This is a genomic window from Listeria sp. LM90SB2, assembly GCF_028867355.1.
GTDB classification, from domain to species: domain Bacteria; phylum Bacillota; class Bacilli; order Lactobacillales; family Listeriaceae; genus Listeria; species Listeria monocytogenes_B.
This window is the reverse complement of record NZ_CP046449.1, coordinates 922,744-980,414: the sequence shown is the minus strand read 5'-3', so window position 1 is coordinate 980,414 and position 57,671 is coordinate 922,744. Positions and strand designations below refer to the sequence as shown.

Sequence of the window (57,671 nt, the reverse complement as noted above, 5' to 3'; positions counted from 1 at the left end):
ATCTGGATACTCACTTTCAAACACTTCTTTGACAAAGCTTTGTGCCAAAAATGGTATCACACCACCGATAAGCGTTGGCATGGTAATCGCCATTAGTAAATCTTTTTTCGTTTTATAGTGTCTAAAAATGGTGCCTTCTGCGACCCCAGCTTTTTTAGCAATTTCATTCGTTGAAGTTCCGGCATAGCCTTTTTCTGCAAACAGTTCGATGGAAGCAGCGACAATTCGGCGCTGCTTTTCACTCATCTTTGTTTCTTTTTCCGTTAAATCAAGCATTTGACGGATAATGTCTCCTTCTGCATCCACGTCTTATCTCCTCCTGTTTCATTTAAACTTTGCGGTATTTTTTCAAAGCAAAAATATTTAATATAACAAATACGAGCACAAATCCTAGTAAAATGTAGAAATCAGTTGCAAACGAAGCGAATCCTTCTCCTTTTACCATAATGGATGTTAGTGCATTTGCGCCGTAGTAAAGCGGCATAATATGGGCAATCCACACGAGCCAATCTGCCATGCCATCGAGCGGGAAAATCCCACAAAATAAGACTTGTGGCACAATAACGATAGGAATAAATTGAACGATTTGAAATTCATTATTTGCGAAAGTAGAAAGTAAAATTCCTAGCGCTAGAGAAACCATGCCGAGTGTTAATGTAATAAGTAACACATAGAATAAGGAGCCGTTTTGCATCATGCCAAGTACTTGGATGGAGAAAACTGCGACTAAGATAGACTGTAGTAACGCGAAAATACCAAAACCTATTAAATACCCTAATTCAAGTTCGATACGTTTAATTGGGGTTGCCATAAGTCTTTCAAGCGTGCCTGTTGTTCGTTCTCTCAAGAAAGAAATACCGGCAATCAGAAATACGAAAAAGAATACGAAAAAGCCAATGAAAATCGGGCTGATTGTGTCGAAAAAGGTAGTACCTTTATCTCCGTATACGTAGTTTGTTGAGATGCTGAGCTTTTCTGGGCTTTGTGTGAGTGAAGGAATGGTGTTTGGATCAATACCAGCTTTAGCAAGTGACTCACCGGTTGCTTTCGCTTGCTTTTTCACTTGTGCCTGTTGCTCCGTCATCATTGCTTTTTGTAGTTTTAATCCGATTTCCTTACTCAAGCTTGGTTCACTATTTTCATAGGTGACTTCGAGTTTTTCACCGTTTTGTTTAAAAAAAGCGTCGAGGTTGGCATCTTTAATTTTAGCGGTTACATCGGTATTTTCCGAGTAAGTTTTGATGGTTAAATCATTTGCTTTCAGTTCTTTTACCATGGAGTCAGAAAGCCCGCTTACACCAACAACTGGCTTCACTGTGTCACCTTCGAATAAATAAGTGAGCAGTGTGATAAGTAAAAGTGGCGCAAGAAACATTAGGGCAAGCGTCCGTTTATCACGGCGAAATTGGTTAATGATGCGTTTGACAATGGCAAATATTCGCATTAGTGCTTCCCTCCAAACTCTAAAAAGGCATCTTCTAGCTTACCAGATGACGTTTTACTTGAGAGCTCTTGTGGGGTCCCTACAGCGATTATTTGCCCATTTCTGATCATGGCAAGTCTATCACATTTTTCGGCTTCATCCATCACGTGTGTCGTCACAAGGATACATTTACCGTTCGCTTTTAGATCGCCTAGCTCTGCCCAAATCGTTTTTCTTAGTTCTGGATCAATACCGACTGTTGGCTCATCTAAAATTAGGACATCTGGGTCAGCAAGGACAGAAATGGCCAGAGACAGCCTGCGTTTCATCCCTCCTGAATAATTGTTCACCTTTTTAGTTAAATCTTGTTGTAAATTAACTAAAGTAGCTGCATAATTCATTCGGTCTTTTTTGGCTGCACCTTTGATGGAATATAGTGAAGCGAAAAAATCCAAGTTTTCTTTGGCTGTTAAATCCGTATAAAGTGCGTCTGATTGGGCCATGTAACCAATTTTGCTAATGACTGGTAAATTTGGCATTGCTTTTCCTAAAACCTCAGTTGTGCCATTCGTTGCCTTTTCCATTCCGATGATGGTTTTCACGAGTGTTGTTTTTCCTGCACCGGATGGCCCTATTAAGCCAAATATCTCGCCCTTTTCTATTTCGAGAGTCATATTGGTTAAGATTTGTTTCTTTCCAATTTTCACATCTAAATTAGAAACTTTAATCGCTATTTCTGACATTGCTTTCCCTCCCTTTTTCAAATGAGTGATTACTCACTTTCTATTGTACTCGGATTTTCTCCAATGTAAAGAAAAAACCGAATGCATCAAGAAGTTTCCTTCTATCTGCATTCGGTTATTTGCGTAAATAAATGTCTGAAATGAGATGATCTGTGCCTTTTTGAAGCACTAAGTCGGCTCGATATTTTGTTTTCTCAATGTTTTCTTTTAAGTTGACGCCGTTGATTGTATCCCAAACCCCGAGTGCAAATGTTTCTGCTTCTTGTTTGCTAATTTTAGTATATGGGTGGAAATAAGAACTTTCATCTTGGAAAGCTGTTTCGCGAAGCATGAAGAAACGTTCTAAATACCATTTCTTAATATCCGCTTCATTGGCATCCATGTAAACGGAGAAATCAAAGAAGTCACTTGGAAACAGGCTCTCATGTTGATCTGCTTGAAGAACATTGATTCCTTCAATAATAACGATATCTGGATTATGAATCACGCGAGTTTCGTCTAAAACATCATAAGTGAAATGCGAATAAAGTGGTATTTCGACATCTTCTTTATTTGCTTTTAAGTCGGTTAAAAACTTGGCAAAACGGTCACGGTCGTAGCTTTCAGGAAAGCCTTTTTTATCCATGATGCCGCGCTCTTCTAGAACTTTGTTAGGGTAAAGAAAGCCGTCTGTCGTTACAAGCTCTACTTGTCTAGTTTTGGAGAACCAGCGATCAAGCATTAATTTGAAAACACGTGCTGTCGTACTTTTCCCAACAGCCACACTTCCTGCTAATGCAATAATAAATGGTGCTCGCGATTCTTTTTTCTTTAAGTATTCCATTTTTTCGCCATGAATAAAAATCGCTTCATGGTATTGAATCGCAATTAGTTTTATTAGTGGTAAATAGATTTCAGAGATGTCTTGTAAAGAAATTCGGTCATTTAAACCACGTATTTCTTCCAGTTCCTCTGCAGTTAAAATTTGGTCCTTACTCACTTCCAGCTTGCGCCATTCTTCTCGTGGGAAATGAAAGTAGTGGTTGTAATCATTCATTCAATGTTCCATCCTTTAATTCATTCGTGAAAACGTAAACAGCTTTATTTAAGGATAACGCAAGCTGCATAAATCCGCAAGTAGCGATTTAATATTTACGATAAACATAAACTGATTTTGGTTTTGCTACTTCTTTATAGCTTTCTACTTGTACAGACGGGATGTTCATTTTGAACGGAGAATAATATTCTTGGGTGATGGTTCCTTTTACTGTAAGCCATGTATCGTTTTTCAAATCAGTTTTTTCGGGCATTTGAACAAGCATTCCAAACACACCAGAATCGGCAACACAGTGAATTATTCCAAAACGGAACAAAAACAAGTTATTATCTTGGGTGACTTCATCATTATAAACAAAACCGGTAAATTCGATTTGTTTCCCAGTAAACTCCCCTGGATAATTATAAAGAATTTCCATCGTCATTAAGTAATTACTATCATTGACTTTGATTGGGTTTTGATCGATGATTTCTGCTTTTTCTTTCGCCATCATTTTTTCATAATCGGTTTCCCCAAAATAGCCACTCGTATCTGGTCTTAAAAATTGATTTTGAGCGTATGGGTCGTCGCCAGCTGCATTGTTTTTCGGGAAATGAAATCCTTTTGCCGAAACAATGGTCGAATCAAGCGTTGCGACGGGGAAAAGAAAACCTGCAATTAAGGCGTAAGAAAGTAAACCATACACCATAATTTTTTTCAAAATAGTATTTTCGCCATCATGGGTGTGTCCCATATGCTCTGTTTTTGCGCCAATATCTTCATCGCGAAACACCATAATGAGCTGAATAATCGCAAGTAGAAATGCGGCTATCATCGCAGAAAAAGATAAATAAGCGTACTTCATATTTATATATTTACTGATATCACCAGAAATATGTAACTGCATCAAATAAAAACCAAATCCAAATAAAATAAAAACGCGAAACATACTTTCACCTTCTTTCGGTTAAATAACTAAGGCGTATAAAAAGACAACAATCGTTACACTAGTAACAATTAATAAGACAAATTTTGCTTTAAATGCTCCTAACATCATCATTAGATTTTTAATATCAAGCATTGGGCCGAACACTAAAAATGCAACGATGGATTGTGTGGAGAAAACACTACGGAAAGAAGCGCCAATAAAGGCATCAGCTTCAGAGCAAAGGGACAATACAAAGGCAAGAACCATCATAAGTAAGATGGATAAAATCGGACCATGACCTATGGAAACAAGTGTGGATGTTTTAATGTATGTTTGCATCGCTGCGGCAATTAAAGCCCCAAACACAAGGTATTTACCTACAGAGAAGAATTCATCGACTGCGTGTTGTACGGTATGCCATATTTTTTGACTCAATGTCATTTTTGTATGCGCGTGCTCCTCACCGTGATGGTGGTGCGCGTGTCCTTTATGAGCGTCTTCTGTAAGTGCTCCGTCGCTTGTTAGGACTTGGAAATTAGTTGTCGTACTTTCAGAAGGACCACCAGCAAGCGCTAGATTTGTTGCTGGAACGGCCACTTTTTCACTAGCTGCTTCATATTTTAAAAAGCGCTCTTTGAGTCCAGTTCCTTTATAAAAATAAGCGATAATATTTCCGACAACGAGAGCTACTACAAGACTTCCCGCAACACGTAGCAACGGAACTTCCCACGTACTACCAAATGCAACATACGTTGAAAATAATACTACTGGGTTGATAATAGGAGCGGTAAGCATGAAGGCAATACCAGCATGAAGCGGTACCCCTTTTGCCAGTAAATTACGAACGATAGGAACAATGCCACATTCACAGGAAGGGAAAAATACACCAATAAGCGAGCCAACAATGACTGCTAGAAATTTATTTTTGGGGATAACACGGGCAATAAATTGTTCTGATATAAACATTTGAATAAAGCCAGCAATAAATACTCCAATTAATACAAACGGCAGTGCCTCAATCAAAATAGAAATAAAAATGGTATTCATTTGGAGGAATGAATCCGGAAGATGACTAAACATAGGATTCCTTCTTTCTTTACTCTTTTTAATAACTATTTGATTCTAAGCCTATCTTTTGCAGAAATCAAGTAAAAGATAAATGACTATATTTTTTATTTTGCTCGAATAAAAAGACAACAATTTAACTAAATTGTTGTCTTTTTGTGATAATTTCTTGATAATCTTGTTCGAGCATGGCTTTTTCTGTGGGCTTTAAATTCGGTTGCATAAGCTTGGCTGCAATTTCTGACATGCGCATTTCTAAAATCAACTTATCTTCTTCTGTGATGCGACTTGGCGCTTTACTTTCTTCATATTCCGCGAAAGTCATCCGGTGGAAAGTCATTTCATTATTTTCGATGACGAGTAATTGTTCTGCCACGTGGTTAACAAAAGTTCTATCATGCGAAACGAATAGTACTGTCCCCGCAAATTGTTTGATTAACGTTTCCAGCGCTTCCATTGCATAGATATCCAAATAGTTGGTTGGTTCATCAAGAATCAAGAAATTGGCGTCACTAACGAGGAGCATACTGAGCAGCAACTTCACTCGTTCCCCGCCAGAGAGCATGCGCACTTCCTTATGCAAATCGCTTTCTTTAAAATGCATGCTACCTAGTACTTCTCTGTTTACTTGCTTGGTTTGAACGCTAATTTCCGAGATGTTTTCTAACAGGGATTTCGTTTGGTTTAATCCATTCAATTCTTGGTCGAAATAAGCAATTTTCGCTTGGGTATTACATAGGAGATTAGGATTTTCTTGGATTATTTCTTTTAAAAATGTAGTTTTCCCGCTCGCATTTTCACCGATTAGCGCCACTTTATCCCCTGCTTTAATAGAAAAAGCTTTTGTTTCAAATAGTTTTCGTCCTGCGATCTCGTAGGTTGTTTCTTTGACACTTAGTATCGTATTACCTTTTTTTATGACGCGATTGTCTGGGGTGATCATTTTGATTGGTTTAGTTGTATGTGGTTTTTCGACATTGCCGAGCCGTTCAATTCGTTTTTCTAAAGCTTTGATGGTACTGTGTTGTTTCTTTTGTTGTGTGCCTTTTCCGGCTTTAAACGCGCTGGCTTCTTTGTTGTTTAGGCGTTTTCCAGGTTTGACAATGCGACCTGCTTCGATTTCATGGTGTGTTTGGGAGGCTTGTAGTTGTTGCTTTTTGTTTTTAAATTCTTTGTATACGAGTTCCGCTTGGTTTTCTTGTTGTTGTTTTTGTTCTAAATACGCGTGGTAGTTTCCTTTGTATACGTGAATTTTTTGGTTTTTGATTTCCCATATTTCTGTACAAAGTGCATCTAAAAAGGTACGGTCATGCGATATAATTATGAGCGCACCGTGGAAATCGCTCCACTGACGTTCTAAATGTTTGACGCTTTCGACATCGAGGTTGCTTGTCGGTTCATCTGCTAGGAGAACACTTGGGTTTTGGCGCATCGCATGTTGAATTGCTTTTCTTGTTTTTTCGCCGCCGCTTTTCGTACTTGTATCAGTGGAAAGTTGTTTGATGTAAGCAAGTTTTCCTTGGGTAGTCACCGTGCCAGATGTTGCTTCTTTAGCGCCAGCAATCACTTCCATTAGTGTTGTTTTTCCTAGACCATTTTGACCGATGATGCCGATTCTTGCTTTTTTACTAACTAGCAGATGAGGGATTTCTACTAAAACTCTGTCTGCTACTTCTATTTTTAATTGATTTATTTCGATTGTAGACATAAAAAATAACCTCCTGAATATTTCCAGAGAGGAATCCGCGAGGCTACGCCAAAAAAAGGCCTGTAGCAAGAGTTATCATGCGAAATGAACATACGAATCCCGTCCGAAAAAATAGTTTCTATCCGAGAATTGGATAGCTTTCTTCATTTTTTCATATAATACAGGATTAGAATTTCATTGGCTTAAGATAACACTCCTTTTCGTTTGATGGTTATATTATAGCGTAATTTTATCGTCACTTCAACCTTTATAAGCCGTGTAAATAGAATTACACGGCTTATGTGTGGCCATTTACTCACTTTCTTCCATCATCATTTTTAGTTTTTGGATGAACTCCTCGAAACTTTCGGCCATTGATAAACGTTTAGTATTAATCGGTTCGGAGACGATTTCTACAAACTTTTCAAAAAAATCATTGAACTCTGTTGCATCTTTTTTGCTGATGGCGACGAGAGCAATTATTTTTATTTTGACGTCATTCCAATAAATCGGCTCTTGTAGCGTCATTATAGATACACCACTTTGAAGGGCATCATTCTTGATAGAATGTGGTATAGCAATGCCGGATGGGAAGCTTGTTGGCGCCATTCGTTCCCTTTTTTCGACTTTTTCTTTAAATTCCGGCGTGACGAAGGTTTGTTTTTCCATTTTAGAAATCATTTGCTCTCTGATTTTTGCGGGTGTCAGTTCTGAGGGGTCAATTTGGTTGGCGTAGAGGGAACGAACGATGTAGCGATCAATTTGTTGACCTCGCAAGTGATTTTCCAAGATTTTTTTCTTTGTTTGGATTCGATTGCTGATTTTCTTGATATCCTTCGTCGTTAGTAAGGGATGAATAAAAATGGAACCCGCTTTTTCAAGAGCAATATCTCGGTTTGTTGTTAAAATGATATCAAAATTTTCTTCAGAGTCCTCGTTTTCTATCAGTTTGATGGTAGCTTCATTTTCAAATCGTGCGCGCAGTTTTTTCAGCATATTTGTTCTTAAATCGTGATAATCCTCAATAAGTAGGCCTATTTCTAAGCGAATATAATCTCGGTTTTCACTTTCTAGAAAAGAGCCGATATGCAGCGCGATAAAAGAAATTTCATCTTCGTTAAAGTCAATCGCTAGTTTTTCTTGTAGCAAAGAAGAAATGTAAACAGCAATATCAAAAGTTACTGGGTAAGACGTTTTAATATCAAGTAAGCTTAAATTTCTGGTGTACGCTTTGTAACGTGAGCGATAGTATAGGCTTTGGACGTGAATCGCTAGCTTGATAAAAAGTTGCTCATTTTGGAGATCGATGAGATAGGTTTCTTCCACATTGGCGAGCACGCTTTTAAGTGCTTCGATGATTTTTTTATCGACAAATTGGTCCAGTTCGCCATGATTGGCATTAGCAGATTGTTCATTTTGCAAGCCAACATATAAAAGTCCGAGTTGTTTTGTCTCTGCCTCTGAAAAATGGATTTGGTATTCTTCCGAGAGAATTTTAGCAATTTTTTTCGATATTTCGTATTCTTTGGAGTGTTTTCGGATGAGTGTTTTTTGGGTTTCAATGAGTGTATTTCCTTGTTGAATTCGGACGATGCTAATGGCGTAATGTAAGACAATGTTCATCATCGAATATTGATTGGTTGTAATGGATTCTTCCGTTAAAACTTCTTTTACGATGTTTTGCAGTTTATCGATAGAAACAAATTCAATCATTTCTTGAATGCGAATTTTGATACTTTCACGGTATCCGCCTTCTTCATATAGCAAGGAAATCATATATTTTCGTTTGGCACGTTCTTTTCCGATTAATTTGATTCGGTCTTTACTGGTGACGATTTGGACATCGGCTTCTTTTAGTTCGTTTTTTAATTGTTGGATGTCTTTTTTTAAGGTTACTTCTGAAATATATAAAATATCCGCAAGTTCAAACAGGTCAACGCCTTTAGTAGAGTTTTTAATTAATTCGAGTAAGAGTTTTGACTTTCGTTCTGTTACATCACTTTCTGTCTGAAGTTCAAATGGAATACGCTGGTTGATTTGATAGCCTTGTTTTGCAGAACGAATTAAATTCGGTGTCGCTTCATTTATTTTAGAAATGTTGTTGCGAATGGTTCGTGTTGTACACTCGCAAAAAGCTGCTAACTCATTTGAGGTAACCCACTTATTTTCCTGTTTATGCAAATAAGCTAGTATTTCTTTTTGAGTATCCATTTTTTGTTACCCCCTATATATCGAAAGCCAGTTGTATTAGCTATCAACTACCACAACTGGCGCTCTGTTACATTAAGCTTCTAAGTCTTCCCCATTAGACTCTATTACTTTTTTATACCATGAAAAGCTGTCTTTTTTAATTCTTTTGCCTGTACCGTTTCCTTCGTTATCTAAATCAACGTAAATGAAACCGTATCTTTTTTCCATTTGTGCGGAGGAGCAACTAACTATATCAATCGGTCCCCAAGCGCAATATGCGATAATTTCTACGCCATCATACATGGCGCGTTTCATTTCTTTTAGATGCGCGGATAAATAATCAATCCGGTAATCATCATGGATTTCGCCATTTTCTAATTTGTCATACATTCCAAAACCATTTTCGGCAATGATAATTGGTTTATGATATCTGTCCCAGTACTGCGACAATGCGTTATACAAGCCTTTCGGATCGACTGCCCAGCCCCACGGATTAGCTTTAAGATGCGGGTTTGGTGTAATTGAAGCTGGGTCCAAATCATTTTTCTTGGAGTCCACCATTTGGGAATAATAATAGGAAAGTGCTAAATAATCCATGGTGTTTTTTTGTAAAACGGCTTTGTCGTCTTCTGTGATTTCTATATGAATATTATTTTCGTCAAAGTAATTAAGCGCATACTGTGGATATTCGCCTTGGAACTGCACGTCTGCGAAGAAATATTCCATGCGGTTGCGTTTCATTGCGAGCACGATATCATCTGGATCGCAGGAGAATGGATAGGCCGTGCAATCAGCGAGCATTGTACCAATCATTAAATCAGGATTTAGCGCTTTTCCGTATTCGTAAATTTTCGCACTTGCAACAAATTGGTTATGAACAGCTTGATACGTAGCGGATAAATAATCATCGACGGCATCATATGGAATCGCAGTAGAGTTAAATGGTTCGAATTGAATTAAATTAATTTGGTTAATGACAATCCAATATTTTACTTTTTTATTGTAGCGATCAAGTACCGTTTTGCCGTACTTCTCAAATAAATCAATAACTTTACGATTATGCCAACCGCCATTGTTTAAGACAATTTCCACCGGCGTTTCGTAATGTAATATCGTAATAATTGGCTCCATGCCAAGTTCGATAATTTTGTCGATTAATTGGTCATAATATTTTAATCCCGCTTCATTTGGTTCTGTTTCTTCGCCAGTTGGAAAAATCCGTGTCCAGTCCAGCGAAGTTCGAAATGTTTTAAAGCCCATTTCAGCAAGCAAAGCCAAATCTTCTGGATACGTGTGATAAAAGTCGATACCGTGGCGTTTCGGATAATAGTTCACTTTGTCTTCCATACTTGCTTTGATATCAGCCAAACTTACTCCTTTATGTTGTTCCTCACTGATTTCATCATTTGTTTTCCCTTTATGATATTTGTGCAAATCTGCTAAACTAATTCCTTTTCCATCTACTTTAAATGCGCCTTCTGCTTGGTTGGCTGCGATAGCTCCTCCCCATAAAAAGTCTTTCGGAAATTGATAATTTTCAAACATGCTCGTACCTCCTATTTTTTCGTAAGTTCGGTCATTTTTTTGAATAAACGTAGCATATGCTCGCCGATTAATATTTCACTTTTGGCTGTCATGAGTGTATCTTGCGCATGACAGAACAGCGTGGAATAACGGATTTGATTGCCTGATGCTTCTAATTGAAGTGTATCTGTTTGCAGACTATGTGCGATGACAATTTCTTTTTTGGCAGAGGCGATAAATTCCTCGGCTTCGTTAAACGCTAGTTCCTCTAAATGGTTAAGACCTTTCACTAGGTCATTTCTTGCGTTTCCAGCATGGATTAATATATTCATGGATAGTTCATTTAAGCTATCTGTTTCTTCAACATAGTCTTGCTCTGACATTTTAGTTCCTCCAATCAATTTGTTACCATTTCTTTCTCTGTTTCGATTGCATCTAATTTTTCTTGTTTGAGTAAGGAGTTGTCGTATGCTTTAAAGAACGGCAAGTAGACAAGCCATGTGATGACGATAATTGCTAAACAAGCAATCACACCTCGGAAATCTTGTGTTGCAAGGTAAGACGTTACAGGATAAGGCATGTACCATAGCAAGAACGATTGCGCGGGAATACTTACTAAGTTCATCGACATAACGAAATAGGCGATGCTTGGAACCAAGAAAGCATTAATCCACGTTGGAATCATTAAGTATGGGTTGAAGGCAATTGGTGCCCCGAAAAATAATGGTTCGTTGATATTAAAAATCGATGGGACAATAACTGCTTTTCCGATTGCTTTTAGCTGTAAAGACTTACTTAAAATGAGCATCATAATGGATAGTGATAAGGTTGTGCCGACCCCGCCGATTGAAATTAATGCGTATACAGTTTCTTGTGTTGCGATGTTCGATGCACTTGCGCCATTTGCTACAGCTTGTGAGTTTTCTGCGAGTCCTGCCATATAAACCGGGTAAATCGCGGGCATCATAACCCACCCAGAAATCCCGAATGTATAAAGAAATGCTGGAATGAAAACCGAAAGCACAAAGCCTGGATAAGATTGTACGATTGACGCGAGTGGACTAAACACTGCCACAATCACTTCAAAGAAATCAATATTAAATTGAACAGTTATTAACCAACCAACAATCAGAATAAATGTAATTGGTAGCAAGCTATTGAACCAACCAACGACAAAATCCGGAATCGGTGTATCTTCACTGAAAAATGATCGTTTCGCAGCAAAGTTCATCACACAACCAACAAATAATCCGGTTGTAATGGATAAGAACATCCCTGTCGCTCCAAATCTAGATAAAATGAAAACGGCATCCCCGTCTGCTGAAATAGTTGGAAATAGTAGCATTAAAAATAGAACAAGTCCAGTTGCGCCAGAAATTAATTTTTGGCTGCTATTTCCTTTTTTCTCCATCAGATAATATGGGATTAAAAAGGCCACGACTAACCCAAACATGCCAAACGAAAAATTACTTATCATCGAAAAATCAGGCATGCCCGGAAATAAATTTTTAAGTAGTGAAACGATGGTGACTAAAGAACCGACAAAAACGAGCGGAAGCGCAGACATAATTGCATCTTGAATTGCTGATACCCAAGGATTTTTAACAACTTTATTTACTTTTGGAGCAAATTTATTTGTCATAAAATCCATCACTTTGTTGTTCATCGTGTTATCCCTCCATAGTTAAAATGAGATCGAGTGCTTTTTCACCGTTAAGTGTGCCATAAGTTGCTTGCGGAATAATTGATACTAAAACATTTTTATCGGCTACTTTTTGTTTTAAGTCATCCAGCATATAAGCTAAGTGCGGCCCGATTAATAAGTAATCAATTTCATTAATTCTTTCATCTATTTGTGACTCACTGGCTGCTTTCACCGTCACTTGTTCTCCACGTTTTTTTGCTGCTTTTCTGATTGCTGCTGCCATGAATCCACTTGAAGCTCCTGACCCACAAATGAGTAAAATGTTTTTCATTTTGTATCCTCCCTTTCCTTAACTTACTTTTATTATATAAACAGCTGAATCCGCTTACAAATATGTTTTTTTCCTACTGGTAGGAAACTGCATAAAAAAGAAACCCCTTTGCTTGAAGCAAAGGAGTTTCTTAATAGCTTGTGTTAGTCACGATATTTTAAGTTAATGAATTTCACTTGGATGTATTCTTCCATTCCGTAGTGGCCATTTTCGCGACCGAAACCAGAATGTTTAACGCCGCCAAATGGAGTTTCCGGATTAGAGATGGCAATTTCATTTGCTCCGACCATTCCGTATTCTAGTGCTGCTCCCACTTTTTCTACGCGTGCTAAATCTTTAGTGTAGAAGTAAGAAGCAAGACCGAATTCACTGTCATTCGCCATTTCGATTGCTTCGTCTTCCGTTTCAAATGTGATAAGCGGGATTACTGGACCAAATGTTTCCTCATAAAAAATGTCCATTTCACGGGTAACGTTATCTAAGACAGTTGGTTTGTAGAAGTTGCCTTTGTCATAGTCGGAACCTGTTAAACGACCGCCGCCAGTTAGGACTTTGGCACCTTTATCTGTGGCATTTTTAAGTTGTTTGTCGATTTTGTCAATCGCATCTTCACGGATAAGTGGACCAACATTCACATCATCTAAACCGTTACCTACTTTTAGTTGTTTTACTTTAGCAACTAGCGCCTTAGTGAATTTTTCTTTAATTTCTTTGGCAACAAAAATTCGGTTTGGCGATACACATACTTGACCGTTATTGCGGAATTTTGCGGCAACTAAATCATTTACAGCAGCATCCAGGTTTGCATCATCAAATACGATAAATGGCGCATGTCCACCAAGTTCGAGCGAGATTTTTTTCAGTGTTTCGGCTGATTGTTTGAATAGTGTTTGACCGACTTTCGTGGAGCCGGTGAAAGTTAGTTTACGAACATCATCACTGTCAGTTAATGTTTCGCCGATTTCTTTGGAGCTACCCATAACGATATTGGCAACACCTTTTGGCAAGCCGGCTTCTTCAAAAATTTCAAAGATAGCTAGGGCCGAAAGCGGCGTATCTCCGGAAGGTTTTAATACGATTGTATTTCCGGTTGCAAGCGCTGGAGCAAGTTTTCGTGTCACCATACCACCTGGGAAATTCCACGGAGTAATGGCCGCAACTACACCAATTGGTTGTTTTTTGACGATAAACGCGTGATTGTTTGGCGCTGGGATAGTTTCCCCATATAATCTTCTTGCTTCTTCTGCAGCGAATCGGAAGTTTTCTGCGCCAGTTAGGACTTCTCCTTTTGATTCTTTTAGCGGTTTACCTTGTTCAAGCGTCATAATTTTTGCTAGTGTATCTGCTTTTTCTTCCATTAAATCGGCAATTTTGTGTAATAATTTGACGCGATCAGCTAGTTCCATTTTTGCCCAATCAGGAAATGCTTCTTTTGCAGCTTTAATGGCTTTTTTGGTTTCGTTTGGTCCAGCTTGAGCGATTTTGGCAATAACTTCTCCATTTGCTGGGTTTACAATATCTTTTGTTTCTTTATTATCTCCATCCGTCCATTTTCCATTAATAAATAATTTTGTTTGAACTTTTGGTAAGGCTGTTTCTTTAATACTCAAAAATACCACTCCTCAAAAAATTTTTCTGCACGTGCTCTCGTTGCTTATAATAGTGTTTTCCACAAATCGAAAAATTTAATCAGGATTTTCTTTTTCAAGTGGCAAAATGGTTTTTGGAAAAAGTCATTCTATCGCAACATGGCGGGAACGAGAACAGTCTCTAAAAAACTTTAATTTTTTTCAAAAAAAGCTAGCTACATCGAATGTAACTAGCTTTTTCGGTCTTAACTTTCTTCAATTGGTTGGTGTATTTCTTCTTTTACTTTTTTAGGTGCGTTTTTCTTATAAGCAAGGAAGTAGAATAAGCTAACAAAAACTGCTCCACCGACTACATTTCCTAAGTAAACTGGGATGATGTTCCAAATGAAATCCGCCCATGAATAGTAACCAGCGAAAATCGCAGCTGGGATAATAAACATGTTGGCGACAACGTGCTGAAATCCGATAGCAACAAATGCCATAACCGGGAACCAAATACCAAGGATTTTTCCTGCGAAATCTTTGGCCGCGTAGCAAAGCCAAACCGCAATCCCAACAAACCAGTTACAACCAATTCCGGAAACAAAAGCAACCCAGAAAGGATCGTTAATTTTTGCACCAGCTGTAGCTAGCGTTTTTGGTAAGAAATCGCCTTCTGTTAAGCCAACGAAATGTCCGAAGAAGTAAGCGACAAAAAATGCGCCCACTAAGTTCATGACAGACACAATCGCCCAGTTTCTAAGTAATTGTTGGAAGGAAATCTTTTTGTCGTACCAAGCAATCGCGACAGCCATCATGTTGCCGGTAATTAATTCTCCTCCACCTAGCAAAATACAAACGAGGCCAACCGGAAAAAGACTGGCGCCGATAAGCGTTGCAAAGCTTCCCCATTCGTGAGGCATTGTTCCTACTGCACGTATGTATAATAAGTAACCAAGAGATATAAAGGCCCCACCTAAAAAGCCTAACAACACAAGCGTTAACGTACTTGAATTTGCTTTTTGGGTCCCTTTTTCAATCGTAATCTCTGTTACTTCCTGCGGGCTATAATATCCCACATGAATCCCTTCCTTCTTGTTAAAATAATCACAAAATAGCGTTTTTATTATAGCACACTCAAAAACAGCTTGCTAGTATAAAAAAGCCCAGAACAAAAGTCCCAGGCTTCTTCTTACGTATGCAATTCTTTTACAACAGGAATCCTTATTTCAATATTTGCTCCGTCGCTTCCTTGTTTCGTATACACTTCCAATTTGAATGGTAGTGGGTCAAAAACGGGGTTGTTCGCTGTAATATATGGTTTGTAATTTTTTTCTTGAATGGCTCTGGCAATCTCTTCAAAACTTTCACTTATGTCTGTATCCTGAATATGCTCAGCCACAAAATACGTATGAGCCGGAACTTCAATCCACTCAAGCGGTTCTTGTAAATGAGGATATTTTTGTTCCACTGGAATTACCGAATAATGAGTAATTCCGTCTTCTATATTATGGACAGAAATACCATAAAACGTTTTTTGTTTGGAAAAATCATCTAGTTCTCGCGCAAGTTGAAGCATTTCTTTGAAGGCTGTTTTTATTTCTGTATGAAGTGCTTCTGTTTTAAGACCTTCTCGAACGAGCGCAATACCAGTGAATCCTTCCCATTCCTCCAGTCGCTTTAATCTAATCGCCATGATTATCTACTCCTTCACAAAAGCATCTCACACAAGCTAATTTATCCGTATACCATATGGTAAATACCCGTCTGAGAGCAAGTTAAAACAAGATGCTAATGAGAATGATAACAGCGATAATAATGATAAAAGATAACCAAGCAACAGGGCGAGCTGTGTTAATCGTCCAACCAATCCCAAAGCGTTTTTCTACAAATAAAGCTGGATCATTTCGATTAAAATAAATAACCCCTGCTTTCCAAAAAGAATCATCATCCCGAATTGGCTTATTGACACCATCAGGTTGGTCAGCAAATTTAAGTCTGCTTCCGCCTTGCCCTACTTTAACAGCAAGAAGGACGGTTCCAAACAGAATCAAAACAACAGAAATTATCATTGTTATCATCATCCATTCAGCTGGAAGTGCAAGTAATGTGACTACTTGCATGATGAGAAAATCAATTACCATAATCGTACACATAATTAACATTGCTTTACTAGAAACCTGTCTAAATAGGAGTCCCCTTTTTAATGAATCAGTAGGGTTTTCGTTCTCTACGGACTGTTTGCTCCTAGCAATAACAAAGTTAATAAAGATAAATAACGCAATCATTCCTAGCTGCATCATCGGTAATAGCAATACGACTCTAGGTGATTTGGCAACCGTATCCGTCACTGCCCCACTCATATCAAAATGGATTGGAAAGTCAGCAGGAGCTACTGGATAAAAAACGACCGTAATCGCAAGTGTAATAATGAAGATAAGCAGTGGCACGACAAACCATGTATACGAGATAACCATTTTTCTGCGATGAAAACTAGTATCTACCATGATGATAGAATTAGTCGAAATTTCTCCCGCCTCTATTTTATCTCTTTTCCACTGTAAAGTTGTGTGATGAAAACGATAGTAAATAATAAAAGAAACGATTAATTGGCTAAACATCGAAGCAATAAAAATACCTGCTTGCGTATTTTCACTCGAATGAAAGCCTTGAATTAACGCGATTCCAATTATCGCTACAAAAGATGTCCACAAAACCACTTGCCCGACATATTGTTTTTTTAGCCGCGTTAATTCCGCATTTCGGTTAGCGCGTTCGCCTACATTTACTCCGAAACATTCTGATTTTCTTATTACAAAAGGGGTTATTGCTTGCAGTGAAATGATAGCAATACTAACAAAAATATAAATGATGATTTCCATTTCTACTCCACTCTCCGTCCATGCATTTCGTCAAAAATAGCCTTACTTACTTCGAGCCACTTCTCTTCGGTAACACCGCGCACAACCGATTCCGCGATAAGTGGTTTTAGCTTCGTTTGTAATTTAGCAAAAAATAGCTCATCTGCCTTAGCTACGCCATCCGGATGAATAACTACTCCCTTTTGACGATGTATTTGAATAAATCCTTCTTGTTTTAAAATTTGGTAGGCCTTGTTTACTGTATGAAAATTAATACCAATATCTGCGCCAAGACTCCGAACAGAAGGTAATTTGTCCCCTGGTAAAAGTTCCCGTTTCGCCATACCTTCAATTATTTGATTGCATATTTGTGTATAAATCGGCTCGTCTGATTGAAGATCAATCGCAAGTAGCATAGAAACACCTCTCCTTTAACTGTTATATACATTGTATAACACATATACTTATGCGTCAATAGCAGTAATTCAGTGGCTATTTAAAGCAGTTAATGGTACTATAAAATTTATCAATAAGGTTTTAGAAAGAAGGGGAGAATTTGAAATTTTCACGATTTCGAGATAGTAAATTATTTTTTTGGACAATTGAAATTTTAGCGGTTGTAGCTATTTTGTTCGTTCTATTGCAAATGAAGTACATATTTTCACCAATCGGCATCATAGTTTCTACATTGTTTATGCCGATTTTGGTCGCAGGGTTCCTATTCTATTTATTTAACCCGCTCGTATTATTTTTAGAAAAAAGAAAAGTACCTCGACTTTTGAGTGTTATTTTAATTTTTATTGCCTTTATCACGCTTGTTGTTCTTGCAGTAATGCAACTCGGTCCAACGCTTGCTGACCAAGTAGCTGAACTCGCAAAAGCAATACCAGGTTACTGGCAAGATTTTGAAAAATGGCTGCAAGATCTCTCGAATAATTCTGCACTAAAAGATTTAGACATAAAACAAGAACTTGAGAAGCTCAACATTTCCTTACCAAAAATCATGTCTGTGGTCGTTGACGGGGTAGCTTCTAGTTTTGGAGCCATTGTCTCCTTTGTCTCTAGTTTTGTTATGATTCTTGTAACTGTACCATTTATCGTCTTTTATATGTTTAAAGATGGTCATAAGTTCGTTGAGTCCTCTGGAAGATTTTTCCCGGCAGGTATTCGTTCTGAAGCAAAACAAATTATTAAAGAAATGAATAAAACCATTTCTACTTATATTAGTTCACAAGCGATTGATTGTATGTTTGTTGGTTTATTTACTTTCATTGGTTATTTAATTATTGGTCAACCGTATGCGCTTCTGTTTGGTTTTATTGCAGGTGCAACGAATATTATTCCTTATCTTGGACCATTCATTGGAGCAGCTCCCGCAGTTATCGTGGCGCTATTTACTTCTCCAGTCCAAGCACTGCTCGTTATTGTTGTCGTAACGATTGTGCAACAAATTGACTCTAACTTACTTTCTCCATATATTATGGGTAAATCACTATCGATTCACCCACTAACTATTATCATTATCTTGATTGTTGCTGGAAACTTAGCAGGAATCTTTGGAATGATATTAGGTGTTCCACTTTATGCGGTTGTGAAAACAATTATCGTGAATGTTAATCGTTTAATTAAATTGCGGCGAGGTCAGCTGGCGATTGATAATAATCTTCCTGATCCGGATACACCAAAAGAATAAAAAAACGAGCTTTGGGAAACTAGTTCCTAAAGCTCGTTTTTTCTATGCTTTTTTAAAATGGGAAGTGTCATTTAAACGTTCTAATTTGAATAAGCCGTTTTCGTAAGCTAGTACGGTGACACTCGCGTTATCTAAAATAACCGCTTCGTCCATGGATGGTTCGAGTTCGTGGACGATGTTACGAATAGTATTTCCGTGAGCGACGATAAGAACGTTACCACCAGTTTCGCGATGACGATTGATAACATGCAAGAAACCTTGTTCTACACGTGTCCAGAATGTCATGAAATCTTCCGCATCTCCTGTTGGGTCAGCTGCTTTTGTACCATTCATTGTTTCTCGTACATCGGCATTTTTAAATAGGTCTTCTTGATTCGCATAACCCATATGATGCGCAATTTCGTTCCAGGCAACATCGCCTTTTTCACCTTCGTAGGAGCCAAAGAAAGTTTCCCGAAATTCACTTAATGGTTCTAGTGTTAAACCAAATGCGTGTTTATTTTCTTTTAATAAATGCCCTGCTGTTGCAATCGTACGGTGTAAGTCGCTTGAATACGCTGCAACGAATTCTGTTTCCGCAAGTCCGCGACCACTTTCTTTGACTATTTCAATTCCTTCTGGTGTTAGTGGCGTATCAGCCCATCCTTGCATGCGCAAGTTTTTATTTAAGTAGGTTTGACCATGTCTTACAAAATAAAGTGATAATTTTTTTCCCATTACGTACTTCCTCCTCCATCGTTGTTTTCTATTTCATTGTAACAAATTCTTCGGATCCTGTTGGGTGAATCGCAACCGTATTGTCGAAATCGGCTTTTGTTGCGCCCATATTAATCGCAACAGCGAATCCTTGAATCATCTCGTCCACACCGTAACCAATCCCGTGCAAGCCAATGACGCGCTCTGTCTTCCCTTCGCAAATTAATTTCATTCGGCAAGGTTCGCGGTGGTCTGTGATGGCTGTATACATTGAGGTAAAGCTAGAAGTGTACACTTTGATATTTTCTTTGCCGTATTTTTCGATTGCTTCTGGTTCTGTTAAACCAACCGTTCCGATAGCTGGATGGCTAAATACAACGGTTGGGATATTTTCATAGTTTAAATGTGCATCTTTTTTGTTATTGAAAAGGCGTTCTGATAAACGGCGCCCTGCTGCAATTGCGACTGGAGTTAATTCATAATGACCCGTTACATCGCCAACTGCATAAATCCCCGCTACATTGGTGTTTTGGAATTTATCTACGGCGATATGTCCGCTTTCTAGAAGTTTTACGCCCGCTTTTTCGATTTGAAGACCTTGGATGACTGGTTTACGTCCGATCGCCCAAATAAGCGTATCAACGGTTTCTGTGCGGCCATCCTCTAAGCTCAACGTCAAACTGCCATCTGGATTTTTTTCAACTTTTTGAGGAACAGCGTGTTTATGCAACATCATATCCGATTGCTCAATAATTTCGGTTAGTGTATCTGTTAAAAGTGGATCAAAATTTCGGAGTGGTGCATGTTTCCGTACAAATAAATGCGTTTCTGAGCCAAGTTGTTGTAGTACACCAGCTAGTTCAACCGCAATGTATCCCGCGCCAACAACCGCCACTTTTTTAGGTAGTTCTTTTAATGCAAAAAAGCCATCTGAGGTGATGCCAAATTCTGCGCCCGGAATGGAAGGAAGCGCTGGTTCGCCGCCTGTTGCAATTAAAATATGATCTGCTGTCACTAGTTCGCCGTTTACGCGCAATGTTTTTTCATCGACAAATTCGGCATAACCTTTAATCCATTCTACTTTATTATTATCCAGCCCATTTTTGTAAGAACCTCGAATTCGTTCAATGTACGCTTCTCGATTTTCGACTAGTTTTTGGAAGTTGAAGCTCGCGTCCACTTGGTAACCATAAGCATCTGCGTATAAATCCATCGCTTCTTTAATTTGTGCGCCATACCACATGACTTTTTTCGGAACACAACCAACATTTACACAAGTTCCACCTAAAAATTTTGGTTCAATTAATGCACATTTTGCTCCGTGCATGGCTGCGCGATTAATCGAAGCAATTCCGCCACTTCCGCCGCCAATCGCAATATAATCATAATGCTTTTCCATACAAAATCTCTCCTAACATTTCTTCGTTTTCGTTTTTATAAATACGCTTCGCCCCGCATAATCGCAAGAACCCGCGGATTTGGTAAGTATCGTTTTATCACTTGAAGTTTTTCGTACGTGTCCGTGTCGCGTAAATGTTCCGCAATCGCCATAGCAACAGCGCTACTTCGGCTGACCCCAGCGTGACAATGGACAACAATCTGCGTAAAATCTGGGTGCTCATCCACAAAATTATAAATCAAATCGCGATGTACCTCGTTAAATAGTTTCATCTCCGCTTGCTCTTTGTCACTAAGCCCCCAGTAATCATCTTCTTCGTTAATATCATTAAAGTGAACGGGCAAAATAGCTTCAAAAAGTGATTCGTTTTTGAGTGGCTGATAGGTTGCGCCGACATCCGCAATACGAATAAGTAAAGTATGCTCTGAGCGCGGCTTAAACTGCACCGCTACTACTTCTGGTACGGCAATTATCCGTAAATCAAATGGATCAAAATCAATTTGGCGCCTTTCTTTGTTAATATAATTCGCCATCCTGCATGTCCCCTTTTCCAGTGCAACAAGATTTTCCTTCGTCTTATTCCTCTTCTATTCTATCACGCCTAGACATTTTTACATAAAGAAGCAGTTTCAAACGCAAAAATAACCAAATAAAATTATTTGGTTACTTTTTCCCTTGTCGGTAAAGATCTTTCGTTTTATAACCTTGGCTCAAAATATCAACCATCTCTAAACGTCTTTTTTCTTGTGTCGCTGGTTGTTTGGCAGAGTAAATATAGCGCGCCCAAACCCGCTGGTATCCTGTCGCTAGATTGTTGTAGAAGGCTTGTAAATCGCCTTTGTCTGCTAGAAATTCGGCGACTAGAGGTACATGGTCGGCGTATTCATCTGCGGAAGGGTTATTTTTCTTAACGCCCTTCGCTTTTAGTTTTGCCGCTTCTTTTAGACCAACTACCGTGTACGTTTCATCGAGCGCGACCATTCGTGTGAATTTGAGTGTGCTACCGTCGACGTAACCTTCTTCATCGGTTTTAAGCGCTGGCATGAGTTCATCGCGGTGTACATATGTAGCGAACTTTTTATTGCCTTTTTTAGGGTAGGCGAAAAATAAATAACCATTCGCAGCAAGTTTATTTTCAGCAATAACTTTTTGCACGAACGTAATTAATTCTTCTAGCGTTTCCACAAAATCGAAAATTAAATCGTATTGTTTGTCTGCTAGTTTTTCTTCGTAATTTGCTAGATTTTGGAAATAATCCGCTCCATTTGGTTGATTTAGGATAACTGCTTCTTTATATTTAGTCAGTTGTAATTTTTCTACTATTGTTTTCTCTGCCATATTCCAGCACCTCGTTTGTATTGTTTGGTTTCAGTATATAGCCTTCCCTTTAAGTTATCAAGCCAAACTAAACAGAAAAAAGACCAAGCACCACGGCTTGGTCTATAAATCATTTTATTTAAAAACAACCATCTCATTAATTTCAATCGACGGGTCTAAACTTTTCGCAACCGGGCAAGCATCTTTCACTAAATGCACGGCTTTTTCGGCTTTCGCTTCGTTACTTTTATCCACTAAATCCACCGTAAAAGTAACATTAATTTTCGTTAAAACATGCACAGCACTTTCTTGATCTTGCTCATAATCGGTATGAATGCTTAAATCATTTATCTCAATTCGTTTTTTCTCAAGTAATGTTTGATAGACATATCCGCTACAAGCAGCAACCGCAGCCACTGTTATTTGAACTGGAGAAAAACCTTCTTCTTTAATTAATGTCCAGTTGCCATTTGGATGTACAAGTTCTAACACTTTCCCATTTTTCACTAAATCCATGATTCATTCCTCCAATTTAATCCTTACAATTCTTATATGAATAATAAGATTATAGCTCAAATAAAAAGTTCTGTCCAATTTCCTGTACGAAAAAAAGAATCCAAGTTTTGCTTGGATTCTTTTTGAGCGGTCCCGACGGGATTTGAACCCGCGATCTCCTGCGTGACAGGCAGGCATGTTAACCCCTACACCACGGAACCATATGTATAAAAAATGAATAAAAAAGTGACCCGTACGGGATTCGAACCCGTGTTACCGCCGTGAAAGGGCGGTGTCTTAACCGCTTGACCAACGGGCCAGATAAAAAACGAAAAATGAATATATATTCAATTGAATTCATTTCTCTTACACCAGCTTTTTTATTATAACATAATCTGAGTGACTGTCAACGGCTTTTTCTAATTTTATTTACATTTTTTTCATCGGAAGTTTTTTATACATTTTTACCTCCATAAAACAAAGTCAGCTATGCTTTACGGGCATGCTGACTTTAATTTACTTTTCTCGGTGGTCAACCATAATAAAACTTCTCGTATCATAGCGATGTCTTGATCTAGAATATTCCACTGGTCTACCATCTTTCAAATACACTACTTGCTCCACTTCTAAAACTGGGTCGTGTTCCCCGCACGCTAAATATTCTTGATCATATTCAGATGGCTTATCGGCATTAATTTTCCGAAAGGCACCGCTTAGCACGAGTCCAAGTGAATCTTGTAAGTATGCATAAATCGAATGATGCAAAATTTCTTTCGTTAAACCAGGAACTAAATCTGCCGGCATCGTTGTATGCTCTAACACATATGGTGCGCCGTCCAAGAGCCGTAACCGAATCAACTTGTACACTGGCTGGTCTGCTTTTATTAAAAGTTGTTCTTGTGTTTTTTCATCTGGGAAAGCAATATCGAATGCAATAATTTTACTCGAGATTCGGTTGTCTCCCATCATTTTTGTCAAACCGTCATAATCCCGCAAACTCGCATCTTGCTTATTAGCTAAGGCATTTTTCATGACAAAAGTCCCCGCACCCCGTTGTCTGTAAACAAGTCCTTCAAGCGCTAAAACGTCAAAGGCTTTTTTTATTGTCATTCTGCTACAATCATAAGCTTTACACAAGCTCACTTGATCAGGAAGAATGGATTCTGGTGGATAAGTACCGTTGTTTATTTTTTCGCGGATATCTGCTGCAATCAATTCATACTTAACCAATTCGATCGCTCCTTCGCTTGAATTAAAAATGTCTAGCCATTTCTAGTCAAATTATAGCATATCGAAAAGGAAAATTTAACTTATTTGATAGCTGCCTCTGATTCTCTCGCAATATTTGTCCGATCGACTAGTTTTAAGAACGGATACCAGATAATGAGGACGATGAAGAAATCGACTACTTGGAGCGCCCCGCCTAGCCATGAGTTGGTTGCGAGAATACCATTGATGACAATTGGCACCGTCCATGGAACAGCAACCCCGGTTGGAGCAGGAACAATACCAGCTGCCATTACGAAATAATTCAAAGTAGTTACAATCAAAGGCGCAATAATCCATGGAATTAAAATCGTTGCATTTAATACAATTGGCATACCAAAAAGTACCGGTTCATTAACGTTAAAAATTCCTGGCCCAAGTGCTAATCGACCAATTTCTTTACTTTGCTTACTTTTCATTAAGAATGCTAGTGCAATAACGACTGCTAAAGTCATCCCAGATCCGCCCATACCAACAGTAAAGACTTCCATAAATGGTTTCGTAATAATATGTGGCAATGGGAGTCCAGCTTTATAGGCATCTAAATTTTCAAGCATTAACGTATTCCAAATCGGGTCCATTACCGAGTTGACGATGATTTGACCATGCAGTCCGAAAAACCATAATACTTGGACAAAAAATAAAGCGATTAGTGTTGGAACAATTCCTGAACCAAGCCCCACTAAAGGCTTTTGAATAACAGTATAAACAACATCATGTAAGTTTGTATGGAAGAAGAATTGTACCATAACATTAATTGCTAAAAAAATACTTAATGTTAAGATAGCGGGAATAAGTGCTGCAAATGATTTAGCAACAGCGGGTGGAACTCCTGCAGGCATTTTGATTGTCCAATCCCGTTGAACAAAAAATCGATATAATTCTGCAGCAATAAAACCAGTAATCATTCCGATAAACATACCTTTTGCCCCAAGTCGATCTAACGAAAGCGCTCCAGTAATAAGCTCTCCATCAGGACTATTAAAGAAAAATGGCGTTAAAATCAAGAAGCTAGCAAGGGCAACTGCCCCTCCATAAATTGCTTCAACTTTATAATATTTAGATAGTGAATATCCAATTCCAAAAACAACAAAAACAGTCATAATACTCATCGTGGCGCTTTGGGCATTCCCAAGATACAACTGTAAAACTGCCTTCGTTTCATCACTCCAAAACGGTAGATTCATTAAAACCACCGCAATCGAACCAAACATTGTTAGCGGAAATGCCAACATGAAAGCATCTCTTAAAGTGGTTAAGTACCTATTCTCTCCTAGTTTTGCAGCAAGAGGCATTAACTTTTCCCCAAGTAACTCCATAAACTTATTCACTTTACTTCCCCCAAACATGATATTTTTCTAAAAAGAAAACGTTTTCTATTTATTATTATACTCATTTAATTTTAAATGTCTAGTCTTTTTAAAATAAAAGACCGAACAAAAAAAGACTTTCATCATCACAATGAAAGTCTCCTTCTTATTTTTTCTTCTTCTTTGCTAGCTTTTCTGCTGCTTTTTGTTTATTTTCTGCTAGTCGGAAAAGTGTCATTTCTTTAATTAATTCATAAGGAACTTCTTCTTTGATTGGAAACTGTACAGCACCTTTTGAATGCTTGTAATTTCCGAGTTTAGATTCGAATGCCGCAATACCACTAGAGGCTGGATAAAACCCGTAGTGATTTTTCGCAACAGCAAAGTGCACCAAGTTTCCTTCCAAATAAAAAGTCGGCATTTGATAACTGATTTTTTCTGTTGCTTCCGGTGCAGCTGCTTTAATCGTTTCTCTGATTTTTTGCAACACTTCTTTTGTTTCCGGTGGCGCTTGGGTAATATATTCATCAATCGTTGTAAATTCTAGTTTATTATCCATAGTCGATTCCTTTCTGAAACGTTTTTCTTATTATAGCAAATTTCCTAATTAATTTTAACTTATCACTATTTCTCCAGCCACGATTTTCAGTAAAAAATCCGCGAACGAGTCTGCTACAATCGAACTTTCTTCAAACTCTGGTTCCGAACCATGAACAATATTTCCGTCATTTAAAGTGATAGCATAATATTCATAACAACCGCCAACACTCATCATAATTGGTAAATGTGCATTCCAAAATAGTTTTACTTCATTTTCTAAGTTTGTATCGCCTTCTGCTGCTTCTAAACTCATTTGTTCAAAAGAATTCCACGAAAAGGCGTCATCCTCATTCTCTAAAAAATCTTCTTCCAACAAAAACCAACAAGTGTCACCCACATTGCTACAGAGGTTAAGTTGTCTATAAAAGGCCTTATATGCATCTGGCAACTTTCCATATCTCTTTAAAATCTGCTCTGGCAAGTTTTTCTCTACAGCAGACAAATCTACTTGCCAATTATTATTTTTAGCCCATTCAAAAAAATGATTTATTGGTTCCATTTAAGCTACCTCCCACTATTTAGAGTTCCATTCGTCTCTGACTTTCATCAAAATCTTGCCTAGACGATTTTTTCCAGAGCCATCTCCGCCGTCGCCCCAATAATGATCATTTTCCGTATGTTCCACTAAAATAGCATTCTCTGTGGTTAAAAGCATTTCTTTCACTTCCGAATGTTGCGCTACTTTTGCTCTGATTGCTTTTAACATCACTTCGTCTTTCATACTTTCCCAGCCTTTTCGCAGTGGGAAGTCTCTATTTCTACCCAATTTTGCTGCATCTATTGGTTTTTTCGTATTAATTACTTTTTTAATAATTTTTTTATCTATAAATTTTTGTGCTTGGAAATAGTGTTCTGTGGTTGGGTAAGTCACGCCGTCTATGACAATTGGATGTAAAGAGAAATTAGAGAAACAGCCATAGTCCGCATTTTCACTATAAAAATGGATAACCTTCATTTTGCACCTCCGAGTATTTACGTTATGTTATTTGCAACTTGAGCTTATCTTTCAAAATAACTTTAGCATACATATAGACGCAAATCTATCGCTATTTTTCCGCAAAAAAAGACACTGCTTAGTTTCCTAAACAATGTCTTTATAAGTTATTACGGAGAAGGAGGGATTTGAACCCTCGCGCCGCGCGAGCGACCTATACCCTTAGCAGGGGCACCTCTTCAGCCACTTGAGTACTTCCCCAAACTCCACAGGCAGGACTCGAACCTGCGACCGATCGGTTAACAGCCGATTGCTCTACCAACTGAGCTACTGTGGAATTATCTGACTTCCACTAGTATACGCAGAACTTAGCAAAATTGCAAGACTTTTCATGCGTTTTCTGTATAAATTTTCTTGGAACCTGTTTGTATTAATTTTCCACCACAACTGCCACAGCGATAACGGTTCACATTGAATCTGCGTTGTCTTAAAAAGGACTTCCCGCAACTTTTGCATGTATATTCATGCATGGTAATTTCACGTGGTATCGTTGCACAAAATCTCGGTGCGTCTACTTTTTTTAATAACTCACGGAAATCTTGATCGCGATGCTGATAGCCTTTTTTCTCTAAATGAAGGTGATAATGACATAGTTCGTGCTTCATAATCCCGATAAAGTACGCTAATCCAAAGTTTTCTAGGTACTTGGGGTTCATTTCGATATGATGACTTTTTAGCAAATAACGTCCCCCAGTGGTTCGTAAGCGCGCATTAAACACGGCTTGGTGACGAAATTCTTTTTGGAAAAATTGCAGCGACACTTCTTCCATGTGTCGCTGCAATTCTGCTTGATTCATTATTTAACACTTCCATTAGGATTAAGCATAGTTAAAGCAATACGGTTTTTCTTTGTATCTACTTCATCTACCCAAACAGTTACAACGTCTCCTACTGAAACGACATCCATCGGGTTTTTAACAAAAGAATTGCTTAGTTTCGAAATATGCACAAGGCCGTCTTGTTTCACGCCAATATCAACAAATGCGCCAAAGTCAACTACGTTCCGAACGGTTCCTTGTAATTCCATGCCTTGTTTTAAATCTTCCATCGAAATAACATCTTGTTTTAAAAGTGGTGCTGGAAGTTCGTCACGAAGGTCGCGACCAGGAGCAATTAAATTATCAATGATATCGCGCATGGTTTCTTTACCGATGCTTAATTTCTCTGCTTCTTCTGGGATACTAAGCGCTTGAAGTGCGGCTTTTAAATCCTCGCTACCAATATCTTTCAATCCGAAACCAGCTGCTTTTACAATTTGTTCAGCTGCCTTATAACTTTCCGGGTGAATGGCGGTTTTATCAAGCGGATTTTCACCTTCCAAAATACGTAAGAAACCGATACTTTGTTCATACGATTTTGCCCCAAGACGAGGTACTTTTTTCAACTCTTTACGAGAAGCGAACGAGCCGTTTTCTTCGCGATATTTACGGATATTATTTGCGACTGTCTTGTTTAAGCCAGCAACATATTGTAACAAAGAAGCCGAGGCCGTATTAACGTTTACGCCCACTTGGTTAACGGCCGTTTCAACGACGAAAGTTAGTGTTTCATTTAAACGTTTTTGCGCTACGTCATGTTGATATTGCCCTACGCCTACAGATTTTGGATCGATTTTCACAAGTTCAGCTAGCGGATCTTGCAAACGACGACCAATCGAAACAGCGCTACGCTCTTCTACTTGATAGTCTGGGAATTCTTCGCGGGCCGTTTCACTCGCTGAATAAACACTCGCACCAGCTTCATTGACGATACAATAATAAGCGTTCGATTTCGATTCACGAATCACTTCCACAATAAATTGCTCTGTTTCACGTGAGGCTGTTCCGTTACCAATTGCGATAACTTCCACTTTGTATGTGGATAAAATCTCCGCAATTTTTTGTTTGGCTTCCGGACGGCGTGCTTTTGCTGTATGTGGATAAACAACGCCAATTTCTAGTACTTTCCCCGTTTGATCTAATACAGAGAATTTACAACCTGTTCTAAAAGCCGGATCGACCCCAAGAATGATTTTTCCTTTTAAAGGTGGTTGTAAAAGTAGTTTGCGCAAGTTCTCGGAGAAAATATGGATGGCTTGTTCTTCGCCTTTTTCTGTTAGTTCACCGCGAATTTCACGTTCAATTGCCGGTCCGATAAAGCGTTTATAAGCATCCATTATAGCTTCTTCTACGTATGGTCGTGTTGCAGAATTACGGTTTTGGATAACTTTTTCAAATAAATATTGGAAAATTTTTGTCGTATCTACTTGGACTTGTACACGTAAAATGTCTTCTTTCTCTCCGCGGTTAAATGCAAGGATGCGGTGACTTGCTACTTTGCCAATCATTTCGTTAAATTCATAATACATTTCGTAAACGCCTTTTTCGTCTGCTTCGGCGTTTTTCGCTCTGGATTCAATCATCCCAAATTTGCGCGTAAAGTTACGAATCCACTCACGGAAACTAGGCTCATCACTGATTTGTTCCGCGATGATTTCATGTGCGCCGAGTAAAGCAGCTTCTGCTGACTCCACTTCTTTTTCTTCTGAAATATAGTTTGCCGCTTCTTTCAGTGGGTCCGCGTTACTTGGGAAGCTCATTAGCCAATCAGCAAGCGGCTCTAATCCTTTTTCTTTCGCAATCGTTGCTTTTGTGCGTTTCTTTTGTTTGTAAGGACGGTATAAATCTTCGAGCGCTTGATGTTTTTCCGCTTTGGTAATTGCCGCTCTCAGTTCGTCTGTTAATTTTCCTTGTTCATCTATTAGGCGAATAATTTCTTCTTTACGATTTTCTAATTTTGTTACATATTCAAAGGTTTCTTCGATATCACGGATTTCTACTTCATCTAAGCTACCAGTCATTTCTTTACGGTACCGCGCGATAAATGGAACTGTGTTGCCTTCTTCCATTAATTTGATAACGGCATTGATTTGCGCTGGTTTATACGTTAGCGATTTTTGGACTAGTTTTATTATTTTATCTTGCATTTGTTCCATACTTGATAGCCTCCAATTATTTCATTATCTACTAAGTGTAACATAATTACGTTTCAACTGACAAAAGCTATCAGTCTCCCTTATTTAAAGCATTTTCCGCATAATGAATCGCATCTTCGGTATGGGAAAAGAAGTGTTCTTCGCCGATTCGGTCGTAAAGCCCGCTACCCTTCAAACTTTCTTTCGCTTTATCTGTTAGTCCAGTAATCAAAATTTGCCCGCCTTGCTTCGAAAATTCTTTTTCAATTTGGTGGAAATAGCCTTCTGCCGTAGCATCAATAATCGGCACTTTCCCCATTCGCAAGATAAGATATTTTGGTTTAACATGGATTGCTTTGATAATATTTTGTTGGAAAATCTGTGCTGCACCAAAGAAAAGCGGCCCACGAATAGTAAAAATACTAATTTTCTCGTGTAAATGAGGAGCAATTTCGGCGCCTTCTGGTTCGATTTCTTCAATTTGCATCGAACTTCCCATTTGTTTAGCGAAAAGCACCACTGCCAGCAGCAAACCAACTTCGACGGCCACAGTTAAGCTTGCAAATACTGTTAATAAAAAGGTAATAATTAGCACTAAAGTATCGCCCGATTTCAACTTAATAATGTGCTGGAAGGTTTTTCGTTCACTCATATTCCAAGCAACTAGCATTAAAATCGGTGCCATTGCAGCAATTGGAATATTGACAGCTACTGGTGCAAGTACAAGTAAAGTGAGTAAAACGAAAATCCCGTGGATAACGCCAGAGACACGGCTAGTTGCGCCATTATTAATGTTGGTTGCCGTTCTTGCGATAGCTCCCGTTGCGGGAATTCCGCCGAACATTGGCGTTACAATATTTGCGATACCTTGCCCAATGAGCTCGCGATTACTATTGTGTTTTGTATTCGTCATTCCATCTGCCACAACCGCTGAAAGAAGTGATTCAATCCCGCCGAGCATCGCAATAACAAAAGCTGGCCCAATCAATTTACTCATATTCGCAAAAGTCATATCGGGAAATTCAAACGGAGGAAAAGTACTCGGAATATCTCCATACGCTGACCCAATCGTCGGAAGCGCATCCGGGAAAAATAGCATCGCAATCGCCGTCGTAATCACAAGTCCAATAAGTGGTGCTGGAATTCTCGGTAAAATTTTAGGAAAAATAAATAAGACAAGCATACAAATACAGGAAATGAACACACTATAGAAATTCCATGAATCTAAATGTAACCAGATCTCATTCATATTCGCGACAAATGATTCATGTTTTTCCATACCTGTTAAACCGAGGAAGTTCCCCACTTGCCCCATAAAAATCGTGACAGCAATCCCGGCTGTAAATCCGATAGTTACAGGACGCGGGATAAATTTAATTAAAGTCCCAATTTTAAAAATCCCCATTAAGCAAAGTAAGACCCCTGCCATCATTCCAGCAACGAGTAAATCTTGGTACCCATAAGTTAATACGATTCCTAGTAAAACTGGAATAAAAGCACCAGTTGGACCAGCAATTTGAAACTTCGAGCCCCCGAAAATAGAAACGATTATTCCCGCTACAAAACTCGAATAAATCCCATATTCTGGACTTACACCTGATGCAATCGCGAAGGACATCGCTAGTGGTAAAGCTATAATGCCCACGATAATTCCCGCAAGCAAGTCTTTCCTAAATCTCGCCCACGTATAATCTTTTACACTATTCAACCAAACTTTCTTCAATTTGCTCCTTCTCTCTTATTTATATTTTAATCCGCGCGAAAAAACGCAAAGCAAGATTGCTTCACGCTTATTAAGTGATATTTATCACATGATGAAGTATAAAAAACTAGCGCTCTATTCTAATATACCATAAATAGACTAAGTTCTCATGTCCATTAAGAAAAAACACCTTTTAAACTAGGAATCATTTAAAAGGTGTTTTTGTTATTCCGGAAATTTCCCAACCATAAAAGTAACATCATCTGTTGGAATATCTAATATATTACGCTCGATTAAATGCCCGATTTTCACTACACAAAGTGGCGATTCTAGGCTTTTTCTAACGCGAGAAAGAACAAGTCCATCTGAATGCATTAAAAACTTACTGCCTGGTTTATATTTAAACGATTGCAACCGATATTTCTGTTTTCGACCGGACAAAAATCCAGAGCCAGAAAGCGGAAAAATAAGCTTATCTTCCATCCCAATCATATAAAAACGAATATTACCCATACCAGTATAATAAAGGGTCTTCGTTAAGTAGTCACCTTTAATAATAGCTATCGCAGCACCTCGAAGTCCTGAAACAGCCTGGTTCGCTTTTTCGAGCATATCGGTAATATCTGCATGGATATCCTCTTTTATGGCATCAACGGTCGCTTTGGCAGCTCTATTAGCTTCGAGCCCGCTTCCAAGTCCATCAGAAAGAACATACAGAAAACCATTTTCGTCTTCATGGGTATAATAAACATCCCCGCAGTATTGTTGTAATGCTTTAGAACGTTGAAATACAAATAAATTATTTGATTCAACTGCCTTGTTCATTTACTCCACTTCCTCATTCTGCAACGCCTCTCGAAGTTTTTTAATAGCTTGACGTTGGATTCTAGACACATGCATTTGTGATATATCGAGTAGTTCACCCGTTTCTTTTTGACTGCGATTTTCAATAAATGTAAATTGCAAAATCTTCTGTTCTCGCTCATCTAAAACAGGGAGAACTTTCTCTAAGAGCATACGTTGATTCACACGTTCAAATCCATCATCCGTACCACCAACAACATCTAATAAGGTAATTGTACTTCCATCCGAATCAGCTTCAATCGAATGATCTACAGAAAGCGCTTGGTAGCTTTTTCCCATCTCCATTGCTTCTAAAACTTCTTCTTCCGTGACACCGATGAAATCAGCAATGTCGCTAATTTGCGGCGAGCTTTGTAATTCTCTCGTCAGCTCTTCTACGGCATTTTTAATTTTCGGACCTAATTCTTTGATTCGGCGCGGCACATGCACACTCCATGTTTTATCACGTAAAAATCGTTTAATTTCGCCAACAATGGTTGGTACAGCAAATGCTTCAAAGCTTTTCCCAAACGTCGCATCATATCTTCTAATAGCTCCAAGTAAGCCAATATTTCCAACTTGAACTAAATCTTCATGAAAAGATTTACCTTGGGAATATTTGCGAGCAATAGACTCTACTAGGTTTTTGTAATGAACAACTAAATTATATTGGGCGTCTTGATCGCCATTTTCTTGGTAAGCGGCAATCCATATATAGACTTTTTCTTTCGCCTCTTTATCAGGTTGAGATACTTTTGGCATTCTCCTCCACCTGCTTTTCATTAATATATTTGGTCATTACGACAGAAACCCCTTCATCATAATAAAGTTTCACGTCATCCATTAATGTTTCAATTAAAAATAAACCTAGACCTCCGATACGCATCATCTCCGCATCTTCCCCTACCTCATATGGGCCGATTTCTTGTTTACGGGTTTCTAAGTCGAAGCTTGTTCCATTATCAGAAACACGAACTTCTAATTTGTCTTCATAAATAAGATATTCTACTGTAATCTCACCATCATCTTCTCCTTTTAATGCGTGCTTTACAGAATTAGTGATGGCTTCACTTACGGCTATTTTCAAATCTTCAATTGCTTCATAAGAAAATCCTGCGCGACTTGCAATTCCTGATAATGAAAGTCTACCTAAACTAACATATTCAGGCTTGGCAGGAAGTTGTAATGTAATTTTGTCATGCATTGTTGCCATTCATTTCACCCTCTACATTTTTGATTTCAATGATATCTGACAATCCTGTGATTTCAAACAATCGGAAAAGTCGGTCGCTTAAACCAAACAAGACAAGTTCACTTTGGCGTTGACGTAAGCTTTTAAACGCTCCTACAAATACGCCTAATCCGGTACTATCCATATAACTTACTTCTGTTAAATCGATTCGAAGTACTATACCCTCTTTTACTTGATATACTTCAAGTGCTTCTTTTACCTTTGGCGCTGTATAAGCATCGATCTCCCCAGCAACAAATATGTCTATGTGGTCAGTATCACGTTCTTTTATTTCTATACTAATATTCATCACTTCACCCCATCTAATTTTAAGTATACTGTCGATTTTACCCTAACTAATAAAATTAAAACATTCAAAAATAAAAACGCTCCACTCTTTAAATACGTTTACTCACCAGTAAATGCTCTCTAAAGAATGAGGTACGTCTTCACTTCTTCTTATTTAGTTCGCTTAATACAAATAAGCGTAAAGTCATCATGCAACTCAAAGTTTTGCATTTTAACTAATTGATCATAAATCGCATGAACCATTTTTTCAGCAGATAATGAAATATGCGCTGCTATAATTTCTGTTAACTCTTCACGTTCAAGAAAACCATTGGCTGTTCTTGTTTCTGTTACACCATCTGACATAATAAATATAGCGTCCCCCACTTCAATTTTCTTATCAAATTGACGGTAGACAGCATTTTTATCTACACCCAGTGGTAAACCTTTGGCGTATAAATCAGAAAAGCTGTTTTCTTTATGTTGGTAATATAAGCCCAGTTCATGTCCGGCTGACCATATTCAAACAAATGTGTATCTTCGTGATAAAGCCCGTAAAACATCGTGATAAACATATTGTCGTTAATATTTTCTTCTGCTACTTGGTTTAATGATTCGAGTACGATAGATGGTTTTCTGTCGTCCCCAGTCATTCCAGCTAGTGCGTATTTTATCATGGAAATACTAAATGCGGCTGGAATTCCTTTACCAATAACATCAGCAAGCGCGATACCAATTTGTTTGTCACCTTCTTCTGTAAAGCTATAGTAGTCACCGCTCATTTGTCTAGCTGCGACGCTAATAACTCCAAAATCAAGTTCATCGTGTTCCGGTACCTCTGTTTTCATTAACGTTTTTTGCATATCTTCTGCTTGAGCGATTTCACTACGTAATTCTTTTTGCTCGGTTCTTAGACTAAGATGCTCCATATAAGCTAAGCCGTAGCCTACCATTATTTCTAGTAGTACATCAAATGATAATCGTACAAAATCCGGCAACTCTTTTCCGTATAGTTCAAGAACCGAGCGATGTAAATGGACAATTTCTTCTGGTGATACTCGCTCTTCCATAGCTTCTCTGGATAATTTTTCGCAAGTATAAAGAATTTCTTCATCTTGATGTTCTAAATACTGAATAAGAATATCACGGTATTTTCCCTCAAAAGCTTTTTCCATTTTTTTCTAGCTCTCCTTACCGAACCCATTTCGTTGTTGTAATTACCGTTCCTTTAGAATCGCCTTCAATACTGGATTCAATATCAAAACTGTCCATTAAACGTTTGACTCCTGGAAGCCCTGCTCCAAGTCCGCCCGATGTTGTATAACCATCTTGCATTACTTTTCTTATGTCTACAATACCTGGACCTTTGTCTTTGGCAACAATAATCATCCCTTGTTTACCAGATTCATTTACTTTTTCGATACAGATTTCTCCTCGTCCAGCATAAAGGAAAATATTTCTAGCTAATTCACTGATGGCAGTTGTAATTCTTGCTTGGTCAACGGTTCCAAAGCCAATTTCTTTAGATATTTTTCTACCTAGTTGCCTAGCAGCTACAATGTCCCATTCATTAATTATCTTTACACAGGATTGGAATGTCATGTTCATTCCCCCAATTCCTGTTTAAGTTTTTCCAGACCACTTTCAAGGTCCATCGCCGAAAGTACTCCGCTAAACGTAATTCCGAGTTCAATTAGTGTAATCGCAACTGCTGGCTGTATCCCAGTTACAACCACTTTTGCACCCATTAGTTTAGACATACTTACTACATCTCCAAGAATTTTTGCAATAAATGAATCAATAAAATCGATGGAAGTTATATCAATGACTACTCCTCTGGCCGACGTTTCATGGATTTTTGCAAGCAAATCTTCCTGGAATTCTACCGCAGTATGATCATCTAATTCACTCTGGATAGAAATTAATAAACATTCACCTAACTTTAAGATTGGTATCCCCACAGTATTCACCCCTCTTTTTCTACTATCTCTCTGTTCGTCAAGGCTAGCGCACGCTCCATGCCTTTTTTCATTGTGTTGGTCGTGATAATTTGATCTAATTCAATTCCTAAGTTAACGATTGTTTGCGCGATTTCTGGTCTAATACCTACAAGCATCGCCTGACAGCCGACAAGTCTAACCGCTTCGGACGCTTGAATAATATGGTGCGCAACCATTGTATCAACAACAGGAACTCCCGTAATATCAATCAAAACCACTTCTGACCGATTTTTTACAACACCTATTAATAAATTTTCTATGATTAACTTGGCTCTTTCCGTGTCAATCGTCCCAATTAACGGCATTACAGAAATTTTTTCAAATATTGGCAAAAGTGGTGCCGATAATTCCTGTAGTGCACTTTTTTGGATAGAAACTGTCTTTTCCCACGTATCCGCGTAGGCTGTGACCACTTTGTTATACATGGAGGAAAGCCATGTTTCAAAGCGATAATAGGCATCATCTTCAGGTTTTTCTTCTCTCTTTAAAAATAAATCTTCATCTCTCATTGCTGTATATACTAAAAGCCCAAAAACACGTAGGCCAGTGGTAACAAAATGAATCGGCCAACCTAGGTGGACCACTTTCTCTGCAAAATCATCTAGTTTTTCGTTGAATTTAGAGCCGTTTTCAGTTACATTCGAAACAATTAAATCCACAAATTCTTTGCTAGTTTCTTCGTACATTGCTTCTTTTGCAATGTCGTTGATTAGCTGATCTGATTGTTTTTCCATTTCATTCATCCAGTTGTTTAGTAAGTCTGCTTTATTTGTACGGATGAAGTTTGCAAAATCTTTATACATCAGTTATTTTCCAACCTTTCTCCACTATTAACAAAATTTTCTCTCTTATTGTGCGGTTTGCTTAACTGCCTTTTAAAAAAGACATTAGAAACAAATTTAGCGAGTATGTTGATACGCGTTGTTTGTAGGTTTCTGATGTCCTTACTGTTTCTTCAGAGCAGTTAATTATTTCATTATGTATTAAACTTATTATTTTACGTCAGACCCTTTTGTCCTGCATTCATCATTGTATGTTATTTTTTAGGATGGATTAAAATTCTACTACTCCTAGACTGACTTCAAGTGCCTTGTTTACCTTGGCCATTAAATCTTCGTCCAAATGTGTAATTTTGTCTGTCAGGCGCTGTTTGTCAATCGTTCTAATTTGTTCTAAAAGAATGACAGAATCTCTCTCAAAGCCATCTTTACGAGTAGCTTCCACGTGTGTTGGCAATTTTGCTTTTTGAATTTTTGCAGTTATTGCTGCCACAATCACAGTTGGACTGAATCTATTACCAATATCATTTTGAATGATGAGAACAGGCCGTATTCCCCCTTGCTCGCTTCCGACCACGGGGGAAAGGTCCGCGTAGTATACGTCACCACGCTTCACCATCAGCCATTAACCTCCTAAAATACTAATATTCCTGTCTTCCGCTTCTGCTTCGACATGGGTACACTCGCATGCGATAGCGAAATTAATTGTCGCCATTTCTGCATAGCCGCGCTCCATCTCGTCTCTTAATTCGCGAGCCCTTTTCTCTTGTAAAAACTGTTGCGTTGCTTCCATTATAACTTCACTCCGCCCCATTTTTTCTTTTTCTACAACTACGTCGAGTTCTTGTATCATTTCCTGTGTCAGTTCTACGGATATTATCATCCGCTTTTCTTTCTCTAACACGTGTCACACCCCCAAAGCCTCGTACCTGTAAGTAACAACTATATCGTACCATTATCACGCCTTGAAGAAAAGAGTTATTTCGCATTTTATTGTTAAGAATATTACAGTTCTAGCTGATATACTCTCTTAAGTCCTATATATAGCTATAAAGTTTCATATGTTAGATTATAAACGCTTCTTCTAAAAAAAGCACGAATATTACCTTCTAATGGATGTATTTTCTAGGTATACGCTCATTTAACAGACAAGTAACCTCATAATTTATTGTATCTAAATAGTGAGCGGCATCATCTGCTGTTATCGTGTTTCCATGGTCCGTGCCAATTATCGTTACTTTTGAACCAGTTTGAAATTCGCGCGGTAGTTTTATGATGGTTTGATCCATACAAACGCGTCCTATAATTGGGGCTAGTTCCCCGTCTACTAAAACATGAAATCCGCTGTAATGACGAATCAACCCATCTGCATAGCCAATCGGTAACGTTGCAACCCATTCTCGTTCTGTTGCAGTGTAGGTTGCTCCGTAGCTAACACTATCACCTGGTGCGAGTTCTTTCACATGAACCATTTCGGTATAGAGTGCAAGGGCTGGTTTAAGCTCAAATGGTAAGCTAGTTTTGATTTCGGTGGAAGGGGTTAACCCGTACATCGATATACCAAAGCGAATCGCATCAAACCCGATTTGTGGCTGTAATAATGAAGCAGCTGAATTGGCTGTATGAACATACGTTGGGCGATTTTTTAAACTCGTTAAAATGGTTTGGAACTTAGCTAATTGTTGTTCGAAATAACTAGTTTCAAGTTGGTCGGCTGTCGCAAAATGCGTGTAGATACCTTCTAGTTGTAGTTGATTGTCTTTAGCAATTGTCGTTTCGATTCGCCTTGCTTCGTCGGTTGTACGAATCCCAAGACGCCCCATACCGCTATCTACTTTTAAATGAATGCGAAGTGGCGCTTCTAAGGTTAGTTCCTCTAGCCAGTCCTCTCTAAAAACAGTGAGGGAAATGTGGTTTTTGGCCGCTAAATTTGCATCTTCTTTTCTAGTTGCGCCAAGTACAAGAATAAAGTCATCTTGAAACCCAGCTTCTCTAAGAGCCAACGCCTCATCTAAAATGGCAACACAGAAACCTTTTGCTCCAGCTTCTTTCGCTGTTCTAGCAACTTCGATAATTCCGTGACCATATGCATTAGCTTTGACTACTGCCCATAAATCCACATTTTCTGGAAGTTTATTTTGTTCATTTTTTATATTTTCGCGAATTGCTGCGCGGTCTATCTCAATCCATGTAGGACGATGCCAGCCTGTCACCATGATTGTTCACTTTCCTTTCTAAATTTCAATTATCACTTGAGCTGCGGCTGATCTAGCTGTGTGGGTAATGCTCACAAAAACGTTTTCACCTGATTTGACTGGTAAAGTAACATGGGGTCGCCCATCTTCTACTTGCAAAATTTCTACATCCGTAAAACTTAAATGTTTGCCAAAACCAGTTCCATTCGCCTTAGCATATGCTTCTTTTGCTGCAAAACGCCCAGCTAAAAATTCGATTTTGCGATTACCTTCGTATTTTTCAAATTGCTTAATTTCTTTTTCTGTTAAAACACGTTCGATAAAGCGTGGATTCTTTTCCACGACTTGTTTTACACGTTCTAAATCAATCATATCTAGTCCGATTCCTTTAATCATGTTACACCTCTTCCAAGTAATCTACTAATTCCTTAGCGGCTGTTTGAGCTCCTGCGATGCAATCAGGAATACCCACACCTTCGTAGCTCATTCCTGCAAAATAAACCCCTGGGTAATCTGCTTTGATGTTCTTTTTCAATTGTTTTAGTCGGTCCTGGTGATTAACTAAGTATTGAGGCATTGCGGATTTCATTCGGCTTACTTCATAAAAAAGTGGCGCGGCGTGAAGGTCCATCATTTCCGCATAATCTCTCAAAACAGCTGAAACGATTGCTTCATCACTTGCTTGCTCTAACCAAGTTTCTCCCGCTTTCCCAACAAAGCCTCGTAGTAACATTTTATTTTCTGGTACCATATGCGGCCATTTTTTCTGCACCCATGTACAAGCAGTGGTTTTATATGGAGCGGTTCTGGCAACTAGATAGCCTGTTCCATCTGGTAAAATCGGTACATCTTGTTCATTGTATGCTAATGAGACAGTTGCGAGAGTCGTAAGCGGTTGTCCCGCGAATGGTTCTGTCGTTTTTTCTGCTAATAAATGAATTAGCGCATCATGTGTGGCAGCGATAATGACGCCATCTGCCTCCATTTTATCGCCATCTACAAAAGAAATTTCGTAAGAGCTATTCTTTTTCGTAATGTTCGTTGCTTGTTTTGCTGTATGCAAATTTCCTTTTGGAAGTGCGGCGGCAATGGCTTTTGGTAACGCATCTAGCCCGCCTTCTAATGTTCGAAAAGCACCAATAGTAGCTTTTGTCCCTGTCGTTTGCATGCTACTTTCTTTTAAGCCATCCATCAAATTCCCATATTTTTTAACTGCTTGTTCGAATTGTGGAAAAGTGGCGCGTAAACTCATTTTGTATATATCTCCGGCATAAATTCCTGATAAAAGTGGTTCGATAATTGTTTTGACTAATTCTTTACCGAATCGCGCTTCAAAGAATTCGCCAAGTGCTTGATCTTGTTCTTGATTATTTCGTTCCATTGTTGGTTCTTGAAGTGCGCGAGCTTTCCCAATTTCGGATACGAGTGTACTAGCTAGCAATGCTTCTTTATCTGTTGGAATTCCCATCACTGAGCCTTCTGGAATCGGATGAAGTGCTTTTTGGTGGTAAATGTAGGATCTTCCTGTCGCGTTCGCAATCAGTTTATCTTCGAGTCCTAAATCCTTCACTAAGCCTACACCAGCTGGTTTTCTTGCTAAAAAGGAGTCTGGTCCTTTTTCAATTAAAAATCCGTCCCGTTTAACCGTTTCAAATTTCCCGCCTAGTTTTTTGTCTTTTTCTACTAATTCCCACGTATAATTCGGATGTGTTTTTTGTAGTTCATACGCTGCTGCAAGCCCTGATAAGCCGCCTCCGATAATGACTATATGTTTCACTACTTAACCAATCCTCTCTATCTACTCTTTCGTTTATTCTATCTATTTTACCAGATTTCAGGGTAATTGAACAAAAAATAAAAGAACAGCCATTTCCAAAATTACAGTCGCTATTGATCAGCGATTTTTAGGAAATGACGTGTTCTTTTTTAATTTATTGTTTTGGACGGGCTGTACCAATTGTATACCTTGATAGCTAAGTCTTGATTGATATAGCGAACATAAGCTTCAGCGCTTGTACTTCCTGATTTAAGCCAAACATTTAAGTGCCTTGATCCGCCTTTTTCCATCCAAATGCTTTGTCTTAAGCTTAAACCTTGAATTCGCTCTTTGCGGATAATGTGCGTTAACTTGGAGAAAATTGGGCGTGACTGGACAAGGAGTGTGTGCTTATCTGTGAAAACTCCAGTCGCGCGGTAGCTGGCTACCCCTTTTATCCCTGCTAAAACTGGCAAAATAATACTAATTAAGCCGAGTGGGAAAAATAAAATACTTGCTACTGCGGCTGGGATAATTGTCCAGATCAAGTAAATCTGCAAAAATCTGCGCAAACTGGCTTTTGGAGCACGTTCCATTTTTTCTATTTCAAATAAATAATCTGGTAGCATTTCTTTTAATGTTTTTAAAGCCAACGCTTTTTTCATAATAGGCAAAAGTAAAATGTCACCGGATAGTTTTTCATCACCCGAGTTCCCTGCAGTAGTAACTTTGACCGCTACTAAGCCGAGCATTTGTCGTAGTGGTGATTCAATAATGGTGATTCCTTGAATACGCGAAAGTGAAATGGTTGTATGGTTTCGTTCTAATAGTCCTTTTTCTACAACAAGTGAATTGGGATATTTCATCAATTTGAACTGGAAATACTTGAACAATGTCGTCACAATCGATATTCCCCATAATACCAAAAGAATCAAGACAATTAATACAATTAGTACGATAATGCCCATTTTCCATAACTCTTCTGCTTGAGCTTCCATCCAGTCTGTCGGAATGACTTCTCGGAATTGTTGCATGAATGCTAGAACGATAAGGAGCGTCCCGAAAACGCCGCCGGATGTTACTGCCATTAAAATAAGCTGTTTTGTTTGTAGCATGACCGTTTTTTCTGGTGCTTCTGCCACTTCTACTGTGGTTTCCTCGGTTTCTGGCACGGCTTCTTGGATGTCTCTCTTTTTACCGTCGCGTAAATCTTTTAATTCGTCTACTACGCCAACTGGGACAGCGACTAAATCAGCTTCTGCTTTCCCGTTACCGCCAGCTGTTTCGATTAAAATTTGGCAGACATTAAATGGGATAAAGAAAAACCATTGTTTCTTTTGGACGGTTTGGATGCGCTCGTAAGGTATGTATGTATTTTTTCGAAAAATCAAACCGTATTTGATGCGAATCCCTTGGTCTTCGAGGGTGTATTTGTAGGTTATGTATTTTAAGACTGCGGGGGTTAAAATGAGTAATATAACGATGACAATAATTAAATATACAGCCCAGTCCGGCAAATAACCGTTACTATTAATGGCGCGGAAAACGGAAAATAAACCGACGACGATAGGAACAATATTGCGTCTTACGTTCGTAATAATTTCTTTAATGAGGGCAATCGGATGGAGGCGTCTTTCTTCAAACATCTTCTTTCGCCACCTTCACAAGTTCAAGAATATGATGTCTAAGTTCATCTGATTCAGACTCGTTTACCGCTTCAATCTTATGTGTTTTTGCAGCAGTTGTAATCGATAAAGAAACGAGTTTTTGTCTTCTAAGTAGCGGACCTTGCTCCGTTTCCACGTGTTGAATGCGAATCATCGGAATTAAGACACGACTTCTAAAAATAATGCCGTGCTGAATTTCCATTTCGTCTGGTTTAATCTGGTAGCTCCAACGTGCAAAACGAAACGGAATAATGAATAAGTAAATAAAGGCAGCATAAAGTACCGTTAATCCAAAACCGATCGCACTCCACCACACCGAAGCTCCTGCATAATACAAAATGATTGCCGCTACAACCGAACAAAGTAGAAAAGTAAGAACAGCAATTCCCTCCGTTTGCCGCCAAACTGTTTTAATTTTCTCCGGTAATTTCTTTTCTAAATTATCAAGTTCCATTGCTCTACTCCTTTTTTCTTTTATCTTACGTTAAAAACAGCTAAATTGGTAGCGATTTTTTAAATCTATCATGTTTTATTCATAGTTTGTTCATATTTCTTTTTTATAATATAACAAGAAGAGGTGAGAAGGATGAAGAAAAAAGGTTATATTCTATTAATAATAGCGCTTTTATCACTAACGTTAAACTGGCTTCCGGAGATTGCCCACGCGCAAAAAGAAGCAACAGGAACTACTTATACAACTGCAACCACAAACGAATTAATGGATATGTTTCTACCTTACTCCATCCAAAATCCTTATATTGAAACGACAAAAAATAGCGCGGAATTAATGTTTGTAACAGAGGAAGTCGCCACGATTACCACCGAAACAAATAATCAAACGCAATCAATTGCTGGTAGCACCGAAAACCATCAATTTGCATTAGCTAATTTGCAACCTGGAAATAATTTAGTGACAATCACAGCGACAATGACAGATGGGACTAGTGAGAGCAAAACAATCACCATAAACCTTCCAGAGAAACCAAAGAAAAACTCTAAATCGTTTCATGATCATTCTAAAAACCAACAAGTGACGCATCGAAAAAAAGGGCACTTATTATAATAAAAAAGGAAGCACTCATTCATAAGAAGAGTGCTTCCTTTTTCGTTAATTTCTACGTCCAAATGTAAAACCAAGTGCTACTAAACTTACCCCTGTTACAAATGGGATAAACGGGTTCGAATCCCCAGTATGAGGTAAAACCCCTGTTGCTTTTACGACACCGTCTACGCTTGTTGAGCTAGTCACTTTTTGCACAGGTGGAATGGTGATTTTGGATAAGAGTGTTTTTTCAATCGTTAGTTGTAATTTTTGACCGGCTTGTAAAGTATCCGATGTGAGATTGTTCCAGTCTTTAATTTCTGCAACAGAGACATCAAACTTATTAGCTACTCCAGGTAATGTATCGCCATCTTTCACTTTATAGATGACTTTAATTTTACCATTTTGTTCGGAATCTTTAACGATTTCAAGTGGACCAAAATCTGTTTCGACTGTTTTTTCAATCGGTTGCTTTTCAGCCGGAATAAATGGTGGTTCTTCTTTAACCGGTGGCGCTGGCGGGGTTCCTGTTCCTTGTCCACCGCTACCGTAATCATTCACTGTCGCATTTCTCGAAACAGCATCTAGGTTATCACCGGATAGTGTTGCTTTATTTGTATAGCTTTTTTGTTTCGTCGTAATTTTCGTATCATAAGTAATGACAACAGATTGATTATTTAACGTGCCAATAGATAATTCAAAATTGCGGTCCGCATCCAGCGTAATTGGCTGGATATTGGTAGTTATCACTTTTTTGTTGGCATCGCGGTATTTGATTGTTGCACTTCCAAGCAGATTTTGCCCTGAGCCAAGCGTATCCGTGTAAACGGCATTATCAATAGGTGTCAACGCATTATTTAAAGTAACAGTCCAATGTAAAATACTCAAGTCTTTATCATCCATTCGCCCTTGTTTAAAAACGATTGTTGGTGAGCCCGTACCGCCACCAGTATTAACTTTGCTAATAAAGGCGTTTATCGTTTGGGTCGAATTTTTCACCGGAAATGCGATTGGATTTACTTGATCTGTTTGAATATTTTTGCTGTTAAAAGTTGCGTTATAAAAGAGGCTGCCACTTAAATCTGTATGTGTATTTACATAGTCGGTAAAAGTTAATGTAATGGTTCCCGTTGCTTGATCAATGGTTGCATTTGCAATAGTGTTTCCTTGCGAATCCATAAGAGGGAATCCGCCATAATTAATTAATTTTAGTTGATTAGGAATAGTAAGCGTCATTGTTTCTCCGCTTGCAACTGGCTGTGTAATGACAAAATCATACGCCACTCGCACTTTACTATTTTCCTTAAAATTCGTTGTTTGCTCCCCGTTTTGATTTTGTAATGATACATTAGTAAAAAAACTGCTGCCGTAATCTGTTGCAGCTTCTGCTTTTGGGCTTAAAAATCCAGTGATAATTAAACATATAATTGCAAATACTAACCATCTTTTTTTCATTTTGTTTCATTCCCCCTTAAAACATCTATCTTTATAGTTCCCACAACTTGCTTGTTAAAAACCGTACAATGATTTTGCGCACAAAAAAACGCCAGAACAAGTCTGACGTTTTTCTTTTTATAGCTGCAATAAATATTGGTAACTGGCTTCTAGTGTTTCGAACATAGCTCGTTTGGATTTATCTTGCTCAATGCAATAGTACTCGACTCCGTTTGCTTCGCCCCATTCAATAATAGCGCGAAAATCCACTTCACCTTGCCCTATTTCGACTAAATTATTATCCATATCTTCTAGTTCAAAACCGCTCAAAAAATCTTTCATATGCACAATCGGCGCGCGGCCGCTGTAGCGTTTAATAAATTCTGTTTCATCATGTCCAGCTGCGCGAATCCAGTAAGTATCAGGTTCAGCATAAATACAAATACCGTCAACTGGGTCGGTAATATAATCCATCACTCTGCGACCATGAATGCATTCATTGAAATCGTATTCCGGATTATGAAGACCAATGCGAAAACCTAGTGGATGTAGTTTTTCCGCCGCATTAATTAACGCCGCTTTTGTTGCCGTGTAGCCCGCTGTCGTTTGGTCCTCTTCTTCAATATATTTGTCAAAAACAGTTTTACAATCAAAGAAATAAGCTTCTTCAATGATGCCATCCAAATCATTCATAAAACGATCATGCTTGATGTGCATGCCGATCACTTTTAACTCATATTTTTGCAGTAAACGACGTACCTCGCTTGGATCATTGCCACGCATACCATCAAGTTGCACATATCGAAAGCCGATTTCATGCATTTTCCGGAGCGTACCTTCTAAATCGCGCTCCATTTCTTTTCGTACAGAATAAAGTTGGACTGCTATTTTTTCTTTTATATTCATTGTTTCTCCGCCTTTCCTTATGCCTTTAAATCCAGCCAATCAACCTCAGACGCTGTTAATTTAATCCCGGCCGCTGCAACGGAAGATTGAAGTTCCGTAGCATTTTCCGGACCGATGACAGCGGCTGTCGGGAATGATTGCGTTAATACATAAGCAAGCGAAATTTGGATTGGAGTGCAACCTTTTTGGTTAGCTAGTTGCTTGGCACGACTGTATCTTTCCCAGTTTGCCTCACTATAATAAACTTCGACCATTTCCGTATCGCGCGTGTCTTCCTCAGAAAATCTACCAGAGAAAAATCCGCCTGCTTGTGATGACCAAGAAAATAGTGGCAAATTCGTCGCCTCATGCCAGCGAATCATCTCTTCACTCGCCGAAACACAATTTTCCCAGCGTGGTCGATTCACTTTTGCCAAACTAAAATTAGGGCTGTTAAAGCTTAGTGGCGTCAATCCATGGCTCACTGCATATTCATTCGCTTCGATAATACGCGGGAGCTCCCAGTTTGAAAGCCCGATAGCATAAACGCGGCCATCCTCCACTTCTTTATGCATCGCCTCCATAATAGGACCCACTTCTACATCTGGATTGTCGCGATGAAGTGCGAATAATTCAACATGATCTGTTTGTAGCGTATCTAAACTAACCGAAATATCTTCGTGAATTGCTTCCGGAGTAACCCGCGGCACGTCGCTTGCTTCCCGAACTGGATGCCCGCCTTTCGTTTGGATAATGACACTATCACGATTTCCTCTCATATTCATCCACGCGCCAATCGCTTTTTCACTATGGCGATAATGGCGCGCCGTATCAAAAATATTTCCACCCATTTCAAAATATTGATCTAGTACTGGACCCGCAAAATCCATATTATCTGCACGTAAGAAATCTCCTGCACCCATCACTAAATTAGAGCAAGCTATCTCTATTTTTTGTCCATTTTTTCTGCCGTTAACGATAATTTTTTCCATTATGCTTCCACCCCACTCGCGGCAATTTTATCGACTACAAGTGTTGTATTCGAATCTTTTACGAGTGTTGCAGGAATCGCTACTGTCGGTTCTTTTTCCACTACTTGTTTCACGATATCAATTTTTTTCTCGCCAGTTGCTACTAAATATATTTCTTTCGCCGCTAAAATTTGTTGCATACCAAGAGAAATTCCGTGTGTTAGTGGCAAATCTGTATCAAAATATTTGCTCATGACGCGTTTCGTTACATCATCAAGTTCCACGACATGACAGTTCACATCTACAGGCACAAATGGCTCGTTGAAGCCAATATGCCCATTAAGTCCAATCCCCAGCAAAATAAAATCCATTCCGCCACGGTCGTCGATAAACTTGTCTACACGAGCGCATTCATCCGTTAAGCTCGTTGCTTTCCCATCGAAAAAGCAAATTTGTTCACTAGAAACATTTTTCAAACGGTCGAAAAATGCATCATAGAGTGTTTGGATACAGCTACCTTTTGTTTCGCGTCCAAGGCCAACCCATTCATCCAAACCAACAAATTGCGTCTCACTAAAATCTACTTCGCCCGTTTGATTCGCTTTAATAAGCGCTTCTATTGTTAGTAAAGGCGTGTCCCCACCAGCGATACAAATTAAACTTGCAGGTTTTTCTTTTACCAATTCAATGATTCTTTGGGTCACTGTTTGCGCCACGAGTTGCTCATTTTCATTAATAATTAGTTTCATTTTAAAATCAACCTTTCTTATTAGAAATCCAAGTCTAGTGCATCGTGCGCAGCTTGGCGTTCTGATACAACTTCTTCTTCTTTAATCAAGCTCTTCTCATACATTTTGAAGAACGGATAGTACATACAAACGGCTGCTGCGAGAACGAAGATGATTAAAATAATCGCGCGCCAATCCATCGTCGCCAAATACTGCGCGAGCGGAATCGGTGTACCGCCAACATTCGCAATCGGCGGACGAACCCAACCAAAGTGGAACACAAACCATTGCCCTACTGCTAAAATTGGCGTTCCAAGTACGAATGGAATAAACAAATACGGATTAAAACAGATTGGCAAACCGAATACAACTGGTTCAGAAATTGTGAAAATCGCTGGAACAACCGACACTTTTCCGACCGCTTTTAATTCTCTTGATTTACTAAATAGCGCAAGGATAACTAATGCACCTGTAATACCAGAACCAGAGAAGCCCATGAAGTAATCCCAGAAGTTTGGCGCAAATACGTGCGGAATTGGTTCTCCTGCCGCATATGCAGCCGCGTTCGCTCCTAAATATTGTGTCATAAATGGAAGCACAAAACCAATCAAAATCGCATAACCATTTAGACCGATAAACCAGAATAGCATTTCAAGGAAACAAATAAGGAAAACCGCATAAGGCGTATCAATACTATTAATCGCCGGAGCTAGCATCGTCGTAAAGGCTTCCGGAATGATTTGACCGCTAGTGACACTTTGCATTAAAATACTTAGTCCAACAGCACTGAATAGCAGTACAACTAGTGGAATAATTGCTTCAAAAGTAGTCGCAATCCCCGCCGGTAACCCTTTAATTCGAATCGTAATATTTTTTCTAATAAATAAACCGATAAGTTCTACAGAAATCAGCGCTGCAAAAATGGCAATAAATAGCCCTCTTGAATCCAGAAATTCTGTATTAAGCACCCCGTCAACCATTTTCGTATTGAGGATGAGCGTCACCATAACAGCTGCCATCACACTATGTAACACAGGTACTTTCATTTGTTTTGCGTGGCTATAGGAAATTGTTATAGCCGCATAAATCGATAGTAATCCAAACGTAAATTGAAACGGTAAGTTAAGCGCTGCTGCATTTTGAACAAAGAATTCTTTCACAACAGAACCTGCTGGAAACATATTTCCGATTGCTGAAATAATCAGCGAAAATGATCCAATAATTAAAACCGAGATCAAAGCAATCATCCCATTTTTTATTGAGGAAATATGACGTTGTTTTTCAATTCTAGCTGCGACAGGTTCAAAATATTTCTCCATAAAAGCAATAAAACGGTTCATAAAAGATTGTTTGTTTTTACTCGACATGTTGTTTCCCTCCACTTTTTTATTTGTTCAGTTTAAGAATAATTGCGTCTTTTAAAATGTTTGCGCCATTAACAGTGCCGTAATCTTTCGTATCGATGACTTGAATTGGTTTATTATATTCCGCCGCAATTTCACTTAAATGTTTAAGTTGATGTTTGATTTGAGGACCGACTAAAATAACGTCAAAGTCTTCAATATGCTCGCGTAATTCTCCTGCTGGATGAGCCTCAATTTTCACATCTGTATTCGTGAGCTTTTCACTGTTTTGGGCGATTTCCTTCATTTTTGTAACCATTACCCCTGTAGATGCGCCTAAGTTACACACTAAAAGTACATGTAATTGATTGATTTCCATTTACTTTTCCTCCTCTTTTCTTAATGTTTTAATCTCTTGATGCATTTCAATCATTTCTCGAATTAAAGTCGATGCTAAGATGGTATTCATTAAAGTATCTTGCGCATGTACGAGTAAAACGGAAAAATTTGCTTGTTCCCCTCTTGTTTCTTGAATCAGCATTTCCGTTTGTACTTTGTGCGCTTCAATCATTAGGTCATCTGCTTCTTTTAAAAGTTGTTCTACTAATTCTGAATCTGATTCTTTTGCGGCCTGTAATGCTTCAATTAATTTAGAAAACGAATCCCCCGCCAGTGAAATTAATGAAAACGATATTTTTTCTATGTCCATTATGAAACCCTCTCTCATTCAAAGATAGCCGACTTAACGTAATGATAAATATCACGTTTTGAGCTAGCCATTTTAATTTTTTGCATTTTTTCCTCGTCCAGCGCTAACTTCATTAATTGTTCCACGATCAAGTGCGCCTCTTTTGTTTTTAAAGCTAAGGTGAAAATGACATGAACCGGCTCCTCGTATCTATCGAAAAACATGATGCCATCCTCAATAATCGTCACTCCAATGCCATCCATCAAAACACCGTCACTTGCCCCCGCATGTGCAATGACAACACCTGGCGCAACGACCATATACGGCCCGTATGCTTTTAAGTTATGGATGATTTTTTCATGATAACTCGGCTCAATGACTTCTAAATGCTCCAAACATTTTGTTCCAAGCTTAATTGCCTGCCTCCATGTTGGGCATGTTTCTTCCATAACAATCGCTTCTTCTGTAAATTGAAACGGTGGTATAAGCCTTTTTGGTGTTTCACATTCATCCGATATAAGCGCTTCCAATAAATCGAATTCTAATTTACTTAAATTAGTAATTTGCGTGTTTTCGCCAATAATCGCTAAAATCTTACTGAACTTATTAATAATCTGTTTATCACTTTTGATGAGTTTCATCCGTAAATGCTTTTGCAGTAATTCCATATCCTCTTTTTGCAAATAGCTATGAATCCGGAGTACTTTTGCGTCTTGCATATCTGGTAAATCCACTGTGCTAATCACAAAATCAAAATCAGCCATCATCGCGCGTTTGAACTTTCTGAGGCCAATTGTTTGAATCGATTCAAACTCAAACATACGCTTTAACTGAATCGCAATCATTTTTGAAACAGCGACACCTTCCGGGCAAATAATCAGCAAATTCGGCTTCATTTCAACTGTTTGTTTATTGCGTTGTACCTCAGATGCAAAATAAATAGCTAAAAATGAAATTTCTTGAGAGCTGACAGAAATCGGCAATAACGGCTTGAGTGCATCCAAACTCTCCTTCACACGCATAAAAATTTCTCGATTATCGCGCATAAATTCATTAAAAATCGGATTCTCGATAGTGACTCCGGCGCGAACACGCCTAATCATTAATTTAATGTGTGCTTTGATTTGCGTGAAAAAATCCGTATCGCCATGCACAAAATCCACTTGATAAATTTCACCCATTTTTTCGCAAATACCTGTTACAAATGCTTCAATTACCGCCTCATCTTCACGCCCATATTGATACTGCTTCAAAGACCCAATAATTGTTGCTAACGCCTGATCAAGCTCATCTTTAATCATAAAATCTGCTGTAAACTGAAAATCCGGTTTGGCTTCATGCTGCTTTAGTAAAATCGCAATTAGCGTTAAGTAAAGCTGCTCATCCATCGCACGTGTCATATTCTCCTCCACCGAATGCGCCTCACGATTCACCTCCTGCAAAATCTCCAGTTCAAAAAGATTATAAAAAAATAACTCGCCTTTTTTAGATAAGCTATTTTCCGAATCTAAAAACTGATAAAATTCGCGGATATTAATAAAACGCAAGAAACTTCTAGCAAAAAGCGATGTTTTCGTAATTAAATTTCCAGTCACTAGAAAGCCATGCCTAGGCTGATGCGATAAATCTAAATTATTTAAAAAAAGTTCTCCTTCAATAGCACGTAGATGATTTAGCACAGAGGATCTGGAAATAAACAGGACTTCTTCAAAATAAGTAACCGGGAGCACTTCTTCACTTAAAAGCAGTTTTAGCAGTAAAAATTGCTGCACTTCTTCTTGGCTGTAACGATATTTTTTCGGCGTAATTTGTTGCTTAAATTTACGCACAACCGGATTTACGATATTCTTTTCCGGAAGTAGCACCCCTTTCCTTGTATGTCTGATAAGAGCTGGTAATGTTTGCTCATGGAGAAAAATATCGATTTTTTCCAAACTATAACGAACACTTCGCTCCGAACAACCAAGCGCGTTAGAAATATAACCAATATTTTTAAAATCTTCCTGCTCCATAAGAAAATCTAAAATTTGAATACACTGCTGATTTAGTTTCATCAGGTATCACTCCTCTTTCTAAATTCAATTTATCATTTTCATGATAGGGCTTACAATAAGCTATATAGCTATTTTTGTCAGATACGTAGGGACAAAAAAACTATCCATTTTACTATAACTGGAAAAAAACCTTGCCGGAATAGGTCGGAGCTACTGAAAGCACAAAAAAAGCCTTCTACATTCACTGTAAAAGGCCTATTATTTGAACTATTTATCTTTTTTCATATAGAAAGTTAAAATAATTGCGATGAAAACCATTAAAAATCCAACAATCGGGGTATAACCCAAACCAATATATTCCGTAACTAATCCGCCAATAAATGCACCTACTGCTATCCCAACATTAAAAGCTGAAATATTAAGCGCCGAAGCCATGCTCACCGTTTCTGGCAAATACCGCTCTGCCAATTGCACGACATATAACTGCAAACCAGACACATTCATAAAGGCAAAAAATCCCATCAACATAATAGTCATTAATCCAAAAATCGCGTTGGTCGATGTAAATTGAAGTAATAATAACGTAATCCCTTGCAAACTAAACATCACGAACAGTGCCTTAGCCGGGCGCTCATTCGCAAAATGCCCACCAATCGTATTCCCAATCGCAACCATCACACCATACACAATAAGTAAAATAACAATCATGCTTGTAGAATAGCCCATTCCGCTAAACATCGGCGACAAATACGTATAAACCACAAAAGTACCACCATAGCCAAACGCTGTCATGAGTAACACCATCACGATTTTTTTATTAACTAATAATTGTCCAATCGCTTTAAATGAAATACTTTTTCCATTGGATAAGTTTTTCGGCACGAGGAAAAAATTAGCAATAATCGCAATCACGCCAATCGCAACAATAAACAGGAATGACATCCGCCAACCAAATAGTTGCCCGATAAACGTCCCAAGCGGCACCCCTGTCACAGTCGCCACCGTCAACCCTGTAAACATCACCGCAATCGCACTAGCTCGTTTGCTCGGATGAACCACATCGGCAGCGATAACAGAAGCAATCGACATAAACACCCCATGCGCAAACGCCGCAACAACACGCCCAGTAAGGAGCATTCCAAAACTCACAGCAAATGCCGAGACAAGATTCCCTATCAGAAACACGAGCATGACTAATAATAACAAATTTTTACGATTCATCTTCGCCGTCATAGTTGTTAAAACCGGCGCTCCAACCATCACACCAAGCGCATAAATCGATACAGTTAAACCAGCCGTACTAATCGACACACCCATACTAGAAGAAATCAGCGGAAGCAGTCCCACACTAATAAATTCTGTTGAACCAATCCCAAACGCACTAATCGCTAGCGCCAAAAGTGTCAAATTAGGATTTACTTTTTTCATATCCACATCGTTCCCCCCTAAAAAATTGCAAATTGTTTCGTTCTGTTATACAGTATCTTATATGCCGTACAGAATAACAAGAAGGTACTTAAAAGTCATATAGATACTAAAAAGTGCCTATAGGAGGATTACGATGACTAAAGTATATAATATCGGCGTCGAAGCTACACTAGAAGTTATAGGCGGAAAATGGAAACCAGTCATCCTTTGCCATTTACGCGAAGGCAAAAAACGAACTGGCGAATTAAAACGACTCATCCCCAACATCACACAAAAAATGCTCACACAACAATTGCGCGAGCTGGAAAAATCCGGGGTTATTGTCCGCAAAGTATATGAACAAATCCCACCAAAAGTCGAGTATTCATTGAGTGAATACGGCGAATCGTTGTCGGAGATTTTGAACAAACTTTGCTTATGGGGCGAGAATCATGTGGATCTTTTGCTCACTAAGAATGAAGATATTGTTTTGTTGAAACGAGATTAATAGAAAAATAGCCACCTCTCGGGTGGCTATTTTTAATGATTCCCTATACTTAATATCCCTGAATCAATTTCTTCTCCATCTAAAAACCAATACCTATGATAATCCCCACTGAGCGCCGTAAACGGAACTGGTGTCTTCCCTACTTCCGCTACCTTTCTAAGTAAGTAATTCCGCAAAATCCAACCATCATTTAAAGAACGCTGTTTTAAATTCAAAATCCGTTCTATTTTTACTTCGCTTGTATTTAGTTCTTTCGCTACTTCGGCAATTGTTAAATTCGCAAGCGCCAAATTCTCCGCAAACTCACTTTTCGTTGCTTTGATTTGTTCTTTTGATAAAGTCATTTTTCAGTTCCACCTTTTATAAATGTAATAATTTTTCAGCATTTTCGTGAGCGATTTTTGCTTTTACTTCATCCGTTAAATCAAGCGTATCTAGGAAAGTCCTAGCATTTTCTGGTTTTACAAAAGGATAATCTAGCGCATAAATAAGATGATTTTCATCTAATTCATTTAATAAAAACTTCCATTCATTTTGGTATAATAAGCCGCTTGGTGTCACATACACATTCGTCCGGTAGTAATCAGAAATTTTCCGTTCAAGCGTTGTCCAGTGGCCGAGTGTATTGTCCATTCTGTTTAAAAACATTGGCACCATTTCACCTAAATGACCTGTGATGATTTTTAAATTCGGTAATTTATCAAATATACCTGAAAGAATCATCCGCACGACTTGAATGCCAACATCCATATGCCAACCAAAACCAGCAGATGAAAATACCCCTGTCACCACATCAGACCAAGCATCACTGGCAAAATATTGTTCTGTAATAGTTTCTGGGATAAACGATGGATGGAACGAAATCGGTACATCTAGTTTCTCCGCCATTTCGAAAATCGGATAATAAAAGCGATTATCAAAATATTTGTTTTCAAACTGCCCTTTTACAAGTGCACCTTTGAAACCAAGTTCTTCTACGGCTCTTTTTAATTCAATAGCAGCATCTTCTGGTGATCCTACTGGTAAGACAGCAAAACCGGCAAATCGCGTAGGATTTTGTTGAATCACCTTCGCTAGTTCATCATTAGCTCGCTTACACAGAGCTACCGAAATTTTTGGATCTAAGTTTTGCGGAGAACTATTTCCATAAGAGAGTACTTGGATATCAATACCATGTTGGTCCATAAATGCTAAACGTTTTTCTGTATCTTGCATTTCCGCTGCTGAAGGAAGTTCCTTTTGCATATATTGAAACATTTCCGGACTAACCTGTCCACTTACTAAATTTCCAGTGACTTTGTTGATTTCATTCGTAATGACTTCGGATTCAAAATGTTCTTCTATTGTTATAATTTTCATGTTCATTCCTCCTTAAGTAAACAATACCCCTTTTTAAGTTGCTAAAATAGCCACATTTCGATACACTAATAACAATTATGTATCATAAAAAGGAGAGTTTTATGAATAACTACGTAAAAGTGCATCAACCGTTGAATGTTGATTTACGTACACAAAAAACACAAACCAAACTATATACGGTTTTGGAGAGGTTTTATGTGGAAGGTAGAACATTTGAATCAATATCTATAAAAGATTTATGCGAACAAGCGCGAGTATCACGAGCCACTTTTTATCATCATCATGAGGAGATTATTCAAGTGATTGAAGTCCAGATTTTGCGAACCATGCAGTACTTCTCTTTGGAATTCGACCAAATTATTTTAACAAAAGAAAATATCCAACGCTTAATCCTCCGAACTATTCAAAAAAATCCGCTTTTATTTCAAGCGATTTTTTGGAGCCGGGCAGAAAATATTTTTGTCGATGTAGTGTCTGGAGAAATACTTCGAATTAGTTTGTTAAAAGAAGTTTCCTTTTCAGATAGTCACTTTATTCCTAATTATTTTGCTAGGATGATTTTAAGTTTAGCGACAGAAATTCAGCAATCGAATAAAGACTATACGAATGGTCAATTAGTTGAATTGATACAGGAGGCAGCTCGCTTTTTACAAAAATAAAAAGAGCCTAAGTTCCCTTAGACTCTCTCATTTAATCAATCATTTTACGGAAATTCAACCGTTTATTTAATAGATACATTAGCGGAATCCCGACACCCATTACGATGAATTCACTTGCGGCTGTTGTTGCCCAAGTAATTAGGAACGGTAAGTCAAAAACAATTACTAACTCCCAAGCGATAATTGCCATCGTTAGCGAGAAAAGAATCGTATTAATAATCATCCGCGGAATAATTCCTTTAACGTATTTAGAAATTCCAATCATTAGTAAAAGCGAGATAGCCGATTGTGCTACGCCAAAAACTAAATCAATCCACCCTAATCCAGAAAAGAATAAATTCGTAATAAACACACCTACGATAATACCCCAAAAGTATTTTTTATTAAAGACGATTAGATGGTTAAAGATTTCTGGTATTCTAAATTGTAATGCCATAAACCCAATTGGTGCAACAATCATACCGAGCACTACATACAGTGCGGCGATAATTGCATTCACCGTCAAAATTTTCATTTTCATTATTTTTCCTCCTAGTTTTTTTACGTGGGATGGTATGAATGAACCACGTGTGGCAATTTTGCCAACATGCTATTTTCTCATATTTGGAAGTTAATGTAAATGAATTATTGCACATAAAAAACGGCTACTTAGAGTATAGCCGTTTTTTTATCTGCTATGTTTCCCATTCAACCTTTTGCCTACAAAATAAAGAATTATTGATAAAATTACTAATGAAATAAATCCTATATTTTTAGGGAGAATTTCTTTAATAACAATGAAGTAAGTCCAACCTAAAACGATGATTGCTACTACAATATATTCGATAATTTTGTTTATCTTCATGACGAGCGCCACACTCCCGTATCCTTAACATTAGTATTTATAAAAAAATAGACTGTAGATAAAGTTAAAAACTTCTTTATCTACAGTCTATCTATATGGTAACTATTTGTCTAATAATCTTATTTAGATTTTTGTGAGTAGTTGCCTTTGTTGCCGCCGCTGCGTTGTTCTCCGCCGCCACTACGACGATCACGATTGCCACCACCGCCAGAACCGCTTCCGCCGCCGCTACGACGACCTTTGCCGCTGTTGTTACGATCGCGGTAGCTTCCGCCTTTGCCGCTTCCGCCGCGATAGCCGCCACCTTTGCCGCCTTTACCATTTTTACCTTTGTAGCCACCGCCACCACGGGATGGTAATGGACGCTCTTCAGTAATATGGACAGGAGTTTTGTCTGGCTCTTTCGCTAACATTTTAAGCATTGCTGCTGCGATGTCAGTTGCATCGTATTTTTCAAGAAGTTCGTTAGCAAACGTTTTGTAGTCAGCTAAGTTTTCTTCTGTGATTGCTTCTTGAATTTTTTCAGTTGCTACGCGTAATTGGCCTGCAAATGCTTCGTCCCAAGTAGGAGCTTGAAGTGGTTGCATACGTTTTTTCGTAGTTTCTTCCACAATACGTAAATAACCCATTTCACGAGGTTGTACGAAAGTAATCGCCATACCTTCTTTACCAGCACGACCAGTACGACCGATACGGTGAACATAGCTTTCTGGATCTTGTGGAATATCATAGTTATATACATGTGTTACGCCGGAAATATCAAGTCCACGAGCTGCTACGTCTGTTGCAACTAGAACATCAATTTTTCCTTCTTTAAATTTGCGTAGTACACTCATACGTTTTGCTTGCGTCAAGTCACCGTGGATACCTTCAGCCACGTAACCACGCATATCAAGCGCGCGAGATAGTTCGTCTACACGACGTTTCGTACGACCGAAAACAATAGCTAGTTCCGGTGCTTGAACGTCTAATAAACGAGATAATACGTCAAATTTTTCTTTTTCATGCACTTTTACGAAGAATTGTTCAATTAATAGTGCAGTCATTTCTTTCGCTTTAATGCGAATAAGTTCTGGGCTATGCATGAAACGTTCACCGATACGGCGAATTGGATCAGGCATTGTTGCAGAAAATAGTAAAGTTTGACGTTCTGCTGGTACTTCTTTTAGAATAGTTTCGATATCATCAATGAAGCCCATGTTTAGCATTTCGTCTGCTTCATCTAGTACAAGTGTTTCCACGTGGTCTAGTTTCAGTGTGCGACGGTTAATATGATCCAAAATACGTCCTGGCGTACCAACTACGATTTGTGGGTTTTTCTTAAGTGAACGGATTTGACGGCTGATATCGCTACCACCGTAAACCGCTAGCACACGTACATGTTTGTCATAGCTAAGTTTATAAAGCTCTTCAGAAACTTGGATTGCAAGTTCACGTGTTGGAGCAATAATTAAAGCTTGTACGTTGTTACTCTTTTGGTCAATTTTGTGAATCATTGGAAGACCAAAAGCGGCTGTTTTACCAGTACCTGTTTGTGCTTGCCCGATTAAGTCTTTACCTGCTAGTCCTAGTGGAATTGTCTTTTCTTGGATTGGTGTTGCTTCTTCAAACCCCATCCGATTTACTGATTTTACAATTTTTTCGT

62 protein-coding genes, 4 tRNA genes and 1 pseudogene (2 of these 67 only partly in view) are annotated in these 57,671 nt (G+C 38.5%); 4 read left to right on the top strand and 63 right to left on the bottom strand.

The window, feature by feature from the left end; all coding sequences use genetic code 11:
• From GL301_RS04785 to GL301_RS04705, 17 genes are all read right to left on the bottom strand, one after another.
• Positions 1–306 carry the 5' end (the start) of a TetR/AcrR family transcriptional regulator gene (locus tag GL301_RS04785; protein ID WP_003734004.1) on the bottom strand. 351 nt of this gene lie to the left of the window's left edge, so the window shows 306 of its 657 coding nt (coding positions 1–306); its start codon is at positions 304–306; its stop codon lies off the left edge, out of view.
• A 22-nt stretch (positions 307–328) separates the two neighbouring features.
• Positions 329–1,444, bottom strand: a complete 1,116-nt coding sequence (locus tag GL301_RS04780) for an ABC transporter permease (RefSeq protein WP_003724849.1) — start codon at positions 1,442–1,444, stop codon at positions 329–331.
• Positions 1,444–2,166 (bottom strand): ABC transporter ATP-binding protein, encoded by a 723-nt coding sequence (locus GL301_RS04775; RefSeq protein ID WP_003724848.1) that lies wholly within the window; start codon positions 2,164–2,166, stop codon positions 1,444–1,446. The genes GL301_RS04780 and GL301_RS04775 overlap by 1 nt, the downstream gene beginning before the upstream one ends.
• 115 nt (positions 2,167–2,281) lie before the next feature.
• Entirely contained in the window at positions 2,282–3,202 is a 921-nt protein-coding gene (gene coaA / locus GL301_RS04770; protein WP_003721490.1) for a type I pantothenate kinase, read from the bottom strand.
• An 88-nt stretch (positions 3,203–3,290) separates the two neighbouring features.
• Complete coding sequence (locus GL301_RS04765; protein WP_003724847.1) at positions 3,291–4,130, bottom strand: TIGR03943 family putative permease subunit; 840 nt, start codon at positions 4,128–4,130, stop codon at positions 3,291–3,293.
• 18 nt (positions 4,131–4,148) lie between these two features.
• Entirely contained in the window at positions 4,149–5,189 is a 1,041-nt protein-coding gene (locus tag GL301_RS04760) for a permease (protein ID WP_003724846.1), read from the bottom strand.
• Positions 5,190–5,310: 121 nt separating this feature from the next.
• Entirely contained in the window at positions 5,311–6,882 is a 1,572-nt protein-coding gene (vga(G), locus tag GL301_RS04755; RefSeq protein ID WP_003727089.1) for a Vga family ABC-F type ribosomal protection protein, read from the bottom strand.
• A gap of 291 nt (positions 6,883–7,173) precedes the next feature.
• Entirely contained in the window at positions 7,174–9,072 is a 1,899-nt protein-coding gene (locus tag GL301_RS04750; protein ID WP_010958827.1) for a BglG family transcription antiterminator, read from the bottom strand.
• A gap of 72 nt (positions 9,073–9,144) precedes the next feature.
• Positions 9,145–10,596 (bottom strand): glycoside hydrolase family 1 protein, encoded by a 1,452-nt coding sequence (locus GL301_RS04745; protein ID WP_003734298.1) that lies wholly within the window; start codon positions 10,594–10,596, stop codon positions 9,145–9,147.
• 11 nt (positions 10,597–10,607) lie between these two features.
• Positions 10,608–10,958 carry a PTS sugar transporter subunit IIA gene (locus tag GL301_RS04740; RefSeq protein WP_003727092.1) on the bottom strand — a complete coding sequence of 117 codons (351 nt, stop codon included), beginning with the start codon at positions 10,956–10,958 and terminating at the stop codon, positions 10,608–10,610.
• A gap of 14 nt (positions 10,959–10,972) precedes the next feature.
• On the bottom strand, positions 10,973–12,241 hold the full coding sequence (locus GL301_RS04735) for a PTS sugar transporter subunit IIC (RefSeq protein WP_003724841.1): 1,269 nt from the start codon (positions 12,239–12,241) through the stop codon (positions 10,973–10,975).
• A gap of 4 nt (positions 12,242–12,245) precedes the next feature.
• Positions 12,246–12,551, bottom strand: coding sequence for a PTS sugar transporter subunit IIB (locus GL301_RS04730; RefSeq protein WP_003721482.1), 306 nt, complete (start codon positions 12,549–12,551; stop codon positions 12,246–12,248).
• A 143-nt stretch (positions 12,552–12,694) separates the two neighbouring features.
• A complete protein-coding gene (locus tag GL301_RS04725) occupies positions 12,695–14,161 on the bottom strand; it encodes an NAD-dependent succinate-semialdehyde dehydrogenase (protein WP_009929451.1) in 1,467 nt (488 codons plus the stop codon).
• A 224-nt stretch (positions 14,162–14,385) separates the two neighbouring features.
• Positions 14,386–15,198, bottom strand: a complete 813-nt coding sequence (locus GL301_RS04720) for a formate/nitrite transporter family protein (RefSeq protein WP_003727094.1) — start codon at positions 15,196–15,198, stop codon at positions 14,386–14,388.
• A gap of 113 nt (positions 15,199–15,311) precedes the next feature.
• A complete protein-coding gene (locus GL301_RS04715; RefSeq protein ID WP_003734296.1) occupies positions 15,312–15,815 on the bottom strand; it encodes a GyrI-like domain-containing protein in 504 nt (167 codons plus the stop codon).
• 82 nt (positions 15,816–15,897) lie between these two features.
• Positions 15,898–17,001: a DUF1648 domain-containing protein gene (locus tag GL301_RS04710; RefSeq protein ID WP_003734295.1), complete on the bottom strand. Its 1,104-nt coding sequence runs from the start codon at positions 16,999–17,001 to the stop codon at positions 15,898–15,900.
• Positions 17,002–17,003: 2 nt separating this feature from the next.
• Positions 17,004–17,396 carry a GntR family transcriptional regulator gene (locus GL301_RS04705; RefSeq protein WP_003724836.1) on the bottom strand — a complete coding sequence of 131 codons (393 nt, stop codon included), beginning with the start codon at positions 17,394–17,396 and terminating at the stop codon, positions 17,004–17,006.
• A gap of 140 nt (positions 17,397–17,536) precedes the next feature.
• On the opposite strand from GL301_RS04705, the gene GL301_RS04700 reads away from it, so the two are divergent.
• Positions 17,537–18,673 (top strand): AI-2E family transporter, encoded by a 1,137-nt coding sequence (locus tag GL301_RS04700; protein WP_003724835.1) that lies wholly within the window; start codon positions 17,537–17,539, stop codon positions 18,671–18,673.
• Between the two features lie 42 nt (positions 18,674–18,715).
• Here GL301_RS04700 and GL301_RS04695 read toward each other — a convergent pair whose 3' ends face one another.
• From GL301_RS04695 to GL301_RS04540, 32 genes and pseudogenes are all read right to left on the bottom strand, one after another.
• A complete protein-coding gene (locus GL301_RS04695; protein ID WP_003724834.1) occupies positions 18,716–19,390 on the bottom strand; it encodes a histidine phosphatase family protein in 675 nt (224 codons plus the stop codon).
• A 28-nt stretch (positions 19,391–19,418) separates the two neighbouring features.
• Positions 19,419–20,768 (bottom strand): glutathione-disulfide reductase, encoded by a 1,350-nt coding sequence (gorA, locus tag GL301_RS04690; RefSeq protein WP_003734294.1) that lies wholly within the window; start codon positions 20,766–20,768, stop codon positions 19,419–19,421.
• Positions 20,769–20,803: 35 nt separating this feature from the next.
• On the bottom strand, positions 20,804–21,301 hold the full coding sequence (locus GL301_RS04685; protein ID WP_003724832.1) for a tyrosine phosphatase family protein: 498 nt from the start codon (positions 21,299–21,301) through the stop codon (positions 20,804–20,806).
• A 130-nt stretch (positions 21,302–21,431) separates the two neighbouring features.
• Positions 21,432–22,106, bottom strand: coding sequence for a YdeI/OmpD-associated family protein (locus tag GL301_RS04680; protein ID WP_003727101.1), 675 nt, complete (start codon positions 22,104–22,106; stop codon positions 21,432–21,434).
• Positions 22,107–22,220: 114 nt separating this feature from the next.
• Positions 22,221–22,601, bottom strand: coding sequence for an OsmC family protein (locus GL301_RS04675; RefSeq protein WP_003724830.1), 381 nt, complete (start codon positions 22,599–22,601; stop codon positions 22,221–22,223).
• A gap of 127 nt (positions 22,602–22,728) precedes the next feature.
• Positions 22,729–22,801: transfer RNA gene (locus tag GL301_RS04670), tRNA-Asp, on the bottom strand.
• Between the two features lie 26 nt (positions 22,802–22,827).
• Positions 22,828–22,899, bottom strand: a tRNA-Glu gene (locus GL301_RS04665).
• Positions 22,900–23,096: 197 nt separating this feature from the next.
• A complete protein-coding gene (locus GL301_RS04660) occupies positions 23,097–23,810 on the bottom strand; it encodes a GntR family transcriptional regulator (RefSeq protein ID WP_003724829.1) in 714 nt (237 codons plus the stop codon).
• Positions 23,811–23,890: 80 nt separating this feature from the next.
• Entirely contained in the window at positions 23,891–25,177 is a 1,287-nt protein-coding gene (gene celB / locus GL301_RS04655) for a PTS cellobiose transporter subunit IIC (protein ID WP_003727104.1), read from the bottom strand.
• Positions 25,178–25,322: 145 nt separating this feature from the next.
• Positions 25,323–25,715 (bottom strand): iron chaperone, encoded by a 393-nt coding sequence (locus GL301_RS04650; protein ID WP_003721468.1) that lies wholly within the window; start codon positions 25,713–25,715, stop codon positions 25,323–25,325.
• Between the two features lie 54 nt (positions 25,716–25,769).
• A complete protein-coding gene (locus GL301_RS04645) occupies positions 25,770–26,255 on the bottom strand; it encodes an SMI1/KNR4 family protein (RefSeq protein ID WP_003724827.1) in 486 nt (161 codons plus the stop codon).
• Positions 26,256–26,270: 15 nt separating this feature from the next.
• Positions 26,271–26,711: a riboflavin biosynthesis intermediates N-glycosidase gene (locus GL301_RS04640; protein WP_003724826.1), complete on the bottom strand. Its 441-nt coding sequence runs from the start codon at positions 26,709–26,711 to the stop codon at positions 26,271–26,273.
• Between the two features lie 152 nt (positions 26,712–26,863).
• Positions 26,864–26,951 (bottom strand) — tRNA-Ser (locus tag GL301_RS04635).
• Between the two features lie 3 nt (positions 26,952–26,954).
• Positions 26,955–27,027 (bottom strand) — tRNA-Asn (locus tag GL301_RS04630).
• A 52-nt stretch (positions 27,028–27,079) separates the two neighbouring features.
• Positions 27,080–27,547, bottom strand: coding sequence for a SprT family protein (locus tag GL301_RS04625; RefSeq protein ID WP_003724825.1), 468 nt, complete (start codon positions 27,545–27,547; stop codon positions 27,080–27,082).
• Positions 27,547–29,724 carry a Tex family protein gene (locus tag GL301_RS04620; protein WP_003727108.1) on the bottom strand — a complete coding sequence of 726 codons (2,178 nt, stop codon included), beginning with the start codon at positions 29,722–29,724 and terminating at the stop codon, positions 27,547–27,549. Before GL301_RS04620 ends, GL301_RS04625 begins: the two co-directional genes overlap by 1 nt.
• A gap of 70 nt (positions 29,725–29,794) precedes the next feature.
• Positions 29,795–31,426 (bottom strand): SulP family inorganic anion transporter, encoded by a 1,632-nt coding sequence (locus GL301_RS04615; protein ID WP_003724823.1) that lies wholly within the window; start codon positions 31,424–31,426, stop codon positions 29,795–29,797.
• A gap of 204 nt (positions 31,427–31,630) precedes the next feature.
• Complete coding sequence (locus GL301_RS04610; RefSeq protein WP_003724822.1) at positions 31,631–32,230, bottom strand: PP2C family serine/threonine-protein phosphatase; 600 nt, start codon at positions 32,228–32,230, stop codon at positions 31,631–31,633.
• Positions 32,231–33,010, bottom strand: a complete 780-nt coding sequence (gene sigB / locus GL301_RS04605) for an RNA polymerase sigma factor SigB (RefSeq protein ID WP_003724821.1) — start codon at positions 33,008–33,010, stop codon at positions 32,231–32,233. It lies immediately after the preceding gene.
• Positions 32,988–33,461 carry an anti-sigma B factor RsbW gene (gene rsbW, locus GL301_RS04600; RefSeq protein ID WP_274758841.1) on the bottom strand — a complete coding sequence of 158 codons (474 nt, stop codon included), beginning with the start codon at positions 33,459–33,461 and terminating at the stop codon, positions 32,988–32,990. Before rsbW ends, sigB begins: the two co-directional genes overlap by 23 nt.
• Positions 33,445–33,789, bottom strand: a complete 345-nt coding sequence (rsbV, locus tag GL301_RS04595; protein WP_003721460.1) for an anti sigma b factor antagonist RsbV — start codon at positions 33,787–33,789, stop codon at positions 33,445–33,447. The genes rsbW and rsbV overlap by 17 nt, the downstream gene beginning before the upstream one ends.
• A 149-nt stretch (positions 33,790–33,938) precedes the next feature.
• A pseudogene (locus GL301_RS04590) lies at positions 33,939–34,942 on the bottom strand (PP2C family protein-serine/threonine phosphatase).
• Positions 34,943–34,958: 16 nt separating this feature from the next.
• Positions 34,959–35,369 carry an anti-sigma regulatory factor gene (locus tag GL301_RS04585; protein WP_003740514.1) on the bottom strand — a complete coding sequence of 137 codons (411 nt, stop codon included), beginning with the start codon at positions 35,367–35,369 and terminating at the stop codon, positions 34,959–34,961.
• 2 nt (positions 35,370–35,371) lie between these two features.
• Positions 35,372–35,728 (bottom strand): STAS domain-containing protein, encoded by a 357-nt coding sequence (locus GL301_RS04580; RefSeq protein ID WP_003721457.1) that lies wholly within the window; start codon positions 35,726–35,728, stop codon positions 35,372–35,374.
• A 5-nt stretch (positions 35,729–35,733) separates the two neighbouring features.
• Positions 35,734–36,570, bottom strand: coding sequence for an RsbT co-antagonist protein RsbRA (locus GL301_RS04575; RefSeq protein WP_003724817.1), 837 nt, complete (start codon positions 36,568–36,570; stop codon positions 35,734–35,736).
• A gap of 250 nt (positions 36,571–36,820) precedes the next feature.
• Positions 36,821–37,168, bottom strand: a complete 348-nt coding sequence (locus GL301_RS04570; protein ID WP_003743775.1) for a type II toxin-antitoxin system PemK/MazF family toxin — start codon at positions 37,166–37,168, stop codon at positions 36,821–36,823.
• Between the two features lie 3 nt (positions 37,169–37,171).
• On the bottom strand, positions 37,172–37,450 hold the full coding sequence (locus GL301_RS04565) for a CopG family ribbon-helix-helix protein (protein ID WP_003724816.1): 279 nt from the start codon (positions 37,448–37,450) through the stop codon (positions 37,172–37,174).
• A gap of 205 nt (positions 37,451–37,655) precedes the next feature.
• Positions 37,656–38,762, bottom strand: coding sequence for an alanine racemase (gene alr, locus GL301_RS04560; protein ID WP_003724815.1), 1,107 nt, complete (start codon positions 38,760–38,762; stop codon positions 37,656–37,658).
• An 18-nt stretch (positions 38,763–38,780) separates the two neighbouring features.
• Positions 38,781–39,137: a holo-ACP synthase gene (gene acpS, locus GL301_RS04555; RefSeq protein ID WP_003721452.1), complete on the bottom strand. Its 357-nt coding sequence runs from the start codon at positions 39,135–39,137 to the stop codon at positions 38,781–38,783.
• Position 39,138: 1 nt separating this feature from the next.
• Entirely contained in the window at positions 39,139–40,518 is a 1,380-nt protein-coding gene (hemG, locus tag GL301_RS04550) for a protoporphyrinogen oxidase (protein ID WP_003727110.1), read from the bottom strand.
• 149 nt (positions 40,519–40,667) lie between these two features.
• Complete coding sequence (locus GL301_RS04545; RefSeq protein ID WP_003730902.1) at positions 40,668–42,143, bottom strand: PH domain-containing protein; 1,476 nt, start codon at positions 42,141–42,143, stop codon at positions 40,668–40,670.
• Entirely contained in the window at positions 42,136–42,618 is a 483-nt protein-coding gene (locus GL301_RS04540; RefSeq protein WP_003724812.1) for a PH domain-containing protein, read from the bottom strand. The genes GL301_RS04545 and GL301_RS04540 overlap by 8 nt, the downstream gene beginning before the upstream one ends.
• A gap of 132 nt (positions 42,619–42,750) precedes the next feature.
• On the opposite strand from GL301_RS04540, the gene GL301_RS04535 reads away from it, so the two are divergent.
• The gene (locus GL301_RS04535; RefSeq protein ID WP_070008226.1) at positions 42,751–43,227 is read left to right on the top strand and encodes a hypothetical protein; all 477 of its coding nucleotides are present in this window, start codon (positions 42,751–42,753) and stop codon (positions 43,225–43,227) included.
• Between the two features lie 45 nt (positions 43,228–43,272).
• Here GL301_RS04535 and GL301_RS04530 read toward each other — a convergent pair whose 3' ends face one another.
• The 9 genes from GL301_RS04530 to GL301_RS04490 form a co-directional block, all read right to left on the bottom strand.
• Entirely contained in the window at positions 43,273–44,661 is a 1,389-nt protein-coding gene (locus GL301_RS04530; RefSeq protein ID WP_070232260.1) for a collagen binding domain-containing protein, read from the bottom strand.
• Positions 44,662–44,778: 117 nt separating this feature from the next.
• The gene (locus tag GL301_RS04525; protein ID WP_003727114.1) at positions 44,779–45,546 is read right to left on the bottom strand and encodes a sugar phosphate isomerase/epimerase family protein; all 768 of its coding nucleotides are present in this window, start codon (positions 45,544–45,546) and stop codon (positions 44,779–44,781) included.
• A gap of 17 nt (positions 45,547–45,563) precedes the next feature.
• Entirely contained in the window at positions 45,564–46,517 is a 954-nt protein-coding gene (locus GL301_RS04520; protein ID WP_003727115.1) for an aldo/keto reductase, read from the bottom strand.
• The gene (locus GL301_RS04515) at positions 46,517–47,245 is read right to left on the bottom strand and encodes a glucosamine-6-phosphate deaminase (RefSeq protein WP_010958825.1); all 729 of its coding nucleotides are present in this window, start codon (positions 47,243–47,245) and stop codon (positions 46,517–46,519) included. The genes GL301_RS04520 and GL301_RS04515 overlap by 1 nt, the downstream gene beginning before the upstream one ends.
• Positions 47,246–47,265: 20 nt before the next feature.
• A complete protein-coding gene (locus tag GL301_RS04510; RefSeq protein ID WP_003721442.1) occupies positions 47,266–48,591 on the bottom strand; it encodes a PTS sugar transporter subunit IIC in 1,326 nt (441 codons plus the stop codon).
• Positions 48,592–48,610: 19 nt separating this feature from the next.
• Positions 48,611–48,946 carry a PTS sugar transporter subunit IIB gene (locus tag GL301_RS04505; RefSeq protein WP_003721441.1) on the bottom strand — a complete coding sequence of 112 codons (336 nt, stop codon included), beginning with the start codon at positions 48,944–48,946 and terminating at the stop codon, positions 48,611–48,613.
• Positions 48,947–49,276, bottom strand: a complete 330-nt coding sequence (locus GL301_RS04500) for a PTS lactose/cellobiose transporter subunit IIA (RefSeq protein ID WP_003721440.1) — start codon at positions 49,274–49,276, stop codon at positions 48,947–48,949. It lies immediately after the preceding gene.
• A 14-nt stretch (positions 49,277–49,290) separates the two neighbouring features.
• Positions 49,291–51,309, bottom strand: coding sequence for a BglG family transcription antiterminator (locus GL301_RS04495; RefSeq protein ID WP_010958824.1), 2,019 nt, complete (start codon positions 51,307–51,309; stop codon positions 49,291–49,293).
• A gap of 207 nt (positions 51,310–51,516) precedes the next feature.
• Entirely contained in the window at positions 51,517–52,683 is a 1,167-nt protein-coding gene (locus tag GL301_RS04490; RefSeq protein ID WP_003740511.1) for an MFS transporter, read from the bottom strand.
• A gap of 127 nt (positions 52,684–52,810) precedes the next feature.
• Between GL301_RS04490 and GL301_RS04485 the strand changes: the two genes are divergently transcribed.
• Positions 52,811–53,164 carry a winged helix-turn-helix transcriptional regulator gene (locus tag GL301_RS04485; RefSeq protein WP_003727117.1) on the top strand — a complete coding sequence of 118 codons (354 nt, stop codon included), beginning with the start codon at positions 52,811–52,813 and terminating at the stop codon, positions 53,162–53,164.
• Positions 53,165–53,196: 32 nt separating this feature from the next.
• On the opposite strand, the gene GL301_RS04480 is transcribed toward GL301_RS04485, so the two are convergent.
• Complete coding sequence (locus tag GL301_RS04480) at positions 53,197–53,508, bottom strand: DUF2316 family protein (protein ID WP_003730897.1); 312 nt, start codon at positions 53,506–53,508, stop codon at positions 53,197–53,199.
• Between the two features lie 16 nt (positions 53,509–53,524).
• Complete coding sequence (locus GL301_RS04475) at positions 53,525–54,523, bottom strand: amidohydrolase family protein (RefSeq protein ID WP_003724802.1); 999 nt, start codon at positions 54,521–54,523, stop codon at positions 53,525–53,527.
• 101 nt (positions 54,524–54,624) lie between these two features.
• Here GL301_RS04475 and GL301_RS04470 point away from each other — a divergent pair, with 101 nt between their 5' ends.
• Entirely contained in the window at positions 54,625–55,182 is a 558-nt protein-coding gene (locus GL301_RS04470; protein ID WP_070008228.1) for a TetR/AcrR family transcriptional regulator, read from the top strand.
• Positions 55,183–55,213: 31 nt separating this feature from the next.
• Here the strand turns inward: GL301_RS04470 and GL301_RS04465 are convergent, their stop codons facing one another.
• From GL301_RS04465 to cshA, 3 genes are all read right to left on the bottom strand, one after another.
• Positions 55,214–55,702: a QueT transporter family protein gene (locus GL301_RS04465; RefSeq protein ID WP_003724800.1), complete on the bottom strand. Its 489-nt coding sequence runs from the start codon at positions 55,700–55,702 to the stop codon at positions 55,214–55,216.
• Positions 55,703–55,849: 147 nt separating this feature from the next.
• Positions 55,850–56,026, bottom strand: a complete 177-nt coding sequence (locus GL301_RS04460; protein WP_003724799.1) for a hypothetical protein — start codon at positions 56,024–56,026, stop codon at positions 55,850–55,852.
• 119 nt (positions 56,027–56,145) lie between these two features.
• Positions 56,146–57,671: the 3' portion of a degradosome RNA helicase CshA gene (gene cshA / locus GL301_RS04455; RefSeq protein WP_003740508.1), read on the bottom strand. The gene runs 28 nt beyond the window's last position; 1,526 of the gene's 1,554 nt are visible here — the last part of the coding sequence; its start codon lies off the right edge, out of view; it ends in the stop codon at positions 56,146–56,148.

Coding starts and splice junctions, on each gene's coding strand:
- rsbW (WP_274758841.1), bottom strand. CDS start 33,461: ATGGCAACAATGCATGACAAAATTACATTACAACTTCCTGCCAAGCCT.
- GL301_RS04505 (WP_003721441.1), bottom strand. CDS start 48,946: ATGGAAATCAATCAATTACATGTACTTTTAGTGTGTAACTTAGGCGCA.
- GL301_RS04750 (WP_010958827.1), bottom strand. CDS start 9,072: ATGGATACTCAAAAAGAAATACTAGCTTATTTGCATAAACAGGAAAAT.
- GL301_RS04680 (WP_003727101.1), bottom strand. CDS start 22,106: ATGGCAGAGAAAACAATAGTAGAAAAATTACAACTGACTAAATATAAA.
- GL301_RS04745 (WP_003734298.1), bottom strand. CDS start 10,596: ATGTTTGAAAATTATCAATTTCCGAAAGACTTTTTATGGGGAGGAGCT.
- GL301_RS04535 (WP_070008226.1), top strand. CDS start 42,751: ATGAAGAAAAAAGGTTATATTCTATTAATAATAGCGCTTTTATCACTA.
- GL301_RS04610 (WP_003724822.1), bottom strand. CDS start 32,230: ATGAACAAGGCAGTTGAATCAAATAATTTATTTGTATTTCAACGTTCT.
- GL301_RS04470 (WP_070008228.1), top strand. CDS start 54,625: ATGAATAACTACGTAAAAGTGCATCAACCGTTGAATGTTGATTTACGT.
- GL301_RS04460 (WP_003724799.1), bottom strand. CDS start 56,026: ATGAAGATAAACAAAATTATCGAATATATTGTAGTAGCAATCATCGTT.
- GL301_RS04510 (WP_003721442.1), bottom strand. CDS start 48,591: ATGTCGAGTAAAAACAAACAATCTTTTATGAACCGTTTTATTGCTTTT.
- GL301_RS04545 (WP_003730902.1), bottom strand. CDS start 42,143: ATGTTTGAAGAAAGACGCCTCCATCCGATTGCCCTCATTAAAGAAATT.
- GL301_RS04695 (WP_003724834.1), bottom strand. CDS start 19,390: ATGGGAAAAAAATTATCACTTTATTTTGTAAGACATGGTCAAACCTAC.
- GL301_RS04645 (WP_003724827.1), bottom strand. CDS start 26,255: ATGGAACCAATAAATCATTTTTTTGAATGGGCTAAAAATAATAATTGG.
- GL301_RS04780 (WP_003724849.1), bottom strand. CDS start 1,444: ATGCGAATATTTGCCATTGTCAAACGCATCATTAACCAATTTCGCCGT.
- GL301_RS04705 (WP_003724836.1), bottom strand. CDS start 17,396: ATGCTACTTGCGATTGATCTTCAATCAGACGAGCCGATTTATACACAA.
- GL301_RS04640 (WP_003724826.1), bottom strand. CDS start 26,711: ATGAAGGTTATCCATTTTTATAGTGAAAATGCGGACTATGGCTGTTTC.
- GL301_RS04775 (WP_003724848.1), bottom strand. CDS start 2,166: ATGTCAGAAATAGCGATTAAAGTTTCTAATTTAGATGTGAAAATTGGA.
- gorA (WP_003734294.1), bottom strand. CDS start 20,768: ATGGAAAAGCATTATGATTATATTGCGATTGGCGGCGGAAGTGGCGGA.
- GL301_RS04765 (WP_003724847.1), bottom strand. CDS start 4,130: ATGTTTCGCGTTTTTATTTTATTTGGATTTGGTTTTTATTTGATGCAG.
- GL301_RS04685 (WP_003724832.1), bottom strand. CDS start 21,301: ATGGCGAATTATATTAACAAAGAAAGGCGCCAAATTGATTTTGATCCA.
- GL301_RS04520 (WP_003727115.1), bottom strand. CDS start 46,517: ATGGAAAAAATTATCGTTAACGGCAGAAAAAATGGACAAAAAATAGAG.
- GL301_RS04540 (WP_003724812.1), bottom strand. CDS start 42,618: ATGGAACTTGATAATTTAGAAAAGAAATTACCGGAGAAAATTAAAACA.
- GL301_RS04760 (WP_003724846.1), bottom strand. CDS start 5,189: ATGTTTAGTCATCTTCCGGATTCATTCCTCCAAATGAATACCATTTTT.
- GL301_RS04710 (WP_003734295.1), bottom strand. CDS start 17,001: ATGGAAATCATCATTTATATTTTTGTTAGTATTGCTATCATTTCACTG.
- GL301_RS04575 (WP_003724817.1), bottom strand. CDS start 36,570: ATGTATAAAGATTTTGCAAACTTCATCCGTACAAATAAAGCAGACTTA.
- GL301_RS04485 (WP_003727117.1), top strand. CDS start 52,811: ATGACTAAAGTATATAATATCGGCGTCGAAGCTACACTAGAAGTTATA.
- GL301_RS04650 (WP_003721468.1), bottom strand. CDS start 25,715: ATGGATAATAAACTAGAATTTACAACGATTGATGAATATATTACCCAA.
- alr (WP_003724815.1), bottom strand. CDS start 38,762: ATGGTGACAGGCTGGCATCGTCCTACATGGATTGAGATAGACCGCGCA.
- GL301_RS04475 (WP_003724802.1), bottom strand. CDS start 54,523: ATGAAAATTATAACAATAGAAGAACATTTTGAATCCGAAGTCATTACG.
- GL301_RS04495 (WP_010958824.1), bottom strand. CDS start 51,309: ATGAAACTAAATCAGCAGTGTATTCAAATTTTAGATTTTCTTATGGAG.
- GL301_RS04465 (WP_003724800.1), bottom strand. CDS start 55,702: ATGAAAATGAAAATTTTGACGGTGAATGCAATTATCGCCGCACTGTAT.
- sigB (WP_003724821.1), bottom strand. CDS start 33,010: ATGCCAAAAGTATCTCAACCTGATAAAGAGGCGAAAGAAAAAGTCTAT.
- GL301_RS04740 (WP_003727092.1), bottom strand. CDS start 10,958: ATGTCAGAGCAAGACTATGTTGAAGAAACAGATAGCTTAAATGAACTA.
- GL301_RS04515 (WP_010958825.1), bottom strand. CDS start 47,245: ATGAAACTAATTATTAATGAAAATGAGCAACTCGTGGCGCAAACAGTG.
- GL301_RS04585 (WP_003740514.1), bottom strand. CDS start 35,369: ATGACATTCCAATCCTGTGTAAAGATAATTAATGAATGGGACATTGTA.
- GL301_RS04730 (WP_003721482.1), bottom strand. CDS start 12,551: ATGAAAAACATTTTACTCATTTGTGGGTCAGGAGCTTCAAGTGGATTC.
- GL301_RS04500 (WP_003721440.1), bottom strand. CDS start 49,276: ATGGACATAGAAAAAATATCGTTTTCATTAATTTCACTGGCGGGGGAT.
- GL301_RS04675 (WP_003724830.1), bottom strand. CDS start 22,601: ATGGATTTAGTGAAAAATGGGAAAGTGTTAGAACTTGTACATCCAAAT.
- GL301_RS04525 (WP_003727114.1), bottom strand. CDS start 45,546: ATGAATATAAAAGAAAAAATAGCAGTCCAACTTTATTCTGTACGAAAA.
- rsbV (WP_003721460.1), bottom strand. CDS start 33,789: ATGAATATTAGTATAGAAATAAAAGAACGTGATACTGACCACATAGAC.
- GL301_RS04715 (WP_003734296.1), bottom strand. CDS start 15,815: ATGGCGATTAGATTAAAGCGACTGGAGGAATGGGAAGGATTCACTGGT.
- GL301_RS04530 (WP_070232260.1), bottom strand. CDS start 44,661: ATGAAAAAAAGATGGTTAGTATTTGCAATTATATGTTTAATTATCACT.
- GL301_RS04735 (WP_003724841.1), bottom strand. CDS start 12,241: ATGAACAACAAAGTGATGGATTTTATGACAAATAAATTTGCTCCAAAA.
- GL301_RS04620 (WP_003727108.1), bottom strand. CDS start 29,724: ATGGAACAAATGCAAGATAAAATAATAAAACTAGTCCAAAAATCGCTA.
- GL301_RS04480 (WP_003730897.1), bottom strand. CDS start 53,508: ATGACTTTATCAAAAGAACAAATCAAAGCAACGAAAAGTGAGTTTGCG.
- acpS (WP_003721452.1), bottom strand. CDS start 39,137: ATGATTAAAGGAATCGGACTAGATATGATTGATTTAGAACGTGTAAAA.
- coaA (WP_003721490.1), bottom strand. CDS start 3,202: ATGAATGATTACAACCACTACTTTCATTTCCCACGAGAAGAATGGCGC.
- GL301_RS04625 (WP_003724825.1), bottom strand. CDS start 27,547: ATGAATCAAGCAGAATTGCAGCGACACATGGAAGAAGTGTCGCTGCAA.